Origin of the sequence: Pseudomonas sp. GM50, from assembly GCF_000282375.1 — a bacterium.
GTDB lineage: Bacteria > Pseudomonadota > Gammaproteobacteria > Pseudomonadales > Pseudomonadaceae > Aquipseudomonas.
In genome coordinates, this window is the sequence record NZ_AKJK01000100.1 from 1 (window position 1) to 56,429 (window position 56,429).

55 protein-coding genes and 6 pseudogenes are annotated in these 56,429 nt (G+C 53.4%); 30 read left to right on the plus strand and 31 right to left on the minus strand.

The genetic code is table 11. The annotated features are described in order from the left end of the window. Positions 1–292: 292 nt before the first annotated feature. The gene (locus PMI30_RS07215; protein ID WP_008012699.1) at positions 293–706 is read left to right on the plus strand and encodes a DoxX family protein; all 414 of its coding nucleotides are present in this window, start codon (positions 293–295) and stop codon (positions 704–706) included. A 227-nt stretch (positions 707–933) separates the two neighbouring features. On the opposite strand, the gene PMI30_RS30765 is transcribed toward PMI30_RS07215, so the two are convergent. The 4 genes and pseudogenes from PMI30_RS30765 to PMI30_RS07205 all read right to left on the minus strand — a co-directional run bounded on the left by PMI30_RS30765 (position 934) and on the right by PMI30_RS07205 (position 3,485). Further along, on the minus strand, positions 934–1,074 hold the full coding sequence (locus PMI30_RS30765) for a hypothetical protein (RefSeq protein WP_202949726.1): 141 nt from the start codon (positions 1,072–1,074) through the stop codon (positions 934–936). Positions 1,075–1,246: 172 nt separating this feature from the next. Continuing rightward, positions 1,247–1,558: a hypothetical protein gene (locus tag PMI30_RS07210; protein ID WP_032835907.1), complete on the minus strand. Its 312-nt coding sequence runs from the start codon at positions 1,556–1,558 to the stop codon at positions 1,247–1,249. A gap of 735 nt (positions 1,559–2,293) precedes the next feature. After that, positions 2,294–2,504, minus strand: a pseudogene (locus PMI30_RS31770) (hypothetical protein). Positions 2,505–3,026: 522 nt separating this feature from the next. Next, entirely contained in the window at positions 3,027–3,485 is a 459-nt protein-coding gene (locus PMI30_RS07205; protein WP_008012704.1) for an Lrp/AsnC family transcriptional regulator, read from the minus strand. Between the two features lie 124 nt (positions 3,486–3,609). Here PMI30_RS07205 and PMI30_RS30770 point away from each other — a divergent pair, with 124 nt between their 5' ends. Both PMI30_RS30770 and PMI30_RS07200 read left to right on the plus strand, forming a co-directional pair. Continuing rightward, positions 3,610–4,233 carry an RBBP9/YdeN family alpha/beta hydrolase gene (locus tag PMI30_RS30770; RefSeq protein ID WP_008012707.1) on the plus strand — a complete coding sequence of 208 codons (624 nt, stop codon included), beginning with the start codon at positions 3,610–3,612 and terminating at the stop codon, positions 4,231–4,233. Further along, positions 4,226–4,975 carry an alpha/beta fold hydrolase gene (locus PMI30_RS07200; protein WP_008012709.1) on the plus strand — a complete coding sequence of 250 codons (750 nt, stop codon included), beginning with the start codon at positions 4,226–4,228 and terminating at the stop codon, positions 4,973–4,975. The genes PMI30_RS30770 and PMI30_RS07200 overlap by 8 nt, the downstream gene beginning before the upstream one ends. A 49-nt stretch (positions 4,976–5,024) precedes the next feature. Here PMI30_RS07200 and PMI30_RS30775 read toward each other — a convergent pair. The 7 genes and pseudogenes from PMI30_RS30775 to PMI30_RS32195 all read right to left on the minus strand — a co-directional run. Further along, positions 5,025–5,198 (minus strand): annotated as a pseudogene (locus PMI30_RS30775) (transposase domain-containing protein); the annotation flags it as partial. Between the two features lie 82 nt (positions 5,199–5,280). After that, a complete protein-coding gene (ltrA, locus tag PMI30_RS07195) occupies positions 5,281–6,510 on the minus strand; it encodes a group II intron reverse transcriptase/maturase (protein WP_008012711.1) in 1,230 nt (409 codons plus the stop codon). Positions 6,511–6,972: 462 nt separating this feature from the next. Next, positions 6,973–7,955 (minus strand): annotated as a pseudogene (gene tnpC, locus PMI30_RS0129795) (IS66 family transposase). A 42-nt stretch (positions 7,956–7,997) separates the two neighbouring features. Further along, positions 7,998–8,351: a transposase gene (locus PMI30_RS31775; protein WP_008012715.1), complete on the minus strand. Its 354-nt coding sequence runs from the start codon at positions 8,349–8,351 to the stop codon at positions 7,998–8,000. Between the two features lie 81 nt (positions 8,352–8,432). Beyond that, entirely contained in the window at positions 8,433–8,768 is a 336-nt protein-coding gene (gene tnpB, locus PMI30_RS31780; RefSeq protein ID WP_008012717.1) for an IS66 family insertion sequence element accessory protein TnpB, read from the minus strand. Then, entirely contained in the window at positions 8,765–9,097 is a 333-nt protein-coding gene (gene tnpA / locus PMI30_RS07185) for an IS66-like element accessory protein TnpA (protein ID WP_008012719.1), read from the minus strand. Before tnpA ends, tnpB begins: the two co-directional genes overlap by 4 nt. Positions 9,098–9,227: 130 nt before the next feature. Further along, positions 9,228–9,608, minus strand: a complete 381-nt coding sequence (locus PMI30_RS32195) for a winged helix-turn-helix transcriptional regulator (RefSeq protein WP_202949727.1) — start codon at positions 9,606–9,608, stop codon at positions 9,228–9,230. A 150-nt stretch (positions 9,609–9,758) separates the two neighbouring features. Here PMI30_RS32195 and PMI30_RS07180 point away from each other — a divergent pair, with 150 nt between their 5' ends. From PMI30_RS07180 to PMI30_RS07165, 6 genes and pseudogenes are all read left to right on the plus strand, one after another. Then, positions 9,759–10,520 carry an isochorismatase family protein gene (locus tag PMI30_RS07180; RefSeq protein WP_008012721.1) on the plus strand — a complete coding sequence of 254 codons (762 nt, stop codon included), beginning with the start codon at positions 9,759–9,761 and terminating at the stop codon, positions 10,518–10,520. Between the two features lie 262 nt (positions 10,521–10,782). Next, the gene (locus PMI30_RS31980) at positions 10,783–11,199 is read left to right on the plus strand and encodes a hypothetical protein (RefSeq protein ID WP_443216311.1); all 417 of its coding nucleotides are present in this window, start codon (positions 10,783–10,785) and stop codon (positions 11,197–11,199) included. Between the two features lie 149 nt (positions 11,200–11,348). After that, a pseudogene (locus PMI30_RS30795) lies at positions 11,349–11,476 on the plus strand (transposase); the annotation flags it as partial. 304 nt (positions 11,477–11,780) lie between these two features. After that, the gene (locus PMI30_RS07175) at positions 11,781–12,518 is read left to right on the plus strand and encodes a gluconate 2-dehydrogenase subunit 3 family protein (RefSeq protein WP_008012726.1); all 738 of its coding nucleotides are present in this window, start codon (positions 11,781–11,783) and stop codon (positions 12,516–12,518) included. A 2-nt stretch (positions 12,519–12,520) separates the two neighbouring features. Then, a complete protein-coding gene (locus tag PMI30_RS07170; protein ID WP_008012729.1) occupies positions 12,521–14,305 on the plus strand; it encodes a GMC family oxidoreductase in 1,785 nt (594 codons plus the stop codon). Positions 14,306–14,318: 13 nt separating this feature from the next. Beyond that, positions 14,319–15,620 carry a c-type cytochrome gene (locus PMI30_RS07165; RefSeq protein WP_008012731.1) on the plus strand — a complete coding sequence of 434 codons (1,302 nt, stop codon included), beginning with the start codon at positions 14,319–14,321 and terminating at the stop codon, positions 15,618–15,620. Between the two features lie 163 nt (positions 15,621–15,783). On the opposite strand, the gene PMI30_RS07160 is transcribed toward PMI30_RS07165, so the two are convergent. Further along, positions 15,784–15,993: a hypothetical protein gene (locus tag PMI30_RS07160; RefSeq protein ID WP_008012733.1), complete on the minus strand. Its 210-nt coding sequence runs from the start codon at positions 15,991–15,993 to the stop codon at positions 15,784–15,786. A 913-nt stretch (positions 15,994–16,906) separates the two neighbouring features. Here PMI30_RS07160 and PMI30_RS0129810 point away from each other — a divergent pair. Next, the gene (locus tag PMI30_RS0129810; RefSeq protein ID WP_032835913.1) at positions 16,907–17,356 is read left to right on the plus strand and encodes an antitoxin Xre-like helix-turn-helix domain-containing protein; all 450 of its coding nucleotides are present in this window, start codon (positions 16,907–16,909) and stop codon (positions 17,354–17,356) included. Positions 17,357–17,544: 188 nt separating this feature from the next. Here PMI30_RS0129810 and PMI30_RS31785 read toward each other — a convergent pair whose 3' ends face one another. From PMI30_RS31785 to PMI30_RS07150, 5 genes are all read right to left on the minus strand, one after another. Beyond that, on the minus strand, positions 17,545–17,919 hold the full coding sequence (locus PMI30_RS31785; protein ID WP_238542015.1) for a hypothetical protein: 375 nt from the start codon (positions 17,917–17,919) through the stop codon (positions 17,545–17,547). Further along, positions 17,916–19,121, minus strand: a complete 1,206-nt coding sequence (locus PMI30_RS0129815) for a hypothetical protein (RefSeq protein ID WP_008012738.1) — start codon at positions 19,119–19,121, stop codon at positions 17,916–17,918. The genes PMI30_RS31785 and PMI30_RS0129815 overlap by 4 nt, the downstream gene beginning before the upstream one ends. A 39-nt stretch (positions 19,122–19,160) precedes the next feature. Beyond that, on the minus strand, positions 19,161–19,298 hold the full coding sequence (locus PMI30_RS31550) for a hypothetical protein (protein ID WP_085985220.1): 138 nt from the start codon (positions 19,296–19,298) through the stop codon (positions 19,161–19,163). Positions 19,299–19,458: 160 nt separating this feature from the next. Then, positions 19,459–19,638 (minus strand): hypothetical protein, encoded by a 180-nt coding sequence (locus PMI30_RS07155; protein ID WP_008012740.1) that lies wholly within the window; start codon positions 19,636–19,638, stop codon positions 19,459–19,461. A 152-nt stretch (positions 19,639–19,790) separates the two neighbouring features. Continuing rightward, entirely contained in the window at positions 19,791–20,255 is a 465-nt protein-coding gene (locus PMI30_RS07150) for an Lrp/AsnC family transcriptional regulator (protein ID WP_032835915.1), read from the minus strand. Positions 20,256–20,374: 119 nt separating this feature from the next. On the opposite strand from PMI30_RS07150, the gene PMI30_RS07145 reads away from it, so the two are divergent. From PMI30_RS07145 to PMI30_RS30810, 3 genes are read left to right on the plus strand one after another with little or no spacing between them, the layout of a single operon-like run. Further along, positions 20,375–21,112, plus strand: coding sequence for an AzlC family ABC transporter permease (locus tag PMI30_RS07145; RefSeq protein ID WP_008012743.1), 738 nt, complete (start codon positions 20,375–20,377; stop codon positions 21,110–21,112). Then, positions 21,109–21,411, plus strand: coding sequence for an AzlD family protein (locus tag PMI30_RS07140; protein WP_008012746.1), 303 nt, complete (start codon positions 21,109–21,111; stop codon positions 21,409–21,411). Before PMI30_RS07145 ends, PMI30_RS07140 begins: the two co-directional genes overlap by 4 nt. A gap of 20 nt (positions 21,412–21,431) precedes the next feature. Then, entirely contained in the window at positions 21,432–22,235 is an 804-nt protein-coding gene (locus tag PMI30_RS30810; protein ID WP_008012747.1) for an alpha/beta fold hydrolase, read from the plus strand. A 653-nt stretch (positions 22,236–22,888) separates the two neighbouring features. On the opposite strand, the pseudogene PMI30_RS0129830 reads toward PMI30_RS30810, so the two are convergent. After that, positions 22,889–23,682: pseudogene (locus PMI30_RS0129830) on the minus strand (NYN domain-containing protein). Between the two features lie 211 nt (positions 23,683–23,893). Then, positions 23,894–25,243 (minus strand): hypothetical protein, encoded by a 1,350-nt coding sequence (locus PMI30_RS07130; RefSeq protein WP_008012754.1) that lies wholly within the window; start codon positions 25,241–25,243, stop codon positions 23,894–23,896. A 197-nt stretch (positions 25,244–25,440) separates the two neighbouring features. On the opposite strand from PMI30_RS07130, the gene PMI30_RS07125 reads away from it, so the two are divergent. Continuing rightward, entirely contained in the window at positions 25,441–25,656 is a 216-nt protein-coding gene (locus PMI30_RS07125; RefSeq protein ID WP_008012757.1) for a hypothetical protein, read from the plus strand. Between the two features lie 184 nt (positions 25,657–25,840). Here the strand turns inward: PMI30_RS07125 and PMI30_RS07120 are convergent, their stop codons facing one another. From PMI30_RS07120 to PMI30_RS07110, 3 genes are all read right to left on the minus strand, one after another. After that, positions 25,841–26,050 (minus strand): hypothetical protein, encoded by a 210-nt coding sequence (locus PMI30_RS07120; protein WP_008012758.1) that lies wholly within the window; start codon positions 26,048–26,050, stop codon positions 25,841–25,843. 84 nt (positions 26,051–26,134) lie between these two features. Next, on the minus strand, positions 26,135–28,780 hold the full coding sequence (locus PMI30_RS07115; RefSeq protein ID WP_008012760.1) for an AAA family ATPase: 2,646 nt from the start codon (positions 28,778–28,780) through the stop codon (positions 26,135–26,137). Between the two features lie 185 nt (positions 28,781–28,965). Next, positions 28,966–29,289: a DUF7693 family protein gene (locus PMI30_RS07110; RefSeq protein ID WP_008012762.1), complete on the minus strand. Its 324-nt coding sequence runs from the start codon at positions 29,287–29,289 to the stop codon at positions 28,966–28,968. A gap of 270 nt (positions 29,290–29,559) precedes the next feature. On the opposite strand from PMI30_RS07110, the gene PMI30_RS07105 reads away from it, so the two are divergent. Next, complete coding sequence (locus PMI30_RS07105; RefSeq protein WP_008012764.1) at positions 29,560–29,982, plus strand: DUF4823 domain-containing protein; 423 nt, start codon at positions 29,560–29,562, stop codon at positions 29,980–29,982. Here PMI30_RS07105 and PMI30_RS07100 read toward each other — a convergent pair. Beyond that, the gene (locus PMI30_RS07100; protein WP_008012766.1) at positions 29,948–32,215 is read right to left on the minus strand and encodes a patatin-like phospholipase family protein; all 2,268 of its coding nucleotides are present in this window, start codon (positions 32,213–32,215) and stop codon (positions 29,948–29,950) included. The two genes, PMI30_RS07105 and PMI30_RS07100, sit on opposite strands and share 35 nt — an antisense overlap. An 849-nt stretch (positions 32,216–33,064) precedes the next feature. Here PMI30_RS07100 and PMI30_RS07095 point away from each other — a divergent pair. The 5 genes and pseudogenes from PMI30_RS07095 (at position 33,065) to PMI30_RS0129835 (ending at position 37,293) form a co-directional block, all read left to right on the plus strand. Then, positions 33,065–33,763, plus strand: a complete 699-nt coding sequence (locus PMI30_RS07095) for a hypothetical protein (RefSeq protein ID WP_008012767.1) — start codon at positions 33,065–33,067, stop codon at positions 33,761–33,763. A 130-nt stretch (positions 33,764–33,893) separates the two neighbouring features. Continuing rightward, positions 33,894–34,109 (plus strand): hypothetical protein, encoded by a 216-nt coding sequence (locus PMI30_RS07090; RefSeq protein ID WP_008012769.1) that lies wholly within the window; start codon positions 33,894–33,896, stop codon positions 34,107–34,109. A 19-nt stretch (positions 34,110–34,128) separates the two neighbouring features. Beyond that, positions 34,129–34,272 (plus strand): annotated as a pseudogene (locus tag PMI30_RS31790) (LysE family translocator); the annotation flags it as partial. Between the two features lie 194 nt (positions 34,273–34,466). Continuing rightward, positions 34,467–35,852 carry a hypothetical protein gene (locus tag PMI30_RS07085; RefSeq protein WP_008012771.1) on the plus strand — a complete coding sequence of 462 codons (1,386 nt, stop codon included), beginning with the start codon at positions 34,467–34,469 and terminating at the stop codon, positions 35,850–35,852. Between the two features lie 991 nt (positions 35,853–36,843). Then, positions 36,844–37,293 carry an antitoxin Xre-like helix-turn-helix domain-containing protein gene (locus tag PMI30_RS0129835; RefSeq protein ID WP_238542016.1) on the plus strand — a complete coding sequence of 150 codons (450 nt, stop codon included), beginning with the start codon at positions 36,844–36,846 and terminating at the stop codon, positions 37,291–37,293. Positions 37,294–37,448: 155 nt separating this feature from the next. Here the strand turns inward: PMI30_RS0129835 and PMI30_RS07080 are convergent, their stop codons facing one another. From PMI30_RS07080 to PMI30_RS07070, 3 genes are all read right to left on the minus strand, one after another. Beyond that, positions 37,449–37,676, minus strand: coding sequence for a hypothetical protein (locus PMI30_RS07080; protein WP_008012774.1), 228 nt, complete (start codon positions 37,674–37,676; stop codon positions 37,449–37,451). A gap of 117 nt (positions 37,677–37,793) precedes the next feature. Continuing rightward, complete coding sequence (locus PMI30_RS07075) at positions 37,794–38,669, minus strand: ImmA/IrrE family metallo-endopeptidase (RefSeq protein ID WP_008012776.1); 876 nt, start codon at positions 38,667–38,669, stop codon at positions 37,794–37,796. Positions 38,670–38,683: 14 nt separating this feature from the next. After that, on the minus strand, positions 38,684–39,055 hold the full coding sequence (locus tag PMI30_RS07070; RefSeq protein ID WP_008012778.1) for a helix-turn-helix domain-containing protein: 372 nt from the start codon (positions 39,053–39,055) through the stop codon (positions 38,684–38,686). A gap of 213 nt (positions 39,056–39,268) precedes the next feature. Between PMI30_RS07070 and PMI30_RS07065 the strand changes: the two genes are divergently transcribed. From PMI30_RS07065 to PMI30_RS07040, 6 genes are all read left to right on the plus strand, one after another. Beyond that, positions 39,269–40,018 (plus strand): multiubiquitin domain-containing protein, encoded by a 750-nt coding sequence (locus tag PMI30_RS07065; RefSeq protein WP_008012781.1) that lies wholly within the window; start codon positions 39,269–39,271, stop codon positions 40,016–40,018. Further along, positions 39,993–41,180 (plus strand): ThiF family adenylyltransferase, encoded by a 1,188-nt coding sequence (locus PMI30_RS07060; protein ID WP_008012783.1) that lies wholly within the window; start codon positions 39,993–39,995, stop codon positions 41,178–41,180. The genes PMI30_RS07065 and PMI30_RS07060 overlap by 26 nt, the downstream gene beginning before the upstream one ends. Then, positions 41,177–41,620, plus strand: a complete 444-nt coding sequence (locus PMI30_RS07055) for a DUF6527 family protein (RefSeq protein ID WP_008012785.1) — start codon at positions 41,177–41,179, stop codon at positions 41,618–41,620. The genes PMI30_RS07060 and PMI30_RS07055 overlap by 4 nt, the downstream gene beginning before the upstream one ends. Before the next feature lie 160 nt (positions 41,621–41,780). Next, positions 41,781–42,077 carry a hypothetical protein gene (locus tag PMI30_RS07050; RefSeq protein ID WP_008012787.1) on the plus strand — a complete coding sequence of 99 codons (297 nt, stop codon included), beginning with the start codon at positions 41,781–41,783 and terminating at the stop codon, positions 42,075–42,077. Between the two features lie 247 nt (positions 42,078–42,324). Next, positions 42,325–42,636, plus strand: a complete 312-nt coding sequence (locus tag PMI30_RS07045) for a hypothetical protein (RefSeq protein WP_008012789.1) — start codon at positions 42,325–42,327, stop codon at positions 42,634–42,636. Positions 42,637–43,310: 674 nt separating this feature from the next. Then, positions 43,311–44,324, plus strand: coding sequence for a metallophosphoesterase (locus tag PMI30_RS07040; protein ID WP_008012792.1), 1,014 nt, complete (start codon positions 43,311–43,313; stop codon positions 44,322–44,324). A gap of 166 nt (positions 44,325–44,490) precedes the next feature. Here PMI30_RS07040 and PMI30_RS07035 read toward each other — a convergent pair whose 3' ends face one another. Both PMI30_RS07035 and PMI30_RS07030 read right to left on the minus strand, forming a co-directional pair. After that, the gene (locus PMI30_RS07035) at positions 44,491–44,772 is read right to left on the minus strand and encodes a hypothetical protein (RefSeq protein WP_008012793.1); all 282 of its coding nucleotides are present in this window, start codon (positions 44,770–44,772) and stop codon (positions 44,491–44,493) included. Between the two features lie 188 nt (positions 44,773–44,960). Continuing rightward, entirely contained in the window at positions 44,961–45,926 is a 966-nt protein-coding gene (locus PMI30_RS07030) for an endonuclease (RefSeq protein ID WP_008012795.1), read from the minus strand. A gap of 663 nt (positions 45,927–46,589) precedes the next feature. Here PMI30_RS07030 and PMI30_RS31355 point away from each other — a divergent pair. From PMI30_RS31355 to PMI30_RS07015, 3 genes are all read left to right on the plus strand, one after another. Beyond that, positions 46,590–46,985 (plus strand): hypothetical protein, encoded by a 396-nt coding sequence (locus PMI30_RS31355; RefSeq protein ID WP_157173037.1) that lies wholly within the window; start codon positions 46,590–46,592, stop codon positions 46,983–46,985. A 489-nt stretch (positions 46,986–47,474) separates the two neighbouring features. Next, positions 47,475–47,882: a hypothetical protein gene (locus PMI30_RS07020; protein ID WP_008012799.1), complete on the plus strand. Its 408-nt coding sequence runs from the start codon at positions 47,475–47,477 to the stop codon at positions 47,880–47,882. 156 nt (positions 47,883–48,038) lie between these two features. Continuing rightward, the gene (locus PMI30_RS07015) at positions 48,039–49,469 is read left to right on the plus strand and encodes a J domain-containing protein (protein WP_008012801.1); all 1,431 of its coding nucleotides are present in this window, start codon (positions 48,039–48,041) and stop codon (positions 49,467–49,469) included. 66 nt (positions 49,470–49,535) lie between these two features. Here the strand turns inward: PMI30_RS07015 and PMI30_RS07010 are convergent, their stop codons facing one another. From PMI30_RS07010 to PMI30_RS07000, 3 genes are read right to left on the minus strand one after another with little or no spacing between them, the layout of a single operon-like run. Beyond that, on the minus strand, positions 49,536–52,574 hold the full coding sequence (locus PMI30_RS07010) for an AAA family ATPase (protein WP_008012802.1): 3,039 nt from the start codon (positions 52,572–52,574) through the stop codon (positions 49,536–49,538). Further along, a complete protein-coding gene (locus PMI30_RS07005; RefSeq protein ID WP_008012804.1) occupies positions 52,571–53,170 on the minus strand; it encodes an ABC-three component system middle component 1 in 600 nt (199 codons plus the stop codon). The genes PMI30_RS07010 and PMI30_RS07005 overlap by 4 nt, the downstream gene beginning before the upstream one ends. A gap of 10 nt (positions 53,171–53,180) precedes the next feature. Next, positions 53,181–55,136 carry an ABC-three component system protein gene (locus PMI30_RS07000; RefSeq protein WP_008012806.1) on the minus strand — a complete coding sequence of 652 codons (1,956 nt, stop codon included), beginning with the start codon at positions 55,134–55,136 and terminating at the stop codon, positions 53,181–53,183. Positions 55,137–55,654: 518 nt separating this feature from the next. On the opposite strand from PMI30_RS07000, the gene PMI30_RS06995 reads away from it, so the two are divergent. After that, a complete protein-coding gene (locus PMI30_RS06995; protein WP_008012809.1) occupies positions 55,655–56,149 on the plus strand; it encodes a hypothetical protein in 495 nt (164 codons plus the stop codon). Positions 56,150–56,429: the final 280 nt, after the last annotated feature.

Below are 56,429 nucleotides of genomic sequence, written 5' to 3' on the forward strand. Positions count from 1 at the left end.
CGATGGATTAGGAAGATCTTGGGTTACACCACTGCCAACGAACAACAGCGGCAGGTGTAGCGCTTGGTCACGAACAAAACTACGGCCCACACCCACACGACTGCAGAGACTTTGACGGAGTGCGGATTTAACACTAGCAGCTCCTTATGCTGCCTGTTGGCAGACAGAGCCGCTTTTATTGCCCCCCGTCCCAGAGCAGGCTGCCAATCAGCTGCTAGTGTTAAAAATGCGCGCAAGGCTTCAATACCAGACTTACTTGCGTATCCTCTCTCGCGTCCACAGGCGGAACACCATGAGATACAACCTGTTTGAGAATCAGAGAAACGAGATCATCCTGCTCGCCCGCATCCTTCTAATGATCCTTTTCATTATTTCCGGCTGGGGCAAGATGACCAACTTTGGCGGTACCGTTGCTTACATAAGCTCACTCAGTGCGCCCATGCCCATGGTCGCTGCAGGGGTTGCGGTCGTAATGGAGTTCTTTGTCGCTATAGCGATCGTTGTGGGTTTCTACACCCGCCCACTCGCATTTCTCTACGCCTTGTTCGTACTCGGTACCGCTTTGATCGGGCATCACTTTTGGACTATGGTTGACCCAGAGCGCGCGGCAAACATGACCCAATATTTAAAGAACCTCAGCATCATGGGCGGCTTGCTGCTGCTGGGCATTACTGGCCCTGGCAAGTATTCGATTGATGGCAGATAGCAGCACGTGTAGTGGGAAAGGGCGCGCAGCAAATCCCACTTCGCGCCCCAAATGTCTTGCATCATAGTCACCCTATGACGCTTGGGCCGCGTTTGGAAATCCATGACAAGAATCGCTACCTACCAACTCCTATCGTAATGGACTCAAAAAACGACAGGGTGCAATAACGAATCTGGTTCGCTCCGTCTCGGAAAATCTCCTGAGCTAGCGGAGTTTCTGCCCCAAGATCAGCTAGTCGTTTGCCTGCCTGAACCCGGATAAAAACCTTCAAAGCTTTCATGGGAAATGTCTTCTTCGCTCGCTCCGACGTCGGCCATCTCCAATGCGTTTTTGTAGATAGCGTCATCAATGCTGATGGTTGCGCGCATTTGATGGTTTCAGAACAGGGACGGGAGGCGGCATAGCCGAAGGCGAAGTTTAGTCATGTTCACTCCGGGTTATTAGCTCCGCGAGCGTCATATTGTCGAGCTGTTCGGATGCTACTAACGGGCCTTAGTGCGTCCCGTTGGTATCGATTACCACAGGGCACGCGCGAAAACGTCACCACTGATTTGATGCAGAACCGGCCTCTTTCAAACCCGGGTAATCATCGAGCGCCAGGCTAGGTTTACCATCGTCCACCTGATCCTCCTTAGGTTTGTGTATCACTCCCGCTTCAGCGTCTGCACGCATCTGCTCAAGCTCTTTATGAAACGCCTTGTCCTGAGCCGTTGGCTTGCTGATGTAGGGCTTTCGCTCAGGGTCACGCTGCGCTGCATAAGTAGTTACCGCATCAGGGTCGTGCTGTAGCTTTTCTTGAATTTGAGCTTCGAGCATCGCACGAAGCGCGTCTTTGTCGGGGCGAGTGAGCAATTTCTAAGTCCTATCGAAAAACCACCAGCCAGTATTCGACTGAGCAAATGGCTGTGTAGTAAAAATGAAATCGACATGTCGGGAATCTGGGCTGCAAGTGGATTCACCCGGGCTGCAGGTCGAGCGGGGCACATGATCAATTTCTTCCAACATGGTGAAAGTGTCAAATTGGGTACATGCCTTGGGTGAGTCAGTAATCGGCAGGAGCTCAGGCAATGAAGGACAGGAAGCATCATTCCTTCTAATTGGGGGCCTTTACTCGTTCTTAGCATCGCTCCGCCAAACTGCCCTCTGTAGCGTTCATGGGCGAGGTGGGTTTCTGGGGCGTGTGCTGAAAAAAGGGCCAAAACAGTAGAGCTCGAACGGCACTCCAAAAAATATTTTTCCGCCCCCCTTGAAACAGAAAAAAGGAAACGGAGCTCTATTATTTGATACCAAACAAAAGCAAGGCATCCCGATGCCTGCTCGCTTTCGAGATGGCTACAGGTTTTTGGGCTATCGACTCGTTGCTTTGCCATTGCTTTTGTTTCTGTCTACTGCCTTCAGGAGATTTAAGAAGAACAATATGCCGGAGGAGGGCGGACAGACTCACACTCAGGACAGAAGAACTCGCTTCTTTGCGACGTATGTCGCGGCTAGATTTTTTACTTTGAAGCAACCCTAAAACCAGCTCGGATTGTCGACGTACCTGGCGTAACGCGAAGGAGGCTTTTAGGTAGCCAAAGTCGAGCTTGTTTACTCCGGCGCCATAAGCATAGCAAGCGTCATATTGATGAACTCTTCGTTCCTACTGATGGCGCTGCAGAGCGCCCCGTACGTTCTTGGCAACGTCACCTGATCCACGCTGCTCGACCCAAAGCGTGAGCTCAATGATGGCGGTCTCAAGGGCGACTTGATTTTGGTTGATCTTGAAAAGCAGGGAAGGGAGAAGGTCTGAATTTGTCATCGCGATTCCTCCATGGAGGAGGTCAGCATAGCAATAGGTCTAGAAAATCGGGCACGACTCCACCAGGGGAAGTCCTGGCAGACCAAGTGTAAGCGTCTGGGTGGAAGTCACCTTCCGAACTCCAGCATTAAGGGTGATGGTGTCCGCGTATTTTTAAGCGGACGCGATAGCTCCTAGTCAGGATTTCCATGCGCCAACGAAGTTCTTAACCGAAACCGTTCAAAGGTAAGCGTTTTTGGATTCGGAGGAGCGACACTCTAACGAGCTCACTCCTCATACCATCAGTCAAACTGACCTCCAAGGCTCTGCGTTTGCAGGTGCGCGAAAGCTGAAACATCCGATCAAAGTCGATCCTTCATCTTTATCGAGCGCATCGAATGCCACGGGCTTGGGCTCTTTTTCCAGGCGTTGAGATGAGGCTGAGGAGGGGATGGCTGTAAGTGATCCATCGATGTCCATTGCGCGCATCACGCTCATCGGCCTCTCAAACGTAAGCGTCCGGCAATCACGTCTTGCGAGCAGTTAATTGTCTGGGTCACTTCTCGGACGTACAGGTACCTGTTTGCGCACGGCATTGGACAGAACCAACGATGTCGTGACCGAACCATGGACAGCCAGCGCATCGACTATAGTCTCCAAATCAGCAGGCTGAGAAAACGCGCAACGGACTATGAAGCAGTCTTCTCCCGTAATCCTGTCAGCTTCTAGCACCTCAGGTATGTTGTTAAACAACTCCAGATAGCGCTTGATGTGCTGGTGAGTTGTGCGAATGCGTAGAATCGCCTGCAACCCCAACCCTACCTCACGCAAACTTACCCGCGCGCTGTAACCCTCTATGACACCCGCAGCTTCGAGTTTCTGAACTCGCTCGCTCATAGCCGGTTGGGAAAGCCCAATGCGCTTGCCCAAGGATGCCAGGCTTTGCCGTGCATTCTTTTGCAGTGCCTCCAGAATCTGCCAATCTTTGCTGTCCAGCCCCATGCTTTTCCTCTACTGAGTAATCCGATGAATCATCGGTTGACGACGCTTCTTTCGGATGATTTGCCATCCAAGGTCGATGTGTCATTCGCTACATTCTGCGGACACCCCTTCTGAGAAACAAGAAATGACACCTTCGATATTGCTCCTCCCGGGCATTGGCAATTCCGGCCCAGGTCACTGGCAGACGATATGGGCACACACCGACGCTTCCATGGAGAGCATTGGGGGGCAAGACTGGAATCGACCAGTTTGCACAAAGTGGGTCGAGAATCTGGAGGCCGCTATTAGCCGAGCGGGGCCCGACATCGTGTTGGTAGCCCACAGCCTTGGCTGCCTGCAAGTCGCCCACTGGGCGCAATGTAGTCGCACATTGGTTAGGGCCGCTTTGCTGGTTGCCGTACCAGACCCCGACCGCTCCACTTTTCCGAACGAGGCGCTAGGATTTAGTCCACTTGGCCTGAAGCGTTTTGCATTTCCAAGTACCGTTGTCGCAAGCTGCAACGACCCATATGCAGATATGGATTATAGCCAACGATGTGCAGAAGCCTGGGGCAGCCGCCTGGTGAACATCGGGCCCCAAGGGCACATTAATTCGGCCAGCGGACTTGGTGATTGGCTTCAGGGGAGAGCGTTGCTGGAAGATCTCGTCGCAATGTCTGTGAGCCCCGTCCCAGATGTTCGCTCAACCGTTCACGACGCTAAAGAAAAGAACTCACTTCATTGTTCGCAAGGAAAGCCAAATGAATAACGCATCCAACGCCCCTGTTGTATTCATCAACGGCCTTATCGGTACGTTGAATGATCCTGAGATTCATAGACAGCTCGGTGATCGACCCTTCCTTGCACCTGATCTTTACGGCTATGGAAACCATCAAGGTACGCCTGTAGGGAATATCAATATTCAGGGACAGGTCGAACGAATACGCGAGGTGGTCGAAGCCGAGTTCAATGAATGTGCAGTGAATCTTGTTGGGCATTCGGTCGGTGGAGTGGTGGCCTATGCATTTGCCCACCGCTACCCAGAGCGCGTGAAGAGCCTTGTCAGTGTTGAAGGTAACTTCACCCTGAAGGATGCCTTCTGGTCATCGTCCGTCGCGAACATGTCAGTAGAGCAAGCAGAAACCATGCTGGAGGGATTCCGGGCCGATCCCGAGGCCTGGCTGGAGCGATCCGGAATACTGGAGCCCGCTGGCCAAACAGAAACCGCGAAGACCTGGCTTGCCCACCAACCTGCTTCAACCTTGCAAGCTATGGCCCAATCGGTAGTGGCGGTCACAGGGCGCCCTGACTATCAAACAATCTTAAGGAGCGTGTTCGCTTCGGTACCGGTGCATTTGTTGGCGGGTGAGCACTCAGTCGGAGGTTGGGATGTTCCTGACTGGGCAAATAAGGGAGCGACGAGTCTCACCATCATGCCAGACGTTGGACACCTAATGATGTTGCAACATCCCGCTGCGTTCGGTCGACTGGTTGCGGGCCTATTAGCCTGAGTGAGAGTTGATACACGCAAAAGCGTCTGCCGAAGGCACCATGCCTAAGCTAGGAACCCGTCCACTGATGCGGCAGCAGTTGTCCGATCTCGCTTGCTCGCTGCGTCGGCAGCCGCTTGAGAACATCCTTTAAATAGGCGTATGGATCATGCCCATTCAGCCGCGCCGACTGGATCAAGCTCATGATCGCCGCCGCACGTTTGCCGCTGCGTAACGAGCCCGCGAGTCGAGTCAGCCGAAGGGAATTTCACCCCTCGGCTGCTCACAGAACCGTACGTGACAGTCTCCCGTCATACGGCTCTTGATCACACATTCGATGCACGTAGTAAATACCAATGCGCGAACAGCTCCGGATTCTCTCTTCGAACAAGACGCAGCCGATGCTCCGCTTGACGTATAGAGATTCGGTACTTGCTCTTCATCCATTTGAGCAGGCGCGATTGCAACGCGCTCCACAATCGAAAGCTGAAGTTTCTGTACCAGAATTTACCGTAGTATTCGATCCATCCTCGAATCACAGCATTGTACCTGCGAGAAAAATCCCTCAGGTCATCCGTCGTGGATCGATGGATGCGCCAGTGTTTGATCGTGTCCACCATCCTGCGCATCGCCTTCATCGACGCTCCCTGCATGCACTTACGAAAGAGTTCGCCCTTTGAGTTCCTCAGGGTTCGCACCTTGAAGTCATATCCGAGAAAGGTGAAGCTCGTCGCGACATTGTGCCGCTCGAATGTGTCGATGTAGACAATCTTCGACTTTTCTTCGTTGATGGTCAGGCCCACTTCACTCATCCGTCGCGTCAGGCTCTCCCTGATTCGAACAGCCTCGCTCATCCTTGTGCAGTGGATAACAATATCGTCGGCATACCGTTCAAACGGCACGCCGCGATGCGTCCTGTCCATCCAACGATCAAAGGCATAGTGCAGGAATAAATTGGCTAACAAGGGCGAGATCACACCCCCTTGAGGTGTCCCTCGTCCCCGCTCCTGGAGCAACCCCGCCTCACTCTGCATCGGCGCTTGCAGCCAGCGTCGGCAGTACAAGATCACCCATTTCGGCATCTGGTGATGTTCCAGGGCCTTGATGATCAGGTCGTGCCCAACGTGGTCGAAGAACGCGCTGATATCCACTTCCAGTACCCAGTTCTTACGACGGCACCGAATGGAACATTGACGCAAAGCGTCGTGGGCCGATCTTCCGGGCCTGTACCCATACGAGTCAGGATGGAAAATCGGATCGATCACAGCCTCCACATATCTTTTCACTGCGCCTTGGGCTACTCGATCGGAGACCGTTGGGATGCCAAGGATGCGCTCCTTGCCGTTGTCCTTTGGAATGCGCTTTTCCCGTACAGGTGGCGGGAAATACGACCCTGCGCACAACCGGTTCCAGATGCGGTAGAGGCTATGATCGCGTTGCCGATCAAAGTCCGTGAACGTCTGACCATCACAGCCCGGCGCGCCACGGTTGCGGCATACATCCTGATACGCCATCCACACCAGCGATTTCGGTATTTCGAATGCTTTTCGCTGCACTAAAACGTCATCCTCGTTCGAGTTGTGTCCCGCACAACGAAAGTGATCCCCACCCCTTCGCTCCAGCCCCATTACAGGTCTTTCGTCACTACTACGGGTGAGTCCGTCCCTATCCCCACGATACGTACCGAGGATAGGTTCTCACGTTCCCCAAAATGGCCTGGCTCAGGTTCTTGCTGCCTTAACAACGGGTGCCGTGCAGTCGGTAGACAGGTATCCTCTGCACTTCTCGGGGCCCGGCTATACAAGCCCGTTTTGACACCAGTGGAGATTTCGTCGCTTCATCAGTCAGTTCACTTGCGTTCAACTACCTGAGCCTTACGTGACAGTAGTTTCTCTGCCTTTTCCCGAATCGCTCACCACCAACATGCTGAACATGCTCGCAGCATCAGGTCGTTTGATCAGTACGCCTGCACGCCCTGACCGGAGGGCCAACCTCCATCCACTTTGGAGCATGGAGTGTCATGCCGCCATTTTCATGTCGTCGTCATGACGCCTCCTTCGTGACACACACAGCCAGTTCGAGCGCCCAAGAGCCCACGGTCGGATTTGATTCTCACACCAGTTGTTATCAATGGGCACAGCACCGTCATCGAGATAGCGCGTCAGCGCTATCCAGCGTTTGAGGCTGTAATCCAACGCCTTGGCGATGGCCGATCCCTCAGGCACAAGCTGCCTCTGGGCGATCATCCAGGTATGAAGTACGTCGATGATCGGCGCTGCTTTTTCCTGTCGTATTTGTTGCCGGACATCCGGCCCCAGCTCGCGGACTTCTCGTTCAACTTCGTACAAGGCCGCGATGTAGTGCAGCGCTTTTTCGGCAATCTGGCTTTTGTTGGTTGCGTGTAAGTCGAAGAATTTTCGGCGGGCATGGGCCATGCAGCCGATCTCCGTGACGCCCAGTTCAAAGCCTGCCTTGTAGCCCGCGAAGTCGTCGCAGACCAGCTTGCCATTCCAGTGGCCCAGGAAGGCTCGGGCATGTTCGCCAGCGCGGCTCGGGCTGAAGTCGTAAACGACCGCCGCCAGATCGGCGAACTGGCTGGTGGCATAGGCCCAGACGTAAGCACGATGAGTTTTCTTTGCGCCAGGCGTGAGCATTTGTACCGGCGTTTCGTCAGCACGGCTTCGCGCAGTGCATCGACTAGCGGTTGGAGTTGCACGCCGCAGTTGCCCACCCATTGCGCCAAGGTTGAACGGGCGATGGGCAGCCCGGCGCGGCCAAATATTTTCTCCTGCCGATATAGCGGCAGATGGTCGGCAAACTTGGCCACCATGACGTGGGCCAGCAAGCCCGCTGTCGGGATGCCTTTGTCGATGACGTGCGCCGGTACTGGTGCCTGGATCAGTGTTTCGCATTGCTCGCAGGCCCATTTCCCACGGATATGGCGTTCGACGGTGAACACGCCGGGCGTGTAGTCGAGCTTTTCGCTGGCATCTTCGCCGATGCGCTTGAGGGCGCAGCCGCATTGGCAGTGGCTGTTATCCGGCTAGTGATGGATCAGCGTGCGGGGAAACTGCGATGGTAGCGGTGCGCGCTTGGGTTGCTGGCGCACTTTGGCTTCGACTGATGTCGGTTGCAGCGCTTCAAGCTCAGCTTCGATGGCGGCGATATCGGTGTCGATCAAGTCGTCGAGCAAGCTGGCTTGATCCGGACTTAGCTGCTCGCTGCGCTTGGCAAACTTGAAGCGCTTAAGCAGCGCGATCTCGTGGGCCAGTTTCTCGTTGACCGACTTGTGATGGGGGATTTGCTTGTCCATCGTCTCGACACGCTGGATCAACTGCGCCGCCAAGGCACGCAGTTCTTCAGGGTTTAATTGATCGAGATTCGGATGCGAAGTCATGCTGCCGATTTTGCCAGAGAGGGCTCATGGCGGCGACAGACTGATGGGCCAATTGCGCTGGCAAGCGCGCCATGTCGGTGGTTAAAGCATCGAGATAATTCCGCCTGCACCGACGCGCTGCCAAGGTAAACCGAGTACCAGGGCCTGAAGTTGCTCGGCATCCAACTCAACTTCGGAGCCATGCCGTACACCTGGCCAGAAGAAGCGTCCTTGATTCAAACGCCGGGCTGCAAGCCAAATCCCCACACCGTCATGCACCAGCACTTTCATGCGATTGGCGCGACGGTTGGCGAACAGATAGGCACAGTGCGGCTTCGCCGCACCAAACACCGCGATAACTCGCGCGAGCGCGGTTTCAGTGCCGGCCCGCATGTCCATGGGGTCGGTGGCGAGCCAGATCGAGTCGATGCGGATCATCGCAGCAGGTCTCGTAAGAAAGCGGAACACGCCGCTGCATTTTCTGACGGCCAACTCACCACGACTGCGCCTTTTGAATGAGGCACTTCGATTCGGATCGTAGCGGGAAGAGGTTGGTGCGTCGCTATCGGTGGCGATGCCTTGACCGGGATGAAGGCTGTTTGCAGCGTCAGAGTTTTCTGCGCATGCACCCGAATCCATTTATGGACGAGGTTAGCATTGAGGTTGTGGGTCAAGGCGACATTGGCAATCGAGGTGTCAGGCTGGGCGCACTCGGCAATGACCTGGGCCTTGAAGGACTTGGAATAGGAACGGCGTTCTTGTGGCATGGGCGTCCGCTTTAAAGGCTAAAAATGGTGTCCACTTAAATTTAGGTGGACACCATCGCCTTAAGCGATGGCATCAGGAAGGTGTGTTGCCCGGACGGTTACTCTCAAACCAATCAGCAGACGAACACCTTCACCGAGTGCTAAGTGCAACTGCTGCCGAGGGCTCCCCAAAAAGTTGCATTGCTGCAACCTCCATTGCTCGGAATACAGGCTCGAGAGCTCTGCCGCGGTCAGTCAACACGTATTCCACATGTGGAGTTTTGGATGCGCTCACCACCGTTCGCTGAACGAAGTGGTCTCGCTCCAGATCACGCAATTTCTTGGTCAAGACTTTTGGAGATATGCCGTCAACGGCGCGCTTAATGTCCGCAAAGCGATAAGTACGGCCCTGAAGCAAACACCATATGATCCGAGGTGTCCATGCGCCCGAGATAACGGCGAGGTATTGCTCTAGCGGGCACCGCGAACTTGGTGCAAAGGGTGGCATAGGTAGTGAATCTTCTGATTTCATTTATCTTCACTCATCCACTTTCCTCACGGTAACCACCTTCCGTGGTCGGAACCTCTTCACTATGCTCTGCCCATAAGCTTGCGTGCAAGCTCGACGATAAAAGTGTCAACAGATCTGCTTTGCCTCCAGAACCAGCTAGGAGATCGAGTTATGTCAACACACCCAGTCGATGTCGTGAGTCCAGTTTCAGATGAGATCATCCCCCCAAAAGTAGCTGCCGATGAGGCAGTGCGCGCTGGCCGTGTGATTTATGATAAACCGACGCCCGAGAACTCGATCATGCTGTTCATTGACCATCAGATTGGTCTTATGGCTGGCGTACGTGACTTCAGTTCACTGGCTGAGTACAAGAGCAATGTTGTAGGACTGGCACGCACTGCAAAGGCTCTGAAAATCCCCGTCCTTATCTCGTCATCCAACGCCCAATGGCAGAACGGCGACACGCTGCCCGAGATCAAGGAAATCTTTGCGGGTGAACCGATCTACCGGCGCACGGGCATTATCAACTGCTACGAAGACCCGACCTTTCGTCAAGCCCTCGAGGCTTTGGTTAGCACTACGAATAGACATCACATAATCATCTCCGGTGTAACCATCGGCACCTGCTGCACTTTCCCGACGCTGTCGATGCTCCAGGACGGCTATAAGGTATTTCCGGTGGTCGACGCGTGTGGCGCATGGAGTGCCTATGAGGCACAAGCCGCCATGTCGCGGATGGCTAGTGCCGGTGCTGAGCTTGTTACCACGTTCGCTCTTGCTTGCGAACTGCAGGCCGATTGGAAGCGTCCGACTGCGAATGACATGCTGGCGCCGTTCCTGCAAAACCTGCCCGAGTATGGTTTTGTGCTGCAGAACTTCTGGAACAACGCAAACCAACACGTAGTGCCAGACCCCTTCGGTATCGTGAAGTAAGAGTCTGGCTGTAGCTTTGTAGTTTTTTTAAACGGACGAACACCCTGTAGTGGATGAAGCAAAATGTCTAACAATCACGTATTCGGCTTATGCTTTTTTTGAATCTAAACTAAGTGCAATGAAATTAAATGAATAGACGTGGTGGAGGATAATCATGAACATCAAAATTGTTCCTATACTCGCTTTAACTGCAATTGGAATATATGTATTAGGGGGGCACTCATCGTTACGTGTAGTAGATCGAGAGGCATCAACAAGCAATGTGTCGGCTGTAGATAGTCAAACCGCCACTACCGAGGTTGCGGCTGACGGTGCTGATCACGTCGGTGGAGGTTATGTGGCCAGTGACGGTGCGGATCGAGTGGGTGCGGGCCGTTTGGCAGCAGACGGTGCGGATCGGGTGGGGGCAGGCCGCTTGGCAGCAGACGGCGCTGATCACGTCGGTGCAGGTCAAGTGGCCAGCGACGGTGCGGATCGAGTGGGTGCGGGCCGCTTGGCGGCTGACGGCGCTGATCACGTCGGTGCAGGTCAAGTGGCCAGTGACGGTGCGGATCGTGTAGGCGCGGGTGCCTTGGCATCTGATGGCTCGGATCTGGTAGGTGAAAATCGCCTAGCTTCCATTGAAACTAGATTTCGGGTCGGCGGTATTGGTTCCGATGCGGTAGCGTCGTCGAAGTAATCTTGTTCATCTACTGGAGTGACAGTCCAGGGGGTGGCTGCAAAAATATCTGCTGCTTTGCCCTCTGGCATTGATATGAACTGATCTTTGAATCGCGCTGGGGTTCGTAGACACCTCCATGCCAAAAAAGAGGTCAATCAGGAGGTGCCATGAACAACCCGCGTTACGCCGAAGAATTCAAATCCAAGCGGTCAATCAAGTGACCGAAAAGAAGCGGCCTGTCGCTGATGTAGCGGCACGTCTTGGCGTGTCGACCCACAGTCTCTATGCGTGGATAAACTCTGCAGTTCAGGTCAGCAAAGGTTTCTCACTTGTGGGAAACGTGGGGTCGAATTGACTTCAGCAATCTGTTGGCGAGCAACTGATTGCTCGATGCTAAGCTGTGAAGCAGCTCTGAAACCGGTTTCATTTTTTGTCAGTGGTCGATATATTCCCCCGCTTTTTCCAGCTAGTGCAGTGGGTTGAACTGGGTCTGAACAATTGCCTTTTGGACTGTGATGACTTTGCTGAGTCTGCACGTATTGCCAAACACCAACAAAATTGATGCGTCGCCCCAACCGTATTGTTGATGAGGATTTGCTATGTCTGAGCATGATCAAGACAACCCGCGCAGGGACTTTCTGCGCAAAACTCTAACCCTGATTCCCGTAGTGACGGTGGCAAGTACCGGTATCGGAATGAACGCACTTGCGGCCACTGAGAGCGCGCCGACCGCAAAAGCGCCGAAAGCACCTCCCGTGAGCGATTACCAGCCCAGCTTTTTCACTAAGGAGGAGTGGGCGTTCGTCCAGGCGGTGGTATCGCGCCTTATTCCTGCCGATGACCTTGGCCCTGGTGCACTTGAGGCAGGAGCGGCCGAGTTTATTGATCGGCAGATGAACACTCCCTACGCAATCGGGGCGCTCTGGTTTATGCAGGGCCCATTTGTGACTGATGCTCCCGCTGAACTGGGTTATCAACTGCAATTGACGCCGCAGCAACTCTACCGATTGGGCATCGCGGCAACGGACGCATGGTGCAAAAAGACATACGGAAAAGTTTTGGCTGCGCAAGACAGCGCTACCCGAGACAAAATTCTTCATAAAATGGAGTCCGGAGAGGTAGTTTTCGATGATTTTCCGGTTAAAGCATTCTTCAGCCTGTTGGTGCAGAACACCCGAGAAGGGTTCTTCTGCGATCCAATTCATGGCGGTAACAAAGGGATGGTCGGCTGGACTCAGATAGGTTTTCCTGGGGCTCGCGCCGATTTTATGGATTGGGTTGAGCGTAACGAGCAGTACCCCTTCCCAGCAGTTTCTATTCGTGGGGAGAGGGCTTGAAGATGGCGACGGTATTGAAAAAGGTTGATGCGGTCATCGTCGGTTTCGGCTGGGCTGGGGCAATCATGGCCAAAGAATTGACCGAGGCGGGACTTCAGGTGGTTGCGTTGGAGCGCGGCCCCATGCAGGACACCTATCCGGATGGAAACTATCCGCAAGTGATTGATGAGCTGACCTACAGCGTCCGCAAAAAGCTGTTCCAGGACATCTCCAAGGAAACTGTCACTATTCGTCATAGCGTCAATGACGTAGCGCTGCCGAATCGGCAGCTTGGCGCGTTTCTGCCAGGTAAAGGCGTTGGTGGTGCGGGCCTGCATTGGTCTGGCGTTCATTTCCGCGTCGACCCAATTGAGTTAAGGATGCGCAGTCACTACGAGGAACGTTATGGAAAGAGCTTCATTCCGAAGGATATGACCATCCAGGACTTTGGCGTCAGCTACGAAGAACTGGAGCCGTTTTTCGATTTCGCCGAAAAGGTCTTCGGCACATCTGGCCAGGCCTGGACAGTGAAAGGCCAATTGGTGGGTGCAGGGAAGGGCGGTAATCCCTACGCGCCTGATCGTTCCAATGAGTTCCCTTTGGCGTCGCAGAAGAACACCTACTCGGCGCAGCTGTTCCAGAAGGCCGCACTCAGTGTTGGCTATAAGCCCTACAACCTGCCTTCTGCCAACACGTCGGGGCCCTACACCAATCCCTATGGCGCACAGATGGGGCCTTGTAATTTCTGCGGCTTCTGCAGTGGTTACGTGTGCTACATGTACTCGAAGGCCTCTCCCAACGTAAATATCCTGCCAGCTCTACGCCAGGTGCCGAACTTTGAATTACGCACTAACGCGCATGTGCTGCGCGTCAATCTCGATAGCAGCAAGAGCAAGGCCACTGGCGTCTCCTACATCGATGCTCAAGGCCGAGAGGTGGAGCAACCGGCTGACCTGGTGATCCTTGGGGCTTTTCAATTCAACAATGTGCGTCTGATGTTGTTATCCGGAATTGGCAAACCCTATGACCCGAAGACCGGGGAGGGGGTAGTGGGTAAGAACTTTGCTTATCAGAACATGGCCACCATCAAGGCCTTTTTCGACAAGGATACCCACACCAACAACTTTATCGGTGCGGGTGGCAACGGGGTTGCGGTGGATGACTTCAATGCTGACAACTTCGATCACGGCCCACACGGTTTTGTCGGCGGATCGCCGATGTGGGTAAACCAGGCGGGGAGTCGGCCAATCGCAGGTACATCGAACCCACCAGGCACTCCGGCCTGGGGTAGCCGCTGGAAGAAAGCGACCGCAGATTACTACACCCATCAAGTATCGATGGACGCTCATGGTGCGCATCAATCCTATCGCGGTAACTACCTTGATCTGGATCCGGTTTACCGCGATGCCTATGGGCTACCACTCTTGCGCATGACGTTCGACTGGCAGGAAAACGATATCAAGATGAATCGTTTCATGGTCGAAAAAATGAGCAAGATTGCCCAGGCCATGAATCCTAAAACCATTGCTTTGCTCGGCAAGAAAGTGGGCGATCATTTCAATACGGCGTCCTATCAGACGACGCACCTCAACGGCGGCGCAATCATGGGTACCGACCCCAAGACCAGTGCAATCAACCGCTATCTTCAGTGCTGGGACGTGCACAACGTGTTTGTCCCTGGCGCTTCAGCCTTTCCTCAAGGCCTGGGTTACAACCCCACGGGTCTTGTCGCAGCCCTGACGTACTGGTCTGCACGGGCGATTCGCGAACAGTACTTGAAAAACCCCGGCCCGCTGGTTCAGGCATAAGGAGCGACACGTGATGAAAAAAGTATTTGTCGCGGCGTTGATGCTCTGCGCGAACCTCCCGGCATGGGCTGCAGACTCCACCGAAGCTGAAATCAAACAGGGAGAATACCTGGCTCGTGCAGGTGACTGCGTTGCCTGTCATACCGCCAAGGGTGGAAAACCATTTGCCGGAGGGCTTGGAATGGAGACCCCAATTGGCACTGTGTACTCGACCAACATCACCCCTGACGCCAGCGGAATTGGCAGCTACAGCTTTGATGACTTTGACAGGGCTGTGCGTCATGGGATTGGAAAGAGTGGCAGTAGCTTGTATCCCGCCATGCCATTTCCTTCCTACGCACGTGTTAGTTCAGCCGACATGCAAGCTCTCTACGCGTACTTCATGAAGGGCGTGGAACCTGTTGAGCAGCCAAACAAAGAGACCGATATTCCATGGCCTCTGAGTATGCGTTGGCCACTTTCGATTTGGCGGGGACTGTTCGCACCAAAAGTTGAAACCTATCAGGATCCAGTAGGTGTAGATCCAGTGGTCAGTCGTGGTGCTTATATCGTCGAAGGCCTGGGCCATTGCGGTGCCTGCCATACACCGCGTGCAATCACGATGCAGGAAAAGGCCTTGAGCGCCGGTGATAGCCCGTTATTTTTGTCCGGCAGTGCCCCATTGGAAGGTTGGATCGCAAAGAACCTTCGTGGTGATCACAAGGATGGCCTAGGGAGCTGGAGCGAAGATGATCTGGTGCTATTTCTCAGAACCGGCCGCAGTGACAGAGGCGCTGTCTTTGGTGGTATGAGTGATGTGGTCGAGCACAGCATGCAATACATGACGGATGCTGATTTGCGTGCGATCGCTCGTTACCTGAAAAGCCTGCCGCCCAACGATCCAAACGACAAACCACATCAATATGACAAACAGGTGGCGGATGCTCTATGGCGAGGAGACGACAGCAAACTCGGCGCTTCGGTGTACATAGACAATTGTGCGGCCTGTCATAGAACCGATGGCCATGGATACGCTCGCGTTTTTCCTGCGTTGGCCGGTAATCCAGTGTTGCAGACTGAGGACGCCACCTCTCTAATCAACATTGTACTGAAGGGAGGGTCATTGCCAGCAACTCATGCTGCACCATCAACCTTTACCATGCCTGATTTTGCGTGGCGATTATCAGACCAGCAAATTGCTGCGGTGGTTACTTTCATCAGAACGAGCTGGGGTAACCAGGGTACCGCGGTAACCGCGAGCGACGTGAAGAGTCTGCGTGTTGACGGTTTGAAACAGGCCGCTGGAGGCGACTCGGGGCTGACGAGTAGAAAGTAAAATACGTAGCCATGCGTTGCGCTGCCTCTTTGTCAAAAAGGGGTAGCGCCGGGCTCATTCGGTTTTGATCGAAGAGTTTGCTCGTGGTTGAAGTTTCCGGCTCATAGAAAATTTCTGCTCAGTGAGCGATTACTCAACAGACCACTTCGACGGCTGAAGTGGATCACTCCGGCGCCATCAACACAGCCAACGTCATATTGATGAACTCTTCGTTCCTATTGATAGCTTCCAGTGCACTCCGAACATTCTGGGCAACGTCACCTGATCCACGCTGCTCGACCCACAGCGTCAACTCCATGATGGCTGCTTCGAGGGCATGTTGATTTTTGTTTATCTTGAAAAGCAGGGAAGGGAGCAGGTCTGAATTTGGCATCGCGATTCCTCCATGGAAGAGGTTAGCGTAGCAGTGGGTGAATTTTAGAAGCACAATTCTCGAACCCTTAAACGACTTTATCCAGCGCTATTGGCCGGCCGTGTCCCTCATCGGAAATCGATGACGAAGACTTGCTGTGGTGGCTTATAGCCGCTAATAGTGAGGAGGTGCTTGGAGAGGGCGTGGAGATGATGTCGAGATTCGATGTTGTTCCTGCAATACCAACAGAAACGGGATCAATGCGTAACGGAGTGCGCTTCTACTGCAAGACTGCACCCATAGGATTCAACATCTATGACAACGAAGCGAAGCTACGTCTGACGACTACTTACCAGGCCCGAGAGGAAGCTGAAGCTGAGTGTCAGCGACTGAGCCTGGAGCGCCTTCAAAACGTACTTTCGGATCGAGAATCCATGACTGCGCTATAGGGCATTTTTCACTCTCAAGAAGGCATCATGCGCTTGGCGTTTCGAGACGAGTTGATCAGATGCTCATGGACGTACGACCCACACCACTTTGTCGCGGATGCTCGACATTCAAGAGCGAACAAACAGCTTCTGCCTCCGTCCTGACTTTGAACACGCCATGCTTGCTGGCTGACCCTCCCTCTACAAGATCAACGACCCTGTATCGCTTACTGCCGTCGTCCAGTGTGGTGGTTTCAATCACTCTGAATCTTGCGTGCATGGTTGCTTTCCGTGCATGACATTGGTGACTTAGAAGTACCGGCAAAACAAGACGATTTCAAGAACGGGGCGGGCTTAAGCTGAGACAATTTATGACAGTGCACCGTGCTTCTCATCGCAGGAACGACGGTATATCAGCAGGTGCCGTGTTGAGCCATTTTTCCTATAGTCGATGCTTCGGGGCAGCAGGGCCCGGCTAAGCTTTAGGTTTTCTGATGGAGGTACTGATGCTGTCATCGATCAAAGAGTACCTGCCGGGCCCACCAACTCCCGGAAGCATTTGGTCAACCTTAGGGCTGCCTTCGCGAGGCACAATCCTTCATGACCTCATACACCGAGGCCTTCCTTTCGAGTATCTCAATCTGATAGCGAGCATTCTGCAGGTCGAGCGAAAGGTCATTTCTCAGGCCATCGGCGTATCCCCAGCATCATTGGCGCGTAGGGCAAACACAGGACGCTTCAGCACCGTTGAAAGCGACCGCTTGGTCGCATTGATCGCTGTCTTTGAGGAAGCCCTTTCCCTGTTCGAAAACGATGTTGTAGCAGCAGCGGAATGGATGAGCTCGCCGGCTCGAGGGCTCGGTTCAAAGCGCCCACTGGACATGTTGAGGACGAGGGTGGAAACGAGAGCCGCTTTCGATCTTATCGGTCGACTGGAGAAGGGTGTTCTTGTGTGAGATTCGATAGTCGACTTGTTGGGCTGCGCAGCTAAAGCTACTTTGGCTATCGCTCCTTCGGGCTTAAGCCCGGCTCGACCCCAAGTCTTCACATGCCTTGCCGGCAGCAATACGGCCATTGTCCGTCATCGAGCGGTGTGTGCCAACCAAAGGGCTGACACGTTTTTTCGAGCTCAGGGCGTGCGAATTCACAAGCTCGTATATTGCATCTGGGTGAGGCCCAGAATGCCGAAGGCGTTTCGCATATTTTCTTCTGTGGGCTCTTTGTCTCTTATGTATCGAATCGAGATTCCTAAGAAGCATGCCCATTGAGCGCCTTGCTTGAATGGCAGCCACCGTTTGTTCTTGGCCATCACTTCTAAGTACTGATTCACCAGAAGGTATTGCATCTCACCGGCACTGTATTTGGCGTGCTCGAAAGCACGAATATAATGTGTGGAGGCAGCTTCGTAATCACCAGTCCGATAGCACGCGACCCCGCGCAGCCAATGGGCAATCCAAGGCAAGCGCTCGGCCACTTCAGCAGAATCCGCTCTGTCGCAGAATCGATTTACATCGTTCAAGGTAGCCTGTGGATTTCTTTGATCGCGAGAGCGTTTTCTATATAGGTGTCCAAATTGGCAGGTTTGCCCAGCTGCCAGCGTGAAATTATGTCTAGATGAAGTCTTGCGGCGTAGGCTCCATATTTAGCCTCCGTCCACACGATGACTGGTGCTGGCACACCTCCTTTTTCATCCATGTGGGGCCGCTGTAATTCCTTGGCCATGGTTCGTTTGGACTCGAAAAACGCCAAAAAATCAGGAGCCATCTTGATGCCTAGATCCACCCTGGTCTGGGGCTTGCTATCCGGATCTTGCTTCAAGACTTCCTCTGTCAGATTGACCATATACTCGTCGATCTCAGTGCTAATCCAGCCTGCGTAAAGCTGAATCTGGCCGATAACCTCTCGCAGGTACTCGTGCCCAAAAGCGTCTCGAATGTCTAACGCAACACATGTGGTCATTCGGGCGATGGTTGCGCACGTCATGATCGCTTTTTGAAGCTCTGGGTCTACAGGTTTGCCCTCGGCAGCCTGAGCGTCGAAGGACTCATCAAAGTTTCTGACCAGTACGGGTAAAGACGGCGGTCGCTTCGCGCTCGTCCAGCTTCGGGCAGCTTTTTTATTGCGCTTGAGCTTATGGGCCGGATCATCCACCCCAACAGGGTAATGAAATGTCGCCAGACTCTTTCCGCACGATGCATAGGCCCAGGCAAGCACCTTATCGAGTGGCGTCACCAGACCTTCATCAGTCGCTGTCGGCAAGAACCAAAACGGTTCTGGTGGCTGTGCTGATGCGTAGATATATCCTTGAAACCTTATCCACTCCCTAGCAAGGGATCGCACTGCCACGTCGATCCCGTGGGTAGTCAAAAAATAACGCACGGTATTGGCCTTTGTCATGAACGTGCCTTGCGTCTTGATCATCGTGGTGTACGACTCATAAAGATCATTAAGCAGCTCGCTCATCTGCGTAGCACGGAAAGGGCAGCGGATATAACGGGAGAGGGTATCGGCGTGGAGCTGCAGAGTTTCATCCATTGTTCGCTGCAGGTCGCAGTCTTCTTTGGCTAGTCGCTCCATACGCTTCTGGTAGGTTTTGGCCATGACTTCGTCAAACTCGGTCTCGTCCGAGCGATCGCGAGCTTTTCTAGGCATGATTCCAGAAGCGTCAACCAGATATTTCACCACATCGCCTAGCGTTGGTGAGGTGTAAAGTCTGTCCATTTTTTCGTCCTTGTGTGGGCGTCCTTGCCCGTTGAGAATTTACTTCTGGTTCGGGTTCAATTGCTTGCCGCGATTCCCATTTACGTGGGCATTTGTCTTGTTCGAGCCCGTGGTGCCGCGATTGGTATTCAGCGCGTCAGAGCGTTGATTTTGTTGCTGAGGGTTCTTCTGGTTCAAGCGACGATCTCCTTTGTTGGAGAGCGCAGGTTAACGAGCACCCCCTGGCCTCGCTATGTCGAAAATGGCGACGTGTTTTTTTCATGAAGGAATGCAAGTGGCTCGGCTGGCGACCATTTGCGAGGAGAAGGCTATTGCACACACTCTCGCACACGGCTTCTTAAGCATTTGTGTCCAGCGTTTCCATGGCCGACATTGCATGAGCGGCGACACTTTCCACCCCATTTTCTGAGAGCCACTTGGTTATTTCTTCTATCGCTGCACCTAGGGCGTGCTGGTTGTGCAGGGGCAATGTCAGAGCGTCCGCCGTGGCGATCTTGCAGTCTGAGTTATCAGGCATGGCGGTCGTCCTTGAGGGATGGTGCAGGAAGCCTAGTTCATCTCGCCGTTGGCTGAGACTGGGTGGGTAGCGCATAGACAAGTGGTGAGAGTTAAGACGGATTTAAGGGCATCTGTTTAAAGATCACGACTGAGCTCCCTTTCCCCTGTGCGCTAAATCGGTAACTCGGTGGTTAACTTGATTTTCTGCATGGGGATTTCAGTCTTCAAGTTTTGTACGCCCTTGATCCGTGCCAGATGTTTAATCTGGAATTGCCGATAAGCCTCCAGATCCGAAGCCACTACCCGCAGCAAAAAATCGCAATCGCCTGCCATCAGGTGACACTCCAGCACTTCAGGGAGTTCTCGCACGGCATTAATGAACCGATCCACCGTGACTTCGTCCTGTCCGGTCAGCCACACCCGTACAAACAGGGTGACGGCCACATCCACCGCCACCGGATTGACCAGCGCCACGTAGCGTTCAATCACACCTGCCTCTTCCAGCAACCGAACCCGCCTTAGGCAAGGCGAGGGAGAGAGCCCGACCTGTTTGGCCAGTTCGAGATTCTGTAAGCGCCCGTCTCGTTGCAGGGCGCGCAGTATTCGGCAATCAATTGCGTCCAGTTTCATTGGCATTGGATTCTACTTTTGTCCTATCAAATGGTTGCTGATGCTAATACACAGGATGGCTGTGGCATTTTAGCAATCAAATTTTCCTCAGGTACTGGAATAATTATCCAATCTGGAGGAACGATATGACTGAAAACAAATTAACCCTGCCAGCCATCCGTAGCAGGGGATTCGATAGTGAACTGGTTCGAGGTGCGAAGGCGGCTTTGCCGGTGTTGTTGGGTTTCATCCCATTTGCGCTAGTGCTGGGCGCGCAAGCCTCGCACAAAGGTTTGAGTGCTTATGAGGTAGCACTGATGACCGGGTTGAATTTCGGCGGCGGTTCAGAGTTCGCCGCTATAGAGCTCTGGTCTTCGCCACCTCAAGCCCTGGTGATAGTGGCGATGACGCTGTTGGTCAACAGCCGGCACTTGCTGATGGGCGCGACACTGGCTCCTTACCTTCAGCATTTGCCATTGAAAAAAACACTGCCGTCTCTGTTCTTCATGTGTGACGAGAGCTGGGTTATGGGCTTGGCCGACGCGAAACGCGGGGAAGATGAGTTGGGTAGCCCCAGCTTCCGCTTGGTCTACTTTCTAGGTGTGTCGCTCTGTCTATGGCTGACTTGGGTAATGTTCACCTTGTTGGGTGCTGTCATGGGGCCGGTGCTGGGAGACCTGCATAGCTATGGTTTTGATATGGCTTTTGCGGCGGTTTTTCTGGTGTTGCTGCGAGGTATGTGGCGGGGTGTACACGCTGCGGTGCCCTGGCTGTTCAGCCTGATCACGAGTGCCACGGTTTATCTGCTGATTCCCGGGGGCTGGTATGTGCTGGCAGGTACCGTGGCAGGGCTTGTGGCCGCTTATCTGTGGGCGAAATCATGATCGATAGTCTGACCTTGCTCATAGTCATAGCGATGGCGTTTGTAACGTACCTGACCCGCGTGCTGGGCTTCATCCTGCTGCGCAACCGGACTCTGAGCCCCGTTGCGCAAGAGGTCATGCAGGCGGCGCCAGGTTGTGTGCTGATCGCAGTCATCGCACCCAAATTCGCCAGTGGAAACCCTGCCGATCTTATTGCCCTGGCGCTGACGCTAATTGCCGCCACCCGTTTGCCGATTTTTCCGGTCGTGCTGATCGCTGTCCTCGCGACCGGAACACTTCGTTTTCTCTTATCCGCCTGAATGACCAGTTGAGGATTCCAATGTCATCGTTTGTCTGTGCCGAAACGCTTTGGATCGATACGCCACATGGGCGACTGTTTACTCGCCGCTGGTTTCCGGCAGACGTGGAATACAGCCAGGTAAAACCGCCGATCATTCTTTTTCATGATTCCCTTGGATGCGTCGAATTGTGGCGAGATTTTCCTGAACGACTCTGTCAGACCACAAAGCGCGAGGTGATTGCCTATGACCGACTCGGCTTTGGGCAGTCGGATCCGTACCCGGAGAGCTTGCCCATGCATTTCATTCGCGACGAAGCCGAGCGCTTCTTCGCGCTTATCAGGGCCGAATTCCAATTCGATCGGTTTGTCGCCTTGGGCCATAGTGTTGGCGGCGCGATGGCAGCGAACTGCGCCTCCTTGTACCCGCAAAGCTGCGCCGCATTGATCACCGTTTCAGCACAAGCGTTCGTTGAAGAACAGACGCTGCGCGGCATTCGGGATGCCAAGGCGCAGTTTGAGGCGCCAGGGCAATTGGCGCGTCTTGAAAAATATCATGGCGATAAAGCGCATTGGGTGCTGTCAGCCTGGACGGATACCTGGCTGTCACAGGCATTTAGCGGCTGGACGATTGAAGACGCCATTGACTCGATTCACTGCCCACTGCTTGCGCTTCATGGAGAGCAAGACGAGTACGGATCCGTTCTGCATCCCATGCGCATCGCTAAACTTACGACGGCGCACGGGGAATACCTGATACTGGAAAATTGTCATCATGTCCCCCATCGAGATGCCCCCAATGTCGTTCTGGATGCGGTCAGTCGACTCCTTCGAATCAGCCACTGACGAGTGACCCCTTCTGGCCAATAGCGACGGTTTAGTTGCGACCGTTGCTGGGTGGATTTCAACATCTATGACAACGAAGAAAAACTAAGTCTGAGGGCTACCTACCAGGCCCGAGAAGAAGCTGAGGCTGAGTGCTAGCGACTGAATCTGGAGCGCCTTCAAAACGTACTTTCAGATCGAGAATCCATGAATGCGCTATAGCGCATTTATCGCTCTCACAAAAGCGTCCGACGCTCAGAGTTCCGTACCATGTGGATCAAATGCTCAGGGACGTACGACCTACACCACTTTGACGAAAATGCTCGGCATTCAGGAGCGAACAAACAGCCTCTGCCTCCGTCCTGACGTTGAACACGCCATGCTTACTGGCTGAGCCTCCTTCGACGAGATCAACGACCCTGTATCGCTTACTGCCATCTTCCAGTCCGGTGGTCTCGATGACCCTGAATCTTGGGTGCATGGTGCGCTCCCTGCTAAAGATTGTGTTCTAGGAGTACCGATATGATTCCATGAATTCAACAATTATGCGGGACTGAGCTGAGACAATTTATGACAGCGCAACGCGCTTCTCTTTTCCCCGACCGAAACGTCTATCCAACAATACTTAAGTCGGCGCACGTCTATGCCATCCATGGCTTCACATGCCTAATCTGTCATTTGCTTGGTTGCTTGTGACGAGCGTACATCACTGCCGTGCCCCCTGAAGTGGCTCTGGCCTGCAGCTCAAACGCCTGCGTGTAGCCTTTGATGAGGTCGCTCAGTTTTTTGTAGCCATGAGTGCGTGGGTCAAACTCTGGACGTAGTTTCGTAATGTTCGCGCCCAGCGCGCCTAAATGTGCCCAGCCATCCTCGTCAGCAATGTCGTCCATGATCTTGGCGATGAAGCCCACCGGTGCTTTAGGCTTTTTGGAAGGCTCAGCAACCGCTGGTTTGGCCACATCGGGGGCAGCAGCGAAGCGGTACTAGACTCACCGTTGGTAGTCGCAACGACATCCTCACGGAGTAACTCGATGTAAATGAATTTGTCGCATGCGGCCACGAACGGCTTGGGTGTTTTCTCTTCGCCGAACCCGTAAACGGTCAAACCCTCTTCGCGTAATCGAGAAGCCAATCGAGTGAAATCGCTGTCGCTCGATACTAGGCAAAATCCGTCGAAGCGGCGGGTGTATAGCAAGTCCATGGCATCGATGATAAGCGAGCTGTCGGTGGCATTTTTGCCTTTGGTATAGGCGAATTGCTGGATGGGCTGAATCGAGTGATCGAGCAGGACTTTCTTCCAGCCGCCGAGATGTGGGCCAGTCCAGTCGCCGTAGATGCGCTTGACACTGGCGACACCGTACTTAGCAATTTCTTCAAACAGGCCTTCGACGATTGCTGCTGGGGCATTGTCGGCGTCGATCAACACTGCGAGGCGCTTCTGAGCGTTATTGGAGGTATGCGTAGCCATGGTTCATCCTTGAGTGAAAGCGTCACCATACCTGTAAACGAGGGACTAATCTTGGCTTCGGTCACTCATATTCCCACCCACTAAGGGCCCGGATCAGCGCCGTAGCTGCCAGATTTAAAGTGTTCCAACTCGTCCCTCGGGTGACCGGTAATCCTCGCAATCCAAGCTGTCGCAAGTCATTGAAAGGCGTAAGCATCTACAGCTCTTAACCTTACTTCCAGTCCAAGCCATCTACCACGAACTCCATCGTGCGATTGCCTTCCTGGTAAAACTGAGCCTCGATATAGATCTTGTCGACCTTACGCAGTTCGCTGACGAAGCTGTTGTAGCCGTTGATGAAAATGTAGGTGCTGTCGTTGTCGCTCGGCTCTCCTGCCGAGAATTGCTTAGGCTTTCCGTTCCCGAAGCGCACCGACACACTGCATCCGTTGTATGAGTTGCAAAGGAACTGGCCTTTTTGGATCCTCAGAATCACGTCTTGGCCCCAGCGCGGGTGCTTGCGCAATTTAAGTATGGCTTGTTGCGCTCCGCGGTAAGGGAAGTCGAACGACAATCGGTTGGTCGACCCAATGAAGGCTGTCGTGACTGGCTTCTGGCTCATTGAATCCTGCGTGGTCTCATAATCCCAAGCTTCTCCGGCTACCCTGCGCTGCTGAAACTCACTGGCCTTCTTGATCTCATGAGAAGCCGCCGCGAGTTTGTCCGTGTACTCCTTGTTGCCTGGGTAGAGCGCCAGCAGGGCCTTGTAGGTCGTTTCCTGGCCGGCGTAGTCGTCCTTGCCCAGTTGCGCGAGCTTGGCCTTTAGAGAGGCGGTCTGCTCGTCTCTGGCGATGTCCTTAACCTTTGCATCGACTTTAGCGAACATGGCGTCCACGTCGGTATCACCCAGGCCCTTGTACTTTTGCAGCAGATTCCTGGCTTCAATGATCTTCTTTGCATCCAGCAACTGCTGAAACTGGGTAGTGATGGCTGGCTTGTTTGCAACCAAATAGTCCGTATCCGTTTTCTTCTGCTCGACCTTCTTTTGAGCCGCTGCCGACTCCGCCGCCTTATTTTGCGCAGTGATTTCATTCCTCATGTGATTGGAGAATAGGAGCATCCCGACGAATCCGAGCACAACGGCGCCGGTCACACGAACAGAGGGCTGGAGATCAAACTGAAACTTCGCCATGAGCATGTTACATAACGGTGGCAGCAACAAAACGGTCGCGATCAGTAGTGGAATGGCAGCCACCGGAGCTTGGAAGATGACCGCCAGCGTCCAAGCAGCGAAAAGCAGACCGAAGATCCAGTAGAGCAATGTGCCAATGAACGACTTGGCCTTATCAGCCAATGGCACAGGCTTAGGGCCAGCCGGCTGTAACGGAACATCAACCTTTGCCAGGCCTTCAATCCAGGACGTCGGCTTACCATCCGGGGTATTCGTCTCGTCGATATTGAAAACCATTGGGGCCGGCACTATCAACGGCGATGCGCAATGTGGACATTTGCCTTGCTTGCCGGCCATCTCTTTAGAGACCTGAATCGGATTGCTGCACTCATCGCATTTGAAATTGATCATGTTCATCCTTGAAGGGAACTAAACCCAACACTTCAGACTAGGTGACGCCCATATGATGGTCAATTGCGCGGAGGGCGCTCCTTCAGCTAGCGTCAAACCAGCTGGAGCGGTGATTCAAAACCAGTTCGTGCAACTGAAACACTAACGAAACATTTCGGCCATATGATTCGCGTCACCGAAACCTAGGAGGGTTGAAGATGAATCGGCCATCAAGAAGCATGCGCAAACTACTCGACGCCGTTGCCACCAACAATGAGGCAGCGGCGCTTGATGTGATGCGTGCGGCTGAGCAGCTCAAAGACGAGGTGTTGCGCCAACGGTTGCTCAACCTCATTCATCGGCTCAACCAAGACGCCAATGACTTGCGAATGGCGAGGGACGATATCCAAGGCGGAGCCATCAAGCTCGCGTGACCCGCGTCCACCACTTTCATGCTCGCTCGTCTAAGCCAGGCATTGGGTGGCGCCATGAGCGGCTTTATCTCAATCCAGACGATGCTTCAGCTCGACTCTACTTGAAGCACTAAGACCTCAGTTGAGCCTCGACTGATTTATCTTCTGGAATGCCTTGCATCATCCACCGTGGTGGTCGAACAGATCACTCGGGTGCCATGAGCACCGCAAGCGTCATGTTGATGAACTCTTCATTTGTTCTGATCGTGTCTAGCGCACCGCGCACGTTGCCTCCAATCTCACCCGATCCACGCTGCTCGACCCAAAGTGTGAGCTCCATGATGGCAGCCTCAAGGGCTTGCTGGTTTTCGTTAATCTTGAATAGCAGGGAAGGGAGCAGGTCTGAATTTGGCATCGCGATTCCTCCTTGAGTGAATTCACAGGATGCGTGCTGCCGATGACGCCCCGCCTAAGCAGCATGCAGCGTTATTTGGACAAGTCAGGCTGCCTGAAACGGTTTTTTTCGTGCAGCATTGCGATCTGATCTTGCCCTTTCGTAGACCTTCCTTCTCTTCGCGGCATCGCCAATGAGCTCGACAGCGACCTGGACATCACGTAGTAGTTGTTCAGGGGGCGGGATGGGTAGTTGACGCTCTGCGGGCGTATCGTGAGCTTCAATTGCCTCGCATGACCGGTCGTAAATATCGATTAGTGTTTCCCACTCTGCTTGGGTGTGTCCGATGACTGCTCCAAAGGACTCAACAGACACGACATCGCTGAAAGGCTGCACTGTGTTGTTCATGAACTCTTCGCGGACAGCCCTTTCAATGGTGCCGCGTAATTTGCCGTATGCCCTCGTCACAACCTGTGCGCTGTCGTCGTTCATATACGTACCAATAGTCGCTTGTATTTCTTGCGCAACCTTAGCGATATCTTCCAAACGCATTTTGCAGTTCATAGTTTCCCAGGTAAGACCCTCGACTATCTGGCCTGGCGCGTTATCCCATCGAACGGATTTGTAGCTAGCCTCTACTCCCGCTTTCCGTTGAGCGGTATTTAGCTCTGTGAGAAATACTGCGTCATGGGTAAGCACAATGACTTGTCGCTCCATTGCCAACGATGCGAGTCGTTCTGCCATTTTTCGGCGATAGCGATGATCCAACGATGTGGACGGGTCGTCAAAAATGACAGCAGAGTGATGAGGCAGTGAGCGGATTTCGGCTAAGAACAGTGCCAATGCAATTGCTCGCTGTTCACCCTCTGAGAGCACATGGTGAGCGTCAAGGTTTGAGCCTTTGATTTTCAATGTGACCTTGGTTGTCCCTGCGCTCGTTCGCCCAGCGAGTTCAGGTTGAACGTCACGCCGGTAGCCTAGAAGCTGCAACTCGGTAGTCATGGCCTCGGCCAAAGCAGAAGTGACGTACTGCCTGGCGAGGTTAGTCATTTTTGTAGAGACACCAGTCGGGCTTAGTGCGGAAAGGCACTTATCGAGGTTTTGCCGCACGATGCTGTCTCGAACATATTGCTCCGCTTGTGGCAGCAACAATGCGAACGCCTGACGAGCCTTGAGCTGCTTAAGCTCCTCCTGAAGTCGCGCTCGATTCTCCGGATCATCCGTTTGGCGCAGTGTTTGGGCAGCTACTTTGTTTGCTTCTATTAACCGGCGTAGCCGGATTTCCAGTCGGTCGCCGTCAGGGAAGGCCGGAATCGCTGGAGTCCAATCATTGGTTTCGACGGCTGTTGTCAGCCATGTTCTGCGTAACTGCCAAGCATCGCAAACTGCTACCAAATGAGCATGCTCATCCGGTGCAACTGCCTTCAATTCGGCCAATGAGGGCGCGTCGAACGGCGTAAAGTTTGCGTTGTTCAACACAGCTAACGCTGCACGAAGTGTGTTCGCAGCTGCGGTTGCATTTGCGGCTGCATGTTCGTTGACAAAGGTTGAAAAATCTCGCATGCGCTGCTGTGCATCAGGGGCCAAAACTGTCTGGCATAAAACGCATTTCGCTCCGTCCTCTGTGTGTGGAAACGAGTGACCTGGGTATGCATCCGTAGTAGAAAAGCGTTCAGCAGCTTCAAAAAGTAACTTCCAAAGACCATTACCTGTTCCAGGAAGTGTTGCTTCATCCACCTCACGTAGGTTCTTCTGTGCAGCCTGGTAGGCCTCCTCGGCAGCTATGTTTTCAACATGAAGGCGCCTGAGTGTTTGAAAGGCTTCATCAGTCACTACCGCATAAGCCGATACGGCGTGCTGAGCGCCAACCTCCAACCGCTCAGACTGTCTGTCCAAGGCTTGAGCCTTGGGTTCCGGATTCATGTCCTGTAGGACTTGTGCGAGTTGCTGCAAACGAACTTCGTCTTCTTCGCTCAATGTGCCCAGCGTTTTCATGACATCCACGTCAGTCCCTACGCCCAGTCCTTTGATGAGATCACCCACCACTGTCTCACCCCGTATGGGGTCAAACAGCCCAGCATTAAGGGCTACTGCGTCACGCTCAGCGGTGATGATACGGTGCAGCTCTCGTTGTGCGACAACTAGGCGATTCATTTGCCCCAAGCCGTACGGTAAAAAGACGGGTGTTCCTTCTTCCTCTACGTAGTCCATAGCGCAAGCAGCGTCATACACGGAGATCATGCTCAAATCTGAGTTTGACGCTTCACCCTGAGTCCATGTGGCTTGTTGAGGATTACCGTCGACAAGAAATGAAACATCCGCCGCAGGTACTCCCGCTACACCGAACGCGTTTGGGCGGACATTGTCGCGGCGCCGAGCTCGACAGGTGTTCTTGAGCAGCCTTGCGTAACCCGACTTACCGACACCATTTTCGCCAAACAAGACGGTCAAACCGTTGGGCTGCAGGTCGACTCTACGCCCGGCCGGGAAGCCATTGATGTTGGACAGGTTGGAGAGCCCTAGAAGTTGGACAGTCGCACCACTACCAGCTCCAGCGACGTGAGCTTGGGCGAGTGGGGTCGGCGGTTCAGGGGAAGCGGAGCCATTTCCATGAGCTTCTTTAACCATGACTACTAGGCTGGCAAGGTCATCGGCACTCAACGCATCTTGGGTGAATAGGCGCCTAAGGGCGTCTCTTTGCCAACCTTTAAGTTCGGTAGACCACACCAATAGGTCATTAACCAGAGTCATAAGCTTTGCTCCATCCGTGGTGGAGCTTGGCGTTAGGCCGACCCCACAATCGGGATGAAGCATAGTCAACAGTTGGCCGCTTCACTCACTTGAGGCATCGGTTGATGTAGGCGCGGTTGGATTACTCATGAGCTTACTGGTGGCAAACCGCGCACGGAAACGAACGCGATGAGGCCTTCTTTTGCTTAGGCTGAGAGCTCATTCAGTAGACGCTCAAGCTGCTCACGCTCCCATCCGCTCAAAAGCTTAACTGGGTCGGTGCCATAGCATTGCCAGGTTTCAATAGACCCGATACGACCGTCAGGAGACCTGCAATCCTCGCAGTAATCCAAGGTGCCGCCGTCATTGAAAAGCGTGAGACGCCAGCCATCGATCTCAGCAGTCATGAGGCCGTTGTAGATTTCGCTCAAAGACTGGCTGCTGGTTCTTCTCATGATGCGTGTGCCCAACGCAACGTCTTTCAAGACCTGGTAGACCTCGCGGGCGGTGAGAGGGGAGGTTGTGTTCAAAATCTGGCGTCCTATGGATGTTCCTTTTTCGCAGCCTTTCCCGCTTGATCGTAGGGCGACTAATACCCGCTATACGACATCCAGCGAGCGTATCCATTCGCATGCTAGAGCATGGTGTACATCCTTGTCAGGGGGGCGTGGCAGACTGTCCGGATCGGAGATTGCCAAGCATGTGCTGGCTGCGCGTAGGTTTCCTCACTAGGAACAGGGAGCTTTGCTATATTCCTTTGATCTCTAAATGCCATGCAGGCCTTTTACAAGGATGTATTGATGCGCATTCCCCTGACACTCGCCTTAATTGCCGTGCTCTCTGGTTGCGCGGACTCACACCGCTGGTCACCACAACAAAATGGCTCAGCACGTATTACGACAAGCGAGCGGATCTTTGTCACGACGCCTGCTGACGGCGAATACGGTGATAACGTCTATAGCGGCTCTGGTCGTAACACTACGAAGATCATTTACAACGCCACAAGCGCCAAGTCCCGTCTGGTGCGCATTGGCGGTTTGGCTGAAAATTTTGAAGATGCCATCGCCCAAGCTCAGCGCGAAGATCAAGACATCTTGATCTTCCCAACCATCCTGCACTGGGAGGATCGAGCGACAGGATGGTCGATGATCCCTGACAACCCTCAACTCATGCCCCTTTGCGTCATCGCTAAGTCGATTTCGTTGTCCGGCTCGGTGCTTTGAACTCGCATGATTTTGTTGCCCCCGGTCTACGCAACTTGGCATCCACTAGCAAAGGCATCGCATTGCGACGCTGGTAACGCAATTCTTCGAGGAAGTGATCTTCTTTGATGGCGCCCCCTTCGGCGAAGAACCAACGGACACGATTGGAGTAATAGGCTGCAAGATCGCGCATGGCGCCATAGATCCAAGGCGATGAGTCCATTGTCAGGGCGACGGTGCCGAACTGCGGATAGTTCGGACAGCCGTCGCTGGCCATGCCATCGCTGTTGCCGAAGTTTTTGCTGATAAACGCATATACCTCGCAGGATGGGGGTGGGGCGCCTTGCCACATAGGACTGTCATTCGCCCCATTTGGTGTGGTGCACGCATGGCGTACGATTCCCTGGCAATTTTTATTACTGCCTTGGCTGCAGGCGTCGCTGATGGATTGCAACTGAACCCGCATCGACTTCGTCCCCAAGGCGGGTTTGATCAAGAACAGGTGAGCGGCGTACTGATCTTTGATGAGATTGGCGGGAAGGTTCTCGCAGTCCGAATTGGCCAGCGCTGTAGAAACGATACAGCCGACCAATACCGGGTGCTCCCAGGCGTAGATGTCGTAACCGGTGAGTTCGTACTTCACGATTTTGCACTGCTTATCCAGACTGCTCAAACCAGGCAACAGCAGGGTCAGTCCTTGGTCTGCGAGTCCATCCTTTAGTCGACAGATGTCAGCCATCCAACCCTCGCGGTCTTGCGCATGGTCGGAAATGATCAGGTTGGAGACGCCTCGGCGCACCAGAGCGTAGGCGCCAAGATTCTCTGACATGCCGCCGTCTGACAGGTGAATGAAGGTTGAATGTTTGGCGTCGCCCAAGCGCTCGACATGGTAGAGCGGGAAGGGCAAAAGGTAGTGCATTCCATAGATGGTTTGGCTGCTGTTGTTTGGATTAGGAAATGAAAGACCCCAGTCCAGCGCTGCAATTTTTTGTAGGGCATTTAGGACGTTGCGCTCGGGCGGCTCGGTCAGCACCTTTTGCTGGGAATCGAGGAAGGCTGCGGACGACACGACGGCTTTGGCAGGTGTCAGGCCCGCTAAAGTACCTGGCCGATGCCCGTACAGCCCTGAACCGTATTGATAAGAGTTAACCTCGAAGGCGGAAAGGAAAAACTGCTGCTGCTTACCAACGTCGAACACGCTGCGATCCTCCCCAGCGGTAGCGTTGATGATCCATAGTGGCGCGCCCTTTACCTCATAAGCCCTCTGAAGTTGGGTATAACTTAGAGATCTAGCTTGCTCAATATCGCCTTCCAATCGGACGCTGGTGCCGTACATCGTCGTAATGCAGGCGTCATCTTCTTCATCACAATTAGGTGGGCTGGCACCATAGGTGCGTGCGATGCCTTTGGCGTAAGCGTGCTGCGTGCTTGAGAGATTAATGTTCCAATCAAAGACAATATTGGCTAACGCGTTAAGAACAATCGAGCCGATTTCTAGTGGAATCATTTCCAGCGTTTCATTAGTAAAGCGCTGGTCATCCTCGGTGGTGGTATAGTCGAAGGCATGGGCGCCAAACATGTTCAGCCCTGTGCTGAAAATGTCCTGGTAGCCCCGTAAGGCATTTTGGACGCGGTAAGGATCTTTGCCTAATTCAGGTCGATTTAACGCAGTCAGGCGTAGGTCATATTGATGTTGGGTATGCTGGCGCTTTTCGTCGGTCTCAAATTGATCATCCCCTGCAATTTTAAGCAGATTCGAATTGTTTTGAGGCGGGCAGGGTAGAGGTTGGCCTACAAGCCAAGGTTCCTCCGATGTTCCGCTGACACCCAAGGTTTCCATGTAACGCGAAGGGAAACAATCAAGAAAGAGTGCTTGTTGGAATGCAACGGGGGTTGGCTTATTTTGCTCAAACGTCGGATCGTCGAAAACCAGGCGGGCGTAATACCAGTAGGCGGCGTAGCTGCCACCAGATACCGAGGAAATAACATCCACGTGTTCCATCTGGCCGGATGACACCAGCCCCTTGAGTATACCAATGGAAAACCCCGAAGCCTTGGTGCCACCGCCCGCGAGCGCTAAGCCAAGGTTGGGGGTGTGGCCTGCAACAGGTCGTCGCTCGACACCAAATTCATGATTTAGGTTTTTACTGCTGAAATCCAGGTTAGGTGCCTTGGGCGGGGTGCCACAGCCTGTGGTCAACAAGCCGGTGAGCACCAGCCAAGTCCACCACGACGAAACTACTGGAATCTTCATTTCAATCCCCATCCTTGGTTCGATGCTGGCCTATTGTCAGTACTCCCAGCGTAGTAGCTACTTCCATGCACCGCTACGGAGTAACGGTTAATCATGTTCGACTGCTTCGTCCGACATGGATATTGGTACGCTGCCGTCGGCAAATCCAGGTTGGCCTGGCGGAATGGCATTAGTTGAAGGGTGTGTGCTGCTTTGACGCCAAAGCGATGGACGTCTGACGTGCTAAAGTGCACGAGGATTGCTGTCCTTGGCTTGCGTCTTCTCAAACCGCGAGGGAATCGTGGTAATCGAGTTGTCATAGACATTCTTTTCAGGAATCAAGCGTCAGTCTGGCTATACGAAAAGTACGCTTTCACCGCCTGATGAAAAACACCGCGCAAAGCCACGCTATTTGCCCTGTCAAACCTGTGGATGATGCGAAAACGGCTTCTGGTCGCGTGCGCCTGTAATGCGATAAAAGCGCCTTGAAAAACGTCGTTCAAGGGTGAAACGATGAGTTAAGGACAGGAAAGGTCTGATTTCTGACCAAGCCAGCGCTTTTTGAACCTCAACCAAGGAGGGCATCAAAAACCGCTGACTACTTCAGGCCCTCCCTAACGGATAAGGCGCCAACGCAGTGTTGAAAAATGCCCAGTACAGACTGCAAGGACTAAAATCCAAGCAAGTCGGTAGAGCGCTCAAGGCTTCTTTTTGGCTGACAACACTATAAATCACGCAGCACCTCGGTCTGCGAACAAAAGTGGCGTTGATTGCTCTGAAACACGTACTTGCCAAGATAAATAAATCTACTACGCTCCGACCTGAGGGATCCGCCCGCGTAATGATAATTAGTGTTTTTCGGAGACTAACATGAAAAAAATTTTGCTACTTTCGATACTTTTGCTCTCTGGATGCGCTACATCAAACGTGTATCTTGACATTCAAGGGGCTGCATGGCGAAAGACGGAAGCTTTCTCCGCGAAGCAATTTGGAGTTGGTGTTATCGAAACGTCTGGGCGTAATAGATTTGATCCTAAGGGAAGTATAGTGGTGTCGGATTTTCCAGTAGTAGCCCAGACTACTTACTTCTCAGAAGAGACTGCTAAAGCAGCCCTTGATGCGGGCGTTAAGTTTAAACCAAGTGTGGTGGATGTTTCTGGTGGTTTTAAATCGCAAACGGAAAGTCGACTGAATAGTCGCTATGTGGTTTTTAGAACGCTAGATTCTTTTGCACTCATTGAGCGCATGAATGATCCGAAGAATTTAAAGATTATGAATTTGATAAAAGGATTAAAGGATCCAGTAATAGTTACCGGCACAGCCGTTGCGTTCGACAACGAAATGTTTAAAAAGGTCGATTCAGGCTTAAGGGCAAATGCGTCCATCAGTGCTGGTGGTTCTTCTCCTGCAGTGACACTGGGAGGCAACGTAAGTACAGAGTCAAAGACGAGCGTCAGCAATGGAACCGTCTTCGCATATGAATATTCAGCCATCGAATGGGACGAGACGTCAAAAGACGCAAAAGTAAAGAACTTGACTATAGATAGACCTGCAAATCCATGGTTCTGACCCTCAGGATATCCCTCCAGCTAGCGTCAAATGAGCCGGAGCCGGTGATTCAAGCCAGTTCGTGCAGCTGAAATACTGACGAAACATTCTGGCCATATGAGTCGCGTCACTGAAATCCAGGGAGTTGGAGATGAATCGACCATCAAGAAGCATGCGCAAACTGCTCGACGCCGTTGCCACCAACAATGAGGCAGCGGCGCTTGATGTGATGCGTGCTGCTGAGCGGCTCCAAGACGAAGTGCTACGCCAACGGTTGCTCAACATGATTCACCGACTCAACCAGGACGCTAATGACTTAAGAATGGCGCGTGACGATATCCAGGGCGGAGCCATAAAGCTCGCGTGATTGGGCTAGATGACGTTTCCTTAGTCTGTATGCCGCACTGGTCTCTTGGGCCAAGAGCGTGTTGACCCATCCCGAGCTATCCCGGTGGGTCAGCCGGGTAGTTGGGTCGATGTTCATCTGCTTCGGAGCAGCCATCCTGACCATGCGTCGACAGGCTGCATAAGAGGAGGGCGGCTAGGTACCGATTACCGCAGCACCGGCGCCAAACAGCCGGCTTCTGAAAATGCGAGTCCCACCTAGCGCTGGAGGCCGGCTTGTAGCGAATGAGTTGACCTCGGTCAGGATAAGTCGCCCAGTGGTGGCAGGTTGATATTTGTCCGGGGTACTCTCCCAAAATCCCTACATGGAGAGACCGCAATGGATGTTGTTAGTCGGGTTGAGCGTGCAAGAACTAAAGCTTTTTATGAGCTGCTCGTGGACAGGCTTGGAACTGAGGCTTGGGCTGTGCGCAAAGCTGCATATTTGAAGCGCATACGAGAGCAGGAGTCGAAGTTCAACATCAAGCTGCCGATCGAGCCCCAGCTCTTCTCGCCGGCAGAAGACGACATCGACTGGTACATCCTAGCGTCGTATCTGTCCCATGATTTTCCGTATAGCGACTCTGCTTACAGCAGCAGGCGGATCTATCCCTATGCCATGGCCATCGGAGCGGTCGCGGAGCAGCTTCGCAAAGTCCCCTACGTCGATGATGTTCTGGACAAAATGCTGGCGAATAACAACAAACCAGAAACCCTGCTTTTTGAGCTGCTGACGGCCTCGTTCTACTTGAAGAACGGCTACGAGGTTGCCTTCATCCCGGAAAACAGCATTGTCTGGCCCGACGGGAAGACCAAGAAATCACCTGATCTGCTCGTCAAGTCAGGTGATCTAGAGTTCTACGTTGAGTGCAAACGGTCGGATAAGCAAACCAAGTACTCAAAGACCGAAGAGCAGGCCTGGGCCGAAATCTGGAATGAGTTGAGCCATCACATGCTCAAGGTCGCACCGTGGAGCATTGTCGACCTGGTTTTCCATGAGCAGGTCGCCGCCGTGACACCGGAAGAGGTAATCAAGGTTGTGAATCTCGCCATTAGAGGGGGAGCTGAAAAAGCAAGGGAGGGTTCAATCGGTGCGGAAATACGAGCCATCGACAAAATGGGGCTCAAGCGTCACTACCGCAAATTTTCAGTCAGACCCAATAGCCCTCAGCAAGAGTTGCTGGTATTTGGTGACATGGACAGCAATGAGAAGCGCAGCATCTCGACTATCGCTGAGCGAGTCATTCGGCCTGGTACTAATGGCGACATTCTTAACATGTTCGTAAAGGATGTTGCCAAGTGCGTGGGAGCTCAGTGGCGCTGCGACCATGAGGATTCGCTCGGCCTGCGCTCCAAGCATTTCAAGAGTTTGCTCAACGATGGCGTCAAGCAGATTCCCCCCGACCGTGCTGGCGTGGTGCACATCTGGTATGAGACTCGCGACGGCATAGAGATCGAGGAGCTGCGTAGGGATAAGAACATCGAGAATATCTCCGCCTACGATGCCTCCAAAACATCCGTGTTGGGTGCTTTCGTGCATGCCGTAAATTACTACCCATTCGAGGAAAACTATGAGTGGGCTGAGACCGTACAAGACTTTGCCCGCGTGCCGCATTTGATGGAGCTCTTCCCTAGGCAGTCTTTGATGCTAGCGTCTGACTCGACACACGAGATCGAAGACATCACCCATTGGGAGCAGGATAAGGCCGCAAAAAACACGCGGTGACTGTTGCTCGGGCAGGGTGGTGCTGGGGGGAGCCACCCTCTCAGGGGGCTGTGCTTTAACTCAAAACTGGCGTTGTAGATCAGCTTTTCGACCGTCAGACATTGTCGGTATCCACTTCCCCGGTGCCGCCGCAGTTCGCCGGCCAGGCGAGCTCGTTCCAGATAGACGCAATGAGGGACTGAGGTGGCACCAGGCCAAGAGCGCACAACAGGGAGGCTTGCTGTTCACGGCGCTGATCGAGCTTGGTTACCCGTAGATGATCCTGAATAATAGGCGTCAGATGCCACCTGCAGTTTGCTCATGCATGCAGCGGTTTCAGGTGCGAACAGGCCGGTCGGGAAAGTGGTCTACGTTACAAGCACGCCTCCTCTAGCCATATCGACGAAGGAATCGAATCGGGGAGGGCCGGTTTAAGGCATTCATTCTGCTGGCCTTCTTCGCACCTCGGTTGAAAGCAATCCGAATACCGCTGCAGCTGGCGTCCTTTTACGAAGGTGGCTGTCCATCCTCAATGGTGCTTAGACTGTAGGGCCCGAATGGATTTCGCGGCGATCTATGTCGAAGGCTTATTCAACACAGGAAATCTAAGCAATCTCGTCTCCGGCTTCAGGGCGGAGGAGATTGGAGCAATCCTAGTGATGTCATGAGCATTCAGTCGATATTCGCGAAGCACTTGTACTTCCACTCACCTGTCACTGGTTACGACTTGAAAACTGAGGGAGGTAGGTAAGCCTTTCCGGAGCAGCAGTGTCATCTATTGGTAACCGTAACCTTGGCTCGGGAGAAGGCTCGCAAAATGGAAAGGCTAAAGGAGCAAAGCGGTGCATTTCAGTTCGTGGGAGATACGAATACGCCTAAGCTAGGATGACAACGCTGCCCGACGATATCGCGTGTCCCCATGTCGGATGTTCCACGCAGCGGGCAATGGAGATGTCGCTGGTTCGGGCCACCAGGCCCGGCTTAGTGGTAGTTTTTTCAGATGGAGGTGAAAGTGCTGTCATCGATCAAGGAATACCAACCAGAGCCTCAGATCCCACAGAGCATTTGGATGACACTCGGGCTGCCGTCACGCGGTACCAGGCTTCATGATCTAGTTCGCGAAGGGTTGCCTTTCGAATTCCTTGACCGGATAGCGAGCCTACTTCAGGTACCGCGAGGGGATATCTCCAAGGCTATTTGCGTGTCGCCCGCAACAATGGCGCGAAGAGTCAAGGCAGGGCGGTTCAACACCTTAGAAAGCGACCGCTTGGTCGCGTTGGTAGCTGTCTTTGAGGAAGCCTTTTATCTGTTCGAGAACGATGTCGCCGCAGCAACGGGATGGATGAGCACACCGGTGCGGGGGCTCGGTTCAAAGCGTCCACTGGATATGATAAATACGAGGGTGGAGACGAACGCTGTGCTCGACCTTATTGGTTGCCTAGAGAAGGGTATTCTTGTGTGAGATTCGATAGACGACTTGTTGGGTGCTGCAGGCTGCGGAGCTAAAGCTACTTTTGCTATCGCTCCTTCGGGCTTAAGCCCGGCTCGACCCCAAGTCTTCACATGCCCTGAGCGAATCACTCCACAGTTGGCCCGTCATGATTGATTCGGGATGCCTTATTTCACCTCGACGTTGCCAAGCTGTCCGCTATCCCAGGCCTCAGTCAGCTCGTCTATTCGATCCGCAATCTGAGGTGTTTTTGATAGGACGAAGCAGCGCGTGTTGCCGACAAATTCCTCTATCAAATACAGCGTGTCGCCAACATCAAGCTCCAGTTCCTGCAACGCCTCATCGGGAGTTCGAATCGCCCCGTCACCATCCCATTCTTCGATCATGATTTTCATTGGTGGCTTTCTCACGTGTGATCTCCATTGCTTCTGAGTCGGCAATGGTAACGTGCTTTGAGTGAGCGACTGAGCGCGCGGTGAGCAAGCGCGCGAGTTGTAAACGTTCCCAGGCGGTTAGTACCGAGGCTTAGACCACCCCGGGAATCCGTCTAGCTCGTCCAGAAGACCGTCGTCATCATCTCGAGAACTGCGATAACCAGTCGATACAGGTCGCTCATCAAGCTCTTCGAAAATGAGGATCGACTGAGTCTGCTTGGCGGGAGCGTAGTAGATCGCCTGCTCGTAGCAGGCGAATCGCCGGGCATCATCACTGTTGCTCCAATCCAAACCCTCAGAATCTGCCTCATGAAGGCCACTGATACCTGAGTTGAAAGCTTTCGCTGCAGCGGAATTCCGGGGAAGCGGGATGTCTTTGCTGATCCACACTCGCGACTCTTTGAGTGCCTTTGAGACGATGGAGTATTTGACGACACCATCCTCGGCCACCACGAATGCCAGGTGATCATTCGAGGCTTGAGCGAACCTGGATGCGATACAAGCCCGGGATGCCTGGAACTGTTCAGCCAACTCGGCGAGATGCTCCAAAGTGAAATCCTTCTCTTCTGCGAGTGGTTGAATCAGTTCCCAAGGAACCAGGCACTCTGCAGCAAAGATGTCGCAGAGAACCTCTTCCGGATGGCGCCCAGTAAAGCGCTCAAGCTCATCAGCAGGTACCTTCTCACCGTGTTTGGACGGGAGCTCAAGTACGTGGTGTGCGATCTCATGGAGGACGGTGAAACGCTGCCGAAGCACACCGTCTTTTTCGTTGACCAAGATGTGTTTCTGTCCACGTCTTTCAAAGGTGCTGCCCGCTTCACCATCCGGGAGCTCCTTGCGAGAGACCTTGAAACCCAAAAAATGAGCCAGCGCCTCGACATCAACGGGCGCTGTCTTTAAGCCGGCTTCCCTCAACAGCTTTCGAGCCCGTGTGACCGCAACATTTTCGTCCATGAAATTCCTCGTCGTTACATCTGCTGAATGAGTTCGATCCGCTTGAGCCAGGCCTCTTCGCTGTTCGGACGCTCACCTCGGAAGCTCATCGTTGCTACGTCCTCAAAATCTTCCCACGGTATATCGATGCGAGAGACCATGAGGTGGTAGAGCGCATTGTCTACGGTCACTGACTTGGCCAGCAGACGAAACACATCACCTTCTCGGTCATCCAGCTCGAGCGCGTGGCTCAGGCGCGTGACGACATCTTCTGATGGGGCTGCACGGTCTCCTTTCTCCAACCTCCAGATATACGCGTGATCCAGGTCGCCTGCACGTTTCTCCAAGTCACGAAAGCTCAGCTCTTTTCGTTCACGCATGGTTGCGATGAACTCGGCCAAATCCATTTTTTTCTCCAACCTATTGCATTGCCCAAACGGGCGGGAGTAGTCTGTTGCCTAGCCAGACAACAGCTCGCGATTCATGATCCATGATAAGCGGCTTTTTTTTGAAGTCCACTGTTGTCTGGCTAGACAACGACCTCTGGGTCGTTTTTAAGATCGGTGGTGTTGTCTACGTAGGCAACAGCTCATTTGGTTCCGATACGAGGATTTTATCCCATGTCACAGTTGAACGATTTTGAGGTTGAGGACGTGGCCGCCGCCATCTTGGCGGGCCGCGAAGTACGTGATCACGGCCCGTACAAAATCCAGATCGGTAATGAGGGGCTGGATTACCGTACGCTGGTGATCGCTGATCCTGTCCCCACCGGTCAGCAGGTACTGGAGATTGCCGAACTCCGCCCTGTGGACGATTACCTGTTGTTCCAGGTTCTCAGCAACGGCCGCTTGGAGCTGCTCAGCCCCAGCGAAACGACTGACCTGCGCCAGGCTGGCATCGAAAAATTCCTGGCGTTCAAAAGTGACCGCTCGTTCCGGTTCTTTATCGACGGGCACGCCCAAGATTGGGGTGGCCAGCGCATCTCTGGGCGCACCCTGAAACAGTTGGCCGGCGTGGATGCGCAGAAGTACGACATCTTCCTAGTCATTCCGGGCGATGACGATGAGCTGATCGAAGATCGTGACTTGTTCGACTTGGCGCGCCCTGGCGTCGAGCACTTCGCGGCGGTGGAGATCAACATCAAGGTCTTCGTCAACACGCTGCCTGTGTTCGTCCACTCTCGCAACCTGAGCTACTGGGATGTAGTGCGGCTTGCTTTCCCGGACGCGGAGCCAGGCCCTAACTCCCACTTCACTGTGACCTATGCGAAAGGTCATGAAGGCAACTCGCTCACAAACCTGGTAGATGGCCAACACGTCCGTATCAAGAAGGGGATGCACTTCAATGTCACACCAACTGATAAGTCGTAGTCCTCACCTCCTGCGCTTGCGCAACGAAGGGTACAACTTGGACACCAAGGAGGGTTACCTCCTGGTACGGGACGTCCCCTATGTAAACGCTCAGCTACAGGTATGTAAAGGCGTGTTGGTCATGGCGCTCAATCTGGTGGCTGATGTTGCGGGCCAACCGAGTGACCATACGGCACATTTCATTGGTGACTGCCCTTGCGATTCGCAAGGGCGTCCCCTCGAACAAATCATCAATAACAGCCAGCCGAATCCGCTGTTACCGGATTTGGTCGTGAAACACTACTTCTCGGCAAAGCCCCGGTCTGGCAACTACTCCGATTACTACGAGAAGGTCTCGATCTACGTTTCGATCCTGAGTGGCCAGGCTGAGGCCATCGAGAAAGGGGTCACCGCGATGACATTCGCACCATTTCGGTCGGAGGTTGAGGAAACGGTGTTCGCCTATACCGACACGGCGTCAACACGTGCCGGCATCGGAATGCCCACCGAGAAACTCAAAGGACTGAAGATCGCAATCGTCGGGCTCGGAGGTACCGGCGCCTACATCTTGGATCAGGTTGCGAAAACCCCGGTGGCGGAGATCCATCTCTTTGATGGTGATGCGCTCCACCAGCACAACGCCTTCCGCTTCCCAGGCGCTGTCACCTTCGCCCATCTCGAACGGGGGATGAAGAAGGTGGAATACCTGCAGGAGGTCTTCGGGCAGATGCACCGCAACATCATTCCGCATACGTGCATGATTACAGCTGAGAATGTCGCTGAGCTTCGTGCCTTCGATTACGTGTTCCTCAGCGTCGATAACACCACGGTGCGAGAGTTAGTGGTGCATGAGCTCAGTGGTACTCGTACCTCGTTGCTTGACGTTGGGATGGGGGTTCACCTGGTAGGCGAAACGCAACAGGTTTGGGGTACGTGCCGGGTCACGACTCTCACTCCTGGGCATTATGACCACGCTGCCCGCACCATGCCGCTGACCGAGAATGCTGGTGAGGACGTATATCGCTCGAACATTCAGATCGCCGACCTGAATGCCCTCAACGCGGTACTGGCTGTCGGTACGTGGAAGCGACTGTGTGGCTTCTACGTCGACAACGTACAGGCCGACCACTTCACCTACTCGACCAACCTCAATGAGATGGGCAACAGCGAGGATCGCCCATGACGATCAAACGTCTCACGCCGCAATTTGTTGAGCACTTCCCGGAGAAATTGGAATCCGGTGAGCTCTACCTGGCCATGGAGTTCGCAACTGCAGCACACCTGTGTGCCTGTGGTTGCGGCAATAAGGTGATCACACCTTTCTCTCCAACCGACTGGCAGGTGTCATTCGATGGTGAAACGGTGTCTCTCAAACCGTCCATTGGCAACTGGACATTCCGATGTCGCTCGCATTACTGGGTACGGTCTGGCCGTATCGAGTGGGCAGGTGACATGTCTCAGGAGGCGATCAACGCTGGGCGCAAATGGGATGCCCAAGCAAAAGCACGACTGCAGGCGAATAGGTCGAGTGGTTTAGAGATTGCCCCACCGAAACCAGAAGCCCAGGCGGAAACTCAGGCACCATCGCTGTTTGGCAGGCTAAAAAATTGGCTAGGGCTCTGATGGCTCTGCCAAACATGGCCGGTGTAGCGGCTGTTGTGTGGGTAAAGCCCCGCCTCGAATGGGAGAGGGGTGTGTGCCTCATCGTCGATTTTGTATGAAGGGGGCGGTTGGCTAATTCCTTTGCCGCCACAACTCAGTTAGTTACACGGGAGTATGGATTATGAGCTATTTGGTCTACTGCACTTTTGACTTGAAGAATGCTTCTTCGAAGGACTACGAGAACGCTTATACGGATCTGCTGCGTCTCGGCTTGGCGAAGGTTGTTAAAGCCGATGCGGGGCATAACGTAGTAATCCCTACAACATCAACGATGGGTTTCTTTAACGGCAGTGGTGCCACTTCTGTTCGAGACTCTGTGCAGAACTCGGTGAAAAGTGCCTTTGCCGCTCGAAGGCTCACATCCGAAGTTTTCATAGTGGTTGGAGGCGACTGGGCCTGGAGTGTTGCTACCACGTAAGCCTGTAGGGGTAGCTCCAATGATGGGGATCTTGCTTCTTATTTAACTGCCGTGATCGGGAGCAGTGGTTCGGCTATTTGCCCATCTATATACTCATAATTCATTCAACTAGCTGAGATGGCCCAGAAAAAAGAGGAATGAAGCGCGTATCACTTGCCAAGGTGCCACCCCTTGGGTTGACCAATACCTATGCTATGCGAGATAAGTCATTTTCAAGTTCAACTGAATTTTTTAGTAGGAGCAAAATATGGAGTTTCTATTCAATAGCCGGGGGCAACACATCGCAAATTTTGTAAACGGTCAATTACATTCGCCGCGTGGGCCAAATATTGGCCACTTTTTAGAAGCTCAGAATATTTTTATCGACATGCACGGGCGATATCTCGGTGAAAAAATTATGAAGAACCGGCTAATGCTTAATAAGGCAAGCATGCACAGAGGTGTTAATTACGGAAACTATGGAAATTATGGCAACGCGGGTAACTACGGAAACCCTGGAAACTACGGGAGTATTGGATCAATCGCAGGCTATCAGGACATACCTACGCCTTGGCTCTAGCTTGGGACAGGTAGGAAACCAAGAGACCAATCACGTAATGTTCGAGCCGTTGAGCGCCGCGTGTTGAGCGCTTGTGTCAGCTCCGTTAGCCCCTGACGTTAAGAGGGGTAATCGCCCATTCGGGTCACGCCCGGCTTGACTTAGGTCTTTCGGAAGGGCCCCCCTCATATTGAGGTGCCAGTGAGCCAGTTACGCAGTGGGGTTTGAATGACAGTTTTGAGCTCTTGACGCTGTATTTGTTGGCTTGTAACGCACTTTTCTGGTTGTAACCCTACGACTGTTACGATGCATAAAATCACGTTACACCGAAGCTACCGGGCTTGCTGGCGAAAGGTTAAAACTGACGAAATTGGAGAGCGATCGGCTGAAATCGTGGCTCCGAGAGCGCTATTTTGTGCAGAACTCGTCGATAAATCTCTCTTGATCATATGAGTCGATCTGGCATTCGACTATCCAACGTGCTTTTGCGTGCGGGCTCAGATAGAGAGGAGCCGTTGATTCAAGCAAGCCTTTCCACAGCTATCGTCGAAAAAATGTTGAGCTGATGGGCGGATAATGGTGTTTTGACCACCCGGCCAATGCACTTTGCTAGAGCTTGGGGATCCTGTTGGGAAAGGAGACAATACCGCCATCGTAGCCAACGTAACGGCAGATTCTCCGGAGTACCTGTGCGCATGAAGCAGAAGCTGTTGAGGCTCCCCCGCAATGAACACGGTCGTGACTTCGTTGTCGGTGACATTCACTTCAAAACCATCGACCTCCATAAAGGGCTCAAAGCACTTGGCTTCGACAGCGCGGTTGACCGGGTCATTGCCGTGGGCGACTTGATCGACCGTGGGCCAGGTGTGCTGGATGGCTTGAAGCTTCTTGGTGAACTATGGTTCTTCTCCGTCCTGGGCAATCACGAGCAAATGCTAATCGACGCCTTTCGGGCGAACCCTCATGCCGCCTATACAGCGAATGGGGCGAGATGGTGGATGACGATTGCCGATGACTCCAAAGAAATGATCATCGAGAAGCTCGAAGGCCTTCCAGTCGCCATCGAGATCGAATCAGCTCGTGGGATTGTCGGTGTCGTCCATGCTGATGTGCCAACCGCCATGTCATGGAAAGAGTTTGTCGCAAGTCTTGATAACCCTCAGATCGAAGAGTTGGCTCTGTGGGGAAGAGAGCGGGTCATCAAGCACTATCGGGCTGGCGTCCAAGGCATCTGGCGAGTATGCACGGGCCACACCTGGACTCCTCAACCGTTACGTCTAGGAAACTTTCTAGGGCTGGATTGCACGGGAGGCGGGGAGGGCCCACTGGCTATTTACTGCGTCCAGGACGACACCATTTACGTGGAAGGCAGATCCGTTTCACTGGATACCGCTGAGGTGATTACAGAACAGCTCCACGCTCTCGAGCAGACGCTAACCGGCCTAAAGACCATGACACACAGTAATAAGCTGATTGAATCGCAGACCCTGAGTCTTGAAGCTGAGAGTCTCGTTAAAAAGGTCAACTCTGCCTGGCTAGCAATGAGGGGTGAGCTGACGGATTCTCAGCAGCTGATCAATGCGCTCCACGGCATTAGCCTTCTCACTGGCGAACGTAAAGCGGCAAAGTTTGAGGAGCTGAAAGCACGGTATGAGGGGACGCAGATCGAGCAGCTACTAGATCGCCTTCTTGGACAAGAAGAGGCTTAGAAGAGGCTTATAAGTAACCATTGACCGCGATCCCTTCTAGTGATAGCGCTCACGAGAGACGCGCAGCGGTCGATCACAACATTTCGATCTTGTCGATCGATAGGAGAGGGAGGGGGCGGAGGACGGGCACCAAGCTGTTCAACGCCTACTATCTCAACGACATATTTTATAAATCCGGATAGTCATCAAGCTTAAGGCTAGGAGCGCCTCCGTCCTCCGGCTCGCGCTTAGGCGTATGTATCACTCCAGCCTCGGCATCTGCACGCATCTGCTCGAGCTCTTTGTGAAATGCCTTGTCCTGAACCGTGGGTTTGCTGGTGTACGGTTTTCTGTCTGGTACAGGTTGGGCCGCATAGGTCGTTACCGCTTCTGGGTCGTGCTGTAGTTTCTCTTGGACTTGCGACTCCAGCAGTGCACGGAGCGCGTCTTTGTCGGGACGGGTAAGCAATTTTTACTCCTAATTGGCAGTTAGCGATCGGCTCATTGGATGATTGAAGAAGGGCACCCAAGCATTAGCTGCGACCGCCTGTGGTGAATGACTTTATCAGATGAAAAAAGCAAAAACAGGGCGCATATGCCAGTCACATATTGGGTGCCGGCCTCGGTTTCGCAAGGCCGGGCTTCAACGAGAAACAACTATTTGCAGTTGCCTGCTTTGCGATATCCCGCCGCCTGAGCTTCAGATTCTGACGTGAAGGAGATCTGATTTTTCGCAGACACCTGCCCATAACCAGGGCACCCCATCGAGAGGTGGTAGACCTGGCTTTTCCGATTGCCAATGATCGAACCTACTCCGCTCGCGCTCGCTAGGGTTGGCTGAGCTGGCGCGCGCGGGGGATTAACAGGAACGGCGCTAACCACACCGTCACCAACTGCCTTGTATCCTTGCGACCATCGACGCTCGCCAGTTACGAATGGATTGGAGTGCCCCATGATTGCCGCGATGCGCCTATCACGCTCTTTCTCCCAAGACGAAACTGGGTGCTGCTTGTCCCAAGCCATCAGTAGCTGTTGCTGCTGACGAGACATGCTCAGCTTGTATCTGTCGAACATGTAAAAGGTTGTTCTCGCGACAAGCCCTTTGACTTCGTCACGCGGTTCCGCTGCGCGTTGATCGAAATCGACTCGCGTCTTGCACTGCCCATACTGCGGCGCTACCCCAGAGGCCATGCCGTAGTTGAAATTGCTACGGTCGCCATTCACCTCCCCAACAGATGGGTAAAGGTTGAACAGGTCTGCTTCCATTGCTCGGAACACAGGATCATCGTCCACACAGTGCTCTCTACCACCATTCTTCCAGCATTGACGTTGGTTGCCGAATGTCCAGGCTGGAACTATGTGTTCCCACTCAGTCCGCTCTGCCCGATTCTCTTGCTTTCTGGCCTTAAGGCCACATGACTCAGCATCGATACGACCACCTGATTTGCCAACCCACGTCCATTTGCACCCGCAATAAAGTTCGCCCATGGAGCTGTTCGCTTGGTCGAGGTAGATCTTTTGCTTTGCGACGACCTTGGCTTCGGAAAAGGTCGAGGGAGGGCTTGAGAAGGCGGGGGTAATTACCGAGAGGGCCAGCGCTACTACGGAAAGCAGTTTTTTCATTGGAAAGCTTAAGCAATTGAGAAGAAGCGAAGTATACGCACGACTCAATGTCCACCGAAGGGCAACTGCCTAATGCGAAGATGCATGTGCGTCGTGGAGCGTAGGTTGGGCCGTGTCGGCACTGGTCATGCCGAGCACCATGCGTATGTGGTGGGGGGGAAGATGGCCGGCTGCCGCTTCGGCACAAGGGCGCGGAGCCAGCACTTTGAGCTAGGAACGAGTGGCAGCACCGTCTGATTCAGTTAGCGATAACACAGCGCCTGGGAGTCACCCAAATAATATTTTGGCAGTGCCCCCTTGAATCCAAAAAAAGAAATCGGAGTTCTTATTTGATAGCAAAACAAAAGCAGGGATCTTGGAGCCTCCACCCAATTTTGGCATTCATAGTTTTCAGGTCAGTCGACTCGATTGACTTCTGCTGCGTCTGCCTAGAATCCGATTTTTTCTACTGAAAAGTGACGGCCGGAGTGAATTGATTCTTGTCTCGTCGATGGACAAGGGCAACTCGCATGTTCGCGACGTGAGTCGCGGCTAGCTTTTCAAGCCACTCGAAAAGTCAAAATCAGAAGGGTGTCTGAGAACCTCCGAGATTTGTTTTTCGTAGGTACCACTATCAGTGACGCTGTATGGCCGAGAGGGCCGACGACGTACAGGAAGAAGCGAATGACCAATAATGACAGTCTCAGAGGTAGGTTTCATTGGCGCTTGGATCTGGCGCAAGAAGGTAATCTTTGGGAAGTAGCCAGGTCACATCTTGGCGCTGCTGCACTTCAACAAGCAGTGGTAGAACTTCTTCTCAGCCATGGGCCGCTGAAGGCGCGCAGTAAAGTGGAGTACCTCAGCCGAGAATGGCTGGGCGACGAAAATGTTCATCTGTTGAAGAATGCCTTGGTAGAAGCTGGCTTGGCACTCACCGATGTCGATCAACCTCCAGAAAAGGTCGCCCTCTTGTCGTGCTACAGCCATCACATCGCACAGGGGCTTCTGCATCTATTGCCTTTACGTAAGCTTTCTCGAGATCTGCGCGGTTTTCGGCTTGAGGACGCCTTGGGCATTTGAAACTGTGAGTGCTCGTTGGTGCTCCTAGTGGAAAATGGTGAATTTGCCCATCATTGGGTCTCTACATTCGGCCAGGGATTGTTCGGGTTTTTTACGTGCAGCCTGGTGGCTGGCCATGTTGGCTTCTTCGCTTCTCGCTGGATCCCGTGGGCCCAGAATTCCCTAGTCGCTAAGTAGATTTTGAATGCTTCTCAGAAAGTAAATGTTGGGAGTGGGCGGCGCATGCCCCTTACTCGATGAAGCGGATGCCTGAGTCATGCAAGGTGGCTGGGGCAGACGCTTACCCTTAATGCCCTTCAGCGTATTGGTGGTCGCCAACGCATCGCATCCTGCGAAGCATGACCAGTACAAGAGGCAACTGATCTCCTCATTTGGTGGGGAATGCTGAGTTTTTGAATTCATCGATATCGATGATGGCTTTTTGCCTTACAATCACTGAACCTCAAAGCAACCTGCAAAACACAGAATACCGAAAAAAGGATTGCTCCAATGTTCAAACACCACATCAATCGAGTCGCTGCTTGCGCAGTCCTGTCCATGATGTGCTCCGGCATTGCTCTGGCGGACAGCCGAACCTGCTCCGACCCACAGGTCAAGGAGGCGCTGGCTCTCAAGGCTCAAAATTCCCGCAACAGCTACGTCGACATGCTCAACCGACAAGGCCGCAACGTCTGGGCCAAAGTTTCAGGCATCCACGAAGTCGAGAGCCTTTCGACCAACAAGGAGTCGGGGCGCAAAAAATGCTTCGCCAAGGCGTCCGTGGAGTCCAACATGGGCATGCTGGCGCAGCCTGTGTGGATGACCTACACCCTTGGCCAATACGATGACGGCAAGCAGTACACGGACATTCACGTAATGTCGGCAGACGAGCGCCAAAGCTTCTCTCGCGATCGCTGATTTATCGGGCACTACCATGGAATGGCAACCTTCCTTTTGGGCTCGGCTATTTAGAAAAGCTGGGGCGATGGGGGACTTCAATCATAACTCTGTACGCTCGACTCTAAACTGAAAATCCAGGCAGAGAAAAACTAAAATAACCAGGGACGATACATAATGGGTAGCAAGGATCCTAAGGGCTTCTACGCCATTCTTGGAGTAGATACTGAAGCTGATGGGGCATCGATCAAAGCGGCTTATCGCCGACGGGCAATGGAGCTACATCCAGATCGAAACACTTCAGCTAGTGCTACCAGCCAATTTCAACACCTTAATGAAGCCTATGCCGTACTGAGTGAACCAGAGTCTCGAGCCGAATACGACACGATGTCAGTAGAGACGGCCGAGGAGGGCACTGCCGAAGCGGTCGAGATTCCCGAGCCAATTGTCTGCTCACGTTGCGGCAAAGTATCTGCGCAGCCTCGCTATGTGATTTTTTTGAAAGCTAAGAGCTTTTTGGTCTTCACACTACGTTCGATGAGCCAAGGGATTTTTTGTAGCCCTTGCGCCGAAAAGAAGGCACTTAAGGCATCTGCAATTACCTGGGCTTTTGGTTGGTGGGGTGTTCCGTGGGGCCCAATCTATTCCATCCATGCTCTTTGGGTGAATTTGCTCGGAGGTAATCAACCCGCATTACCAAATGCCCGATTGGCTGCACATCAGGCATGGTATTTCGCTGCCTCAGGCCGGCCAGATATGGCCCGTGCGGTCGCCATGGACGCGCTTCGTTTGGCGCAAAAAATTCCTCGCAAGAAAAAGTCCGGCGGTGGATACGTCGATGATGAAGGGGCCAAGTTACGAGCGACTATCGAAGCGTTTTTAACCGCACTCGGCGGCAACAGTGTCCGCCTCAGGAATGCCTGGAGGCTTACGCAACGTCGGTTTTTTGTGCAATTAGCTGTCGTGGCTGCGGTGGCTGGGGGCATTACCTTCTCAGTTATGAACGCGCAGACGCACTCGTATTCACCCCCTCGAGGCCCGAAGCCATATCTCTCTGAAGTTCCTGCGAATGGCAGCCAGGCCAAGCTGGCTTCGCCCACTGGACTGCCTGCATCAAATGCCGCCGGTACAGCCACGCGCCAACCTATAGCTCAAGCTTCCACTACGAATGCTGGCGCTATAGCTAAGCGATCTTGGACGCGACCTGCGAAGGCGCCAAATGGGCAACCATGGCCAACACTGGCGTCTTATGTGAAGGGTTACCCTCAAACCAATTCCAACGGGCTTTCTACTGTCACCATAGACAACGGGCAAAACAATTCAGACGTATTTGTAAAGCTCGTATCTCTAACCGGAAACTACGCCAAGCCAGCTCGATTTGTTTTCATTCCCGCACACAGTCGTTTCACGATCAAAGCGGTCACGCCTGGTAGCTATGATGTGCGCTATAGAGATCTTGTCGCCGGCTACCTGTCCCGCTCTGAGCAATTCACGCTTGAGGAGAAAAAGACGTCCAAGGGCACGCAGTACAGCGACCTCACGCTCACCCTGTACAAAGTCCAGAACGGAAACATGACGACCTATAATCTTTCCGAGGACGAATTCTAATCAGTTGACGGCCTGTAGTTTTAATCCGCTGACTAAGTCAGCGGAACGGGGCGATTAATGGTGATATCAATCGGGACTGCGAGTCGCCGGAGGTGAGTAGTCGTCTACCGACAACTGGCTTTTCACTGGCCATTGGGTCTCTACCGCTGTAACTCCATCAGGCGTAGGTACGAGCGACCAGATGCGTGCCTCAATCCCATCGTTCTGTAGCTTACGCATGAAGTAGCGAGCCTGAAGGGCATCATGGGTGGCTATCACGACCTGGAAGCCATGATCGACAATGTAATCCCGAAGCACATCAAAAACCGCCGCTGCGTGCACCATGTCATGGTGTTGGGTGGGGTCATCGAGAAGCAATCCCCGCCAGGAAGACCATGGATGATCCAGCGCCATGGACAGTAGGAAAGTCAGCTGCAAATCTGTCAGTTGGGCTTCGCTTGCTATGGCTGGTACGTGCACTGAGCCTCCGTGCATTGGAACTGAGACCTCGGCGCGCTCACTTCTGTAAGCTGTTCGAAAGTCTAGGTTCGTTCCGGTAAACCGTGGATCTCTAACTACCCGTTTTAAGAGCGCCTGCCAACGGGGTACAACAGCTAGCACGTGCTTTTGAACGTTAGCGATTTCATTGGAAAGGTATTGGCTAAGCGTCTCCATTGCCTTGGACAGCATAGAGAGGCGTTCTAGGTTTGACTGTGTTGCCTCGATTCGCTGACGAAGATCAGTAGTAAAGTCAACTTCAGAGAGCTCCCCACGCCGCCGATCCAACATACCTTGGGCGACACGCGCTTGTTCCAATTTGCTCCACGCATCGATCTCGATTTTGATTGTCTGAAGCACCACGGTGTGTCGAGTCAGCTCACCGACCTTGGACTGCAATTGCGTCTCGTGACTGCTCGCAACCTCAGCAATGGGATCACCCTCGAATGAAAGTTGGCGCCACGAAGCCCGGACATTGGCAAGGCGCGATTCGGCCTCGGTTAGCTGTGTTTGAAGAGCGGCTACGGTATCCGTCAGTACGGCCAGCTGAACCTGTTGTCTGCTCAACGCAGACTGCTCAGCCGTCAACTTAGCTGACAAGTCAGCGATCAGAGCGGCATTCTGCTTTTCAGCCAAAGACAACTCTTCCAGAGTCTGAGCTGGCGGAGCATCTGCGGTAATGGCTGCCAGCGCCGCAGTCGCTTGCTCAAGTCTAATGGTTGCCTCTGAGCGCGTTTGTCTGGCGGCATCCACGGCACGAACTGCTGCACCGTAAGCGTTCTTGGCCAGATCAAATGCCTCCAAGGCTATCGGTGGTGCGAGATTTCGCTGCTTTTCATCAAGTTGCCCCTTCGCGACAGTATTTGCATCTCCTCGACGGCGAATGGACTCTCTAGCGAGAGGTAAGGTATCACCGCCGAGCAGGGTGTTGGACTTGAGGTCGTTAAGTTCCACCTCAAGACCAGATAACTGCGCAACCAACTCGGCAAGCACTCCTCCGCACGCGGTAAGTTCTGCTTCGGCAGTTATCAGGGCCTTTTTGCGCTCATCCAACAGATTTCTAGAGGTTTTCAAACGTTCTGCTGCTTGCACAACCTCTGGATCGAGAGACTGCAAAGCCTTGGCCACCCGCTTTTGAAGAGCTTCGGCACCATGTTCGAAACCGCACAGAGGGCAGTCAATGCGATCAGGGGGGAGGTGAGCCGCTATGGTCGCGACTGCGCCGCGTATGGCGTCCGCCGCCGAAGTTAGGGATTCGTGCCGAGTTGTGGCGGCCAATACCTCAGCTTCAGCTACAGATAGTGTCGACTGAACAGTTTCCAGTTTTTTCTGTAGTTGACCCTCTTCTTCCTCTTTATCAATGATGGCCTCAGAAACTTCTGCATTGAGCTTGAGCAGCTCTTCCCAGCGCCCAGCTAGCCGTTGCGCCGAGAGCAAATCAGCGTCCACCTGCAAGAGCGCCTTACGCTGTTCATTAATGAGGCTGTGTTGAAGGTTGACCTGCTCATTGCCCTCATTTTCGGTACGCGATGCCGCAGCCTTGGTCTCAGCCTCGACGAGAGCCTTATCCGCACTCTCTAAAACTTGGCCACGTTCGGAAACTAACACTTTGGCCTGGGCCTCACTCCTATACCGGGCGAGCTGCCGGACAATGGAGTCACGTTCACGTTCCGCACTGACAAGCTCTTGCTGAACTTGCTCATGACTGACCGTGGCATTGCTTCGATCCAGCTTCTTGCGCGATAGCTCTTCGGCACCAGACTTAAGCTCACTACTCAGTTGGTCGATACGAGTTTGCTCGGAAACGAAGCGTCCAATCAGACCATCTACCTCAGCCAACGCCTTAATCTGATCTTTGAGTCGTGCGAGCTTTGCTTGCACCAACTGCTCCAGCGCGTTGTGAACAGTTTCCAACCCGTCCTGACCCAGCGGTGGGACGAGTAAGCCAGCGGGTAGTTGTTCTAGAGCTTGCGACTGGTTTGCGATATCTGTAATGGATTCGCCTATGTGTTCCCTGCTTCGAAGTGCACCTTGTGACTGGGAAGCAGCCTGATCTCGATCATGCTTCAAGCTCTGCCATTCGCTGAATTGAAATTCTAGTGCTTGTAGTGAAGTCTTCGCCTGGTTCAGTTGCTCTGTGAGCGACCGACGAATGCCCCCGAGCGCGCTAGTTACCTGTGAGCCGTCCCTTCCTATTGGAAGTCGGGCCAGCTGTGAGCCCGCTACTTTCGCATCCGCTTGAACGAGCCAGTCTCGCTCCCGTTGATCCAGTAGGTGGGTGAGCCTTAGGAGGAACGGAATGTCTTCTGGGTCGGTTTCCGGGAACACCGCGCTTACATCACCCGACCGCTCAACCTCACCAAGCTCTCCGATGTGAGCAGAGGCATGTGTATCACCAAAATCGAGGCTTACTCGAGCGGTGGTTTGTGTGTCTCGAATAATAGGGAAGAGGTTATCACCCAGCCGAGAAACCTTACCGGTAAGGCCAAGCTCCAAGGCTTCGAAGATTGCGGTCTTACCGGTGCCGTTGGGCGCCAGAAGGATGGTCGCTCCACGGCTAAATTCGATTGTGGTATCTACGCCGAATCGGCGGATGTTGGATAGAGTGAGGGACTTGAGCTGCTTCATTGGGAGTCCTCTTCACCGTACGCTGCACGTTTCAGCGCATCAGCAATATCAGCGCCTGTCATCCCGGAAAGCAGCAAGCCATGCCACTCAGGAAGGTGCGGCTCAACCCATGATTGGGCTTTTTTTAACGACTCCAAGGCTGCTAACAGAGGGTCGGTGATACCGTCCGAGCTGCCAGCGGGCGCAAGAGCTGCCAGGAAGCTTCGGTCAAGAAATGAGCTGACATCCTCTTGTTCCCTTGCCACGACCTTTCTGCAAAAGCGATCATCTGCCTCTAGACGTGCTGCGTCTTCGGAAGCGATATCTTCAATGAGCAGGAACATATAGAGGTCAGCTGTTTGCGGCTCAGGAAGCATGTCTCGCACGTCTGCAGCCCATCGGAAAGCCCCCTGAATCTTTAAGGTCTCAAAAGGAAAGGCGGCGATCAACACCGTTCTCCATCCCGCACTTTCTCGGTTCACTCGCTTCAGCTGAACGGTTTGAAACTCGATCTCTGCTAAAGGTGACGCGAGGCCGACCGTTTCGGACGGGGAAACTTCATAGCGACCATCTGCTCGCTGTCGAATAGCTGAGACCACCTCAGTGATTCCTATCATTTCAGATTCCTTACACGTACGACTGGATGGCTAACTGGCGCGCAGCAACCCGCTCTTGCCACTGCGTTGAAAAGTGCAGGCGTACGGAAGCTAGCGTCCCGTTACGCAAATGTTTGAACAAGCCCGACCGGGTGACGACCAGTAGAGGTTGGCGCTCAACGGCCATACTGTTGAATGCCTCAGCATCGTCCGCCATGCCGGCATCCATCAAATCTGAGGGAGAGGCGCTGACGCCTGACAGTATTACGACCGGGGCTGGCGATGGGCCGACTACCGTCATCAGGTGATCATCAGATAGTTCGCGGACTAGAGGCGTTTTCCCGGTAGGGCCAGACCAATACCGGAGTGCGATACTTAACACAGGGCCTGCACCTGGGAATGAGTTCCAGCCAGTGTTCGTACCGCCCATTCCAACGGCAACCAGCAGCATAGTTTCGACAGCCGTGACCAGCAGCTCCAGGGTGCGAGGGCCCAAGCGCAATGCGTGCTTCGCGTTCTTACCCTCGGTTTCGGGATAAAGTAATTGCTCCAGGAACTTCCGACGACTGTCAGGGGCACTGACGAAGGCGGCTAGCCAATCCAACCAAATCGTCTCCATAGCGTCCGCCAGATCTGAGTCAGAAATGAAAGCGAGCTTATCTGCGACCCCCTGAATCAAACGCTGCCACACCAAGTCGTCCATGGCATTTGCGAGCGCATCAGCTTCATCGCAAGCAGCGCGAAGCGTTTTGAATTCCTTATCTAACGCGCACGTAAGACCCTCAGGATTTTCATTCCACGGCAAATTGCTGAGATCGGTCTCCGTAGACCCGAAGGTGAGGCCAAGCTCATGTCCAGCACTAGCGCGCCACGTTGCCTCGCCCAACATCAGACTTTGGCTGCCGTAAGGCAGGTGCAGCGCCATGCGCAGAATCGCTGATGGAAGAGTGAGATTGGCACCGCTTGGGGGTTTGTAAGGTGCGTAGATTCTGAGCTTTCGATTTCCGGGCTCACTGCTCCACATATGCTCGACGACGCCTGCTGCAGATCTTGGTACAAGACCACCTAGGTCATGCGTGCCTGCAAATGACCATACCTTGCCGCTGAGCTTTACCTCATCGCTCAACAAATACTGAGCCCACGTTACGATGTCCGGACGGAGGCCGTCTTCGACTTCTCTGATCACCGCATGACATCCCAACGCCGAAACATCAGAGGTATGCCCTGTGATGTAGGTAATGAGCCGCTCAAGCGTCCGCTTGGGGTCAGTGAAATGGCGACCTAAGGACGCGTGACAGCGTTGCTCCAAGGCTGCATCGTTGCCAACACAGACGATGGTAACTCGGCGCAGTGTGTTGCAGATCTGAGTCCAATTCTCAAACCCACACCAAGTCGTCAGCCAGCTATAAACTCGCTGTGTTGGCCCGTCCTTTCGATTGGCAAGCTCAGTCAGATTGAGCCCGTCTTGACGGCAGAGCTTACAGAGCTCATCCAGGTGATTGATCGTGAGACCGTCCTTGATTTTGAGTTCTGCGCCTACGAGCGTTAACTGGAAAAGCCGATCAGGTAAGGCTTCGAAAGTACCCTTCCGAGCATGTTTGGCCAGACTGGCGAAAGCGGTGTCGAGGACGGAGTCAGGATCCTTAGGTTTCGGAGCTTTCTGGGGTGCATTGGACGGGGGAGGGTTTGGCCCATCGATCGGCTGCAAGGAAATCTTACCTTTCGCGCAATTGGCCAGATATTTCGCCTTGTTAGCATCTTTGGTGCAGAAATTAGTGGTCTGCCGTTTGATCTGAAGATGCTCCTGACAGCGCTCATCATGCTGGATCACCACGTCATCCCATTCCTCAATGCCGCCTGTTTCGGCACCAATTGAGAGAGGGGCACGACGCCCGTCGAGGAATTTCTCCAGCATTTCCGACAACCGCTGAGCAATCACCAACTTCTCATAGTGAGATTTTTGCTCTAGCCGGAACCTTCTGATCATACTGACATCCCTTCAGCCAATCTTTGCTTTGCCAGCGGCGCTGGCAGTTAGCCACATTCTACCAATTTGTATGGGGCACAAGGACGCAGAGTTGATAATTTTCCGAGTATTGCAGTGATTTTCGTGGTGTCGGGTCTAGCCTCTGTTGATCCCTTACGCGACGAGCTATCACTTGGTTAATATCCGCGAAAATTTTTGCAGCCTCTGTCTCGGCCTTAATCCTTTGGCCATCACGCTGCAGAGCCTGCTGTTGCTTTGTCTTGGCGGTCGACGCAGACTGACCCCGGGTTGCTTCAACTGCTGCCTTACGTGCGGCTTGACCATGCCTTGCCACTTTATGCATTTCTCACGTATGCGACTCTCTCAGCCAAGTGGTGCATTGCTGGTGATTGCGCAGCAAACTGCGATAGTGATTTGAGCTCAGGACTTCCCGGAGCTTGGCTCGTAGGCGCTTCGCTTGACCAGTAATTTACAAAGGCGCCGACCTTCAAATCGAAGTAGGGCAGACGGATACATCCATGGACGAAACTCTTGCTTACTTGAAAGACCGCTACAAGGACGAGCAGGCTCGGTTCGACCACTTCGAGAACAAATGCGTAAAGTTCTTAACCGCTGTGTCTGTGGTGATTGCCGCTCTGACAGCCTTGGCTAGCGCCAAGGGTAGGGTGCTCTTCACTCTCAACACCCCCCCGGACTTCATAGCATTGGGGTGCTTTTTCGCCGCAGCTATCTGCGTCGTATGCTCTTGGGGGCACGCGCTGAGCGCTCTTAGGATTCGGGACTGCCCTACATTGCCATCAAGCCGCCAGACAGCGGAATGGATGAAAGCGGTTGATACCTCAGCTCACCAGCAGCATCTCTACAACTGCTACATAGATACGTTGGAAAAATTAAAGTCGGCCATCGACGAGAAATCCAAGCCTCTAGATTTCGCCTACGAAGAAATTGTCTACGCCGCCTGGGCGTTATCACTGTTGGCAGTCATCAGCGTCGGGAAGGAGCTATTTGTATGAGCAACGACCAGAAACCAAAGAACCAAGAAAATAAGACACCTCCGCCACCACCGACCACTGAGTATCACCGACGCTCCGAGGAACGACCGCTAAATCATAAGGATCATAATGGCCGCCGTTAGCCTTGGCTTATCGGGCGTACATGGAGTTTTGGCAGGTGATTGAAGTCACGGGAGTGCTCATACCCTCAGTCTCACTTCATTTCCCGAATGCCTGCGACATACGTGGTAGGCATCATGAACTCACCTTCTGAAAAGCATCGGCAAGTGGAATGCAGATT

Excerpts from the sequence above, each read along its gene's own strand:
- PMI30_RS07215 (WP_008012699.1), top strand. The coding sequence starts at position 293 with ATGAGATACAACCTGTTTGAGAATCAGAGAAACGAGATCATCCTGCTC.
- PMI30_RS30765 (WP_202949726.1), bottom strand. The coding sequence starts at position 1,074 with ATGCGCGCAACCATCAGCATTGATGACGCTATCTACAAAAACGCATTG.
- PMI30_RS07205 (WP_008012704.1), bottom strand. The coding sequence starts at position 3,485 with ATGGGGCTGGACAGCAAAGATTGGCAGATTCTGGAGGCACTGCAAAAG.
- PMI30_RS30770 (WP_008012707.1), top strand. The coding sequence starts at position 3,610 with ATGACACCTTCGATATTGCTCCTCCCGGGCATTGGCAATTCCGGCCCA.
- PMI30_RS07200 (WP_008012709.1), top strand. The coding sequence starts at position 4,226 with ATGAATAACGCATCCAACGCCCCTGTTGTATTCATCAACGGCCTTATC.
- PMI30_RS31775 (WP_008012715.1), bottom strand. The coding sequence starts at position 8,351 with ATGACTTCGCATCCGAATCTCGATCAATTAAACCCTGAAGAACTGCGT.
- tnpB (WP_008012717.1), bottom strand. The coding sequence starts at position 8,768 with ATGATCCGCATCGACTCGATCTGGCTCGCCACCGACCCCATGGACATG.
- tnpA (WP_008012719.1), bottom strand. The coding sequence starts at position 9,097 with ATGCCACAAGAACGCCGTTCCTATTCCAAGTCCTTCAAGGCCCAGGTC.
- PMI30_RS32195 (WP_202949727.1), bottom strand. The coding sequence starts at position 9,608 with ATGAAATCAGAAGATTCACTACCTATGCCACCCTTTGCACCAAGTTCG.
- PMI30_RS07180 (WP_008012721.1), top strand. The coding sequence starts at position 9,759 with ATGTCAACACACCCAGTCGATGTCGTGAGTCCAGTTTCAGATGAGATC.
- PMI30_RS07175 (WP_008012726.1), top strand. The coding sequence starts at position 11,781 with ATGTCTGAGCATGATCAAGACAACCCGCGCAGGGACTTTCTGCGCAAA.
- PMI30_RS07170 (WP_008012729.1), top strand. The coding sequence starts at position 12,521 with ATGGCGACGGTATTGAAAAAGGTTGATGCGGTCATCGTCGGTTTCGGC.
- PMI30_RS07165 (WP_008012731.1), top strand. The coding sequence starts at position 14,319 with ATGAAAAAAGTATTTGTCGCGGCGTTGATGCTCTGCGCGAACCTCCCG.
- PMI30_RS07160 (WP_008012733.1), bottom strand. The coding sequence starts at position 15,993 with ATGCCAAATTCAGACCTGCTCCCTTCCCTGCTTTTCAAGATAAACAAA.
- PMI30_RS0129810 (WP_032835913.1), top strand. The coding sequence starts at position 16,907 with ATGCTGTCATCGATCAAAGAGTACCTGCCGGGCCCACCAACTCCCGGA.
- PMI30_RS0129815 (WP_008012738.1), bottom strand. The coding sequence starts at position 19,121 with ATGGACAGACTTTACACCTCACCAACGCTAGGCGATGTGGTGAAATAT.
- PMI30_RS07155 (WP_008012740.1), bottom strand. The coding sequence starts at position 19,638 with ATGCCTGATAACTCAGACTGCAAGATCGCCACGGCGGACGCTCTGACA.
- PMI30_RS07150 (WP_032835915.1), bottom strand. The coding sequence starts at position 20,255 with ATGCCAATGAAACTGGACGCAATTGATTGCCGAATACTGCGCGCCCTG.
- PMI30_RS07145 (WP_008012743.1), top strand. The coding sequence starts at position 20,375 with ATGACTGAAAACAAATTAACCCTGCCAGCCATCCGTAGCAGGGGATTC.
- PMI30_RS07140 (WP_008012746.1), top strand. The coding sequence starts at position 21,109 with ATGATCGATAGTCTGACCTTGCTCATAGTCATAGCGATGGCGTTTGTA.
- PMI30_RS30810 (WP_008012747.1), top strand. The coding sequence starts at position 21,432 with ATGTCATCGTTTGTCTGTGCCGAAACGCTTTGGATCGATACGCCACAT.
- PMI30_RS07130 (WP_008012754.1), bottom strand. The coding sequence starts at position 25,243 with ATGATCAATTTCAAATGCGATGAGTGCAGCAATCCGATTCAGGTCTCT.
- PMI30_RS07125 (WP_008012757.1), top strand. The coding sequence starts at position 25,441 with ATGAATCGGCCATCAAGAAGCATGCGCAAACTACTCGACGCCGTTGCC.
- PMI30_RS07120 (WP_008012758.1), bottom strand. The coding sequence starts at position 26,050 with ATGCCAAATTCAGACCTGCTCCCTTCCCTGCTATTCAAGATTAACGAA.
- PMI30_RS07115 (WP_008012760.1), bottom strand. The coding sequence starts at position 28,780 with ATGACTCTGGTTAATGACCTATTGGTGTGGTCTACCGAACTTAAAGGT.
- PMI30_RS07105 (WP_008012764.1), top strand. The coding sequence starts at position 29,560 with ATGCGCATTCCCCTGACACTCGCCTTAATTGCCGTGCTCTCTGGTTGC.
- PMI30_RS07100 (WP_008012766.1), bottom strand. The coding sequence starts at position 32,215 with ATGAAGATTCCAGTAGTTTCGTCGTGGTGGACTTGGCTGGTGCTCACC.
- PMI30_RS07095 (WP_008012767.1), top strand. The coding sequence starts at position 33,065 with ATGAAAAAAATTTTGCTACTTTCGATACTTTTGCTCTCTGGATGCGCT.
- PMI30_RS07090 (WP_008012769.1), top strand. The coding sequence starts at position 33,894 with ATGAATCGACCATCAAGAAGCATGCGCAAACTGCTCGACGCCGTTGCC.
- PMI30_RS07085 (WP_008012771.1), top strand. The coding sequence starts at position 34,467 with ATGGATGTTGTTAGTCGGGTTGAGCGTGCAAGAACTAAAGCTTTTTAT.
- PMI30_RS07080 (WP_008012774.1), bottom strand. The coding sequence starts at position 37,676 with ATGAAAATCATGATCGAAGAATGGGATGGTGACGGGGCGATTCGAACT.
- PMI30_RS07075 (WP_008012776.1), bottom strand. The coding sequence starts at position 38,669 with ATGGACGAAAATGTTGCGGTCACACGGGCTCGAAAGCTGTTGAGGGAA.
- PMI30_RS07070 (WP_008012778.1), bottom strand. The coding sequence starts at position 39,055 with ATGGATTTGGCCGAGTTCATCGCAACCATGCGTGAACGAAAAGAGCTG.
- PMI30_RS07065 (WP_008012781.1), top strand. The coding sequence starts at position 39,269 with ATGTCACAGTTGAACGATTTTGAGGTTGAGGACGTGGCCGCCGCCATC.
- PMI30_RS07060 (WP_008012783.1), top strand. The coding sequence starts at position 39,993 with ATGTCACACCAACTGATAAGTCGTAGTCCTCACCTCCTGCGCTTGCGC.
- PMI30_RS07055 (WP_008012785.1), top strand. The coding sequence starts at position 41,177 with ATGACGATCAAACGTCTCACGCCGCAATTTGTTGAGCACTTCCCGGAG.
- PMI30_RS07050 (WP_008012787.1), top strand. The coding sequence starts at position 41,781 with ATGAGCTATTTGGTCTACTGCACTTTTGACTTGAAGAATGCTTCTTCG.
- PMI30_RS07045 (WP_008012789.1), top strand. The coding sequence starts at position 42,325 with ATGGAGTTTCTATTCAATAGCCGGGGGCAACACATCGCAAATTTTGTA.
- PMI30_RS07040 (WP_008012792.1), top strand. The coding sequence starts at position 43,311 with ATGAAGCAGAAGCTGTTGAGGCTCCCCCGCAATGAACACGGTCGTGAC.
- PMI30_RS07030 (WP_008012795.1), bottom strand. The coding sequence starts at position 45,926 with ATGAAAAAACTGCTTTCCGTAGTAGCGCTGGCCCTCTCGGTAATTACC.
- PMI30_RS31355 (WP_157173037.1), top strand. The coding sequence starts at position 46,590 with ATGACCAATAATGACAGTCTCAGAGGTAGGTTTCATTGGCGCTTGGAT.
- PMI30_RS07020 (WP_008012799.1), top strand. The coding sequence starts at position 47,475 with ATGTTCAAACACCACATCAATCGAGTCGCTGCTTGCGCAGTCCTGTCC.
- PMI30_RS07015 (WP_008012801.1), top strand. The coding sequence starts at position 48,039 with ATGGGTAGCAAGGATCCTAAGGGCTTCTACGCCATTCTTGGAGTAGAT.
- PMI30_RS07010 (WP_008012802.1), bottom strand. The coding sequence starts at position 52,574 with ATGAAGCAGCTCAAGTCCCTCACTCTATCCAACATCCGCCGATTCGGC.
- PMI30_RS07005 (WP_008012804.1), bottom strand. The coding sequence starts at position 53,170 with ATGATAGGAATCACTGAGGTGGTCTCAGCTATTCGACAGCGAGCAGAT.
- PMI30_RS07000 (WP_008012806.1), bottom strand. The coding sequence starts at position 55,136 with ATGATCAGAAGGTTCCGGCTAGAGCAAAAATCTCACTATGAGAAGTTG.
- PMI30_RS06995 (WP_008012809.1), top strand. The coding sequence starts at position 55,655 with ATGGACGAAACTCTTGCTTACTTGAAAGACCGCTACAAGGACGAGCAG.